At 69.4% G+C, this 56,323-nt stretch carries 55 protein-coding genes and 1 pseudogene (2 of these 56 only partly in view); 30 read left to right on the top strand and 26 right to left on the bottom strand.

What is annotated here, in order from left to right:
- Both EAS64_RS04560 and EAS64_RS04555 read right to left on the bottom strand, forming a co-directional pair.
- A protein-coding gene (locus EAS64_RS04560; protein ID WP_145851413.1) for a carbohydrate ABC transporter permease crosses the window boundary here: on the bottom strand, nt 1-829 show its 5' portion. Its footprint begins 152 nt before the window's first position; 829 of the gene's 981 nt are visible here — the first part of the coding sequence; its start codon is at nt 827-829; the stop codon falls past the left edge of the window.
- Between the two features lie 83 nt (nt 830-912).
- Nucleotides 913-2,277 carry an ABC transporter substrate-binding protein gene (locus tag EAS64_RS04555; protein ID WP_145851412.1) on the bottom strand — a complete coding sequence of 455 codons (1,365 nt, stop codon included), beginning with the start codon at nt 2,275-2,277 and terminating at the stop codon, nt 913-915.
- A gap of 335 nt (nt 2,278-2,612) precedes the next feature.
- Here EAS64_RS04555 and EAS64_RS04550 point away from each other — a divergent pair, with 335 nt between their 5' ends.
- The 4 genes from EAS64_RS04550 (at nt 2,613) to EAS64_RS04535 (ending at nt 7,699) form a co-directional block, all read left to right on the top strand.
- A complete protein-coding gene (locus tag EAS64_RS04550; RefSeq protein WP_145851411.1) occupies nt 2,613-3,650 on the top strand; it encodes a LacI family DNA-binding transcriptional regulator in 1,038 nt (345 codons plus the stop codon).
- A gap of 122 nt (nt 3,651-3,772) precedes the next feature.
- Complete coding sequence (locus EAS64_RS04545; protein ID WP_145851410.1) at nt 3,773-4,519, top strand: IclR family transcriptional regulator; 747 nt, start codon at nt 3,773-3,775, stop codon at nt 4,517-4,519.
- A gap of 109 nt (nt 4,520-4,628) precedes the next feature.
- A complete protein-coding gene (glpK, locus tag EAS64_RS04540; protein ID WP_145851409.1) occupies nt 4,629-6,116 on the top strand; it encodes a glycerol kinase GlpK in 1,488 nt (495 codons plus the stop codon).
- 14 nt (nt 6,117-6,130) lie between these two features.
- Complete coding sequence (locus EAS64_RS04535; protein WP_145851408.1) at nt 6,131-7,699, top strand: glycerol-3-phosphate dehydrogenase/oxidase; 1,569 nt, start codon at nt 6,131-6,133, stop codon at nt 7,697-7,699.
- A 210-nt stretch (nt 7,700-7,909) separates the two neighbouring features.
- Here EAS64_RS04535 and EAS64_RS43325 read toward each other — a convergent pair whose 3' ends face one another.
- Together EAS64_RS43325 and EAS64_RS44510 are read right to left on the bottom strand one after the other, a co-directional pair.
- On the bottom strand, nt 7,910-8,050 hold the full coding sequence (locus EAS64_RS43325) for a hypothetical protein (protein ID WP_222848987.1): 141 nt from the start codon (nt 8,048-8,050) through the stop codon (nt 7,910-7,912).
- Nucleotides 8,050-8,175, bottom strand: coding sequence for a DUF5996 family protein (locus EAS64_RS44510; RefSeq protein WP_222848986.1), 126 nt, complete (start codon nt 8,173-8,175; stop codon nt 8,050-8,052). Before EAS64_RS44510 ends, EAS64_RS43325 begins: the two co-directional genes overlap by 1 nt.
- Before the next feature lie 234 nt (nt 8,176-8,409).
- Between EAS64_RS44510 and EAS64_RS04530 the strand changes: the two genes are divergently transcribed.
- Nucleotides 8,410-10,797, top strand: coding sequence for an autotransporter outer membrane beta-barrel domain-containing protein (locus EAS64_RS04530; protein ID WP_145851407.1), 2,388 nt, complete (start codon nt 8,410-8,412; stop codon nt 10,795-10,797).
- Between the two features lie 247 nt (nt 10,798-11,044).
- Here the strand turns inward: EAS64_RS04530 and EAS64_RS04525 are convergent, their stop codons facing one another.
- The 4 genes from EAS64_RS04525 to EAS64_RS04510 all read right to left on the bottom strand — a co-directional run bounded on the left by EAS64_RS04525 (nt 11,045) and on the right by EAS64_RS04510 (nt 14,215).
- Complete coding sequence (locus EAS64_RS04525) at nt 11,045-11,785, bottom strand: TetR/AcrR family transcriptional regulator (protein WP_145851406.1); 741 nt, start codon at nt 11,783-11,785, stop codon at nt 11,045-11,047.
- Nucleotides 11,782-12,618: an SDR family oxidoreductase gene (locus EAS64_RS04520; RefSeq protein WP_222848985.1), complete on the bottom strand. Its 837-nt coding sequence runs from the start codon at nt 12,616-12,618 to the stop codon at nt 11,782-11,784. The genes EAS64_RS04525 and EAS64_RS04520 overlap by 4 nt, the downstream gene beginning before the upstream one ends.
- A 125-nt stretch (nt 12,619-12,743) precedes the next feature.
- Nucleotides 12,744-13,997, bottom strand: coding sequence for a cytochrome P450 (locus EAS64_RS04515; protein ID WP_145851404.1), 1,254 nt, complete (start codon nt 13,995-13,997; stop codon nt 12,744-12,746).
- A 23-nt stretch (nt 13,998-14,020) separates the two neighbouring features.
- Nucleotides 14,021-14,215 (bottom strand): ferredoxin, encoded by a 195-nt coding sequence (locus EAS64_RS04510; RefSeq protein ID WP_145851403.1) that lies wholly within the window; start codon nt 14,213-14,215, stop codon nt 14,021-14,023.
- 205 nt (nt 14,216-14,420) lie between these two features.
- On the opposite strand from EAS64_RS04510, the gene EAS64_RS04505 reads away from it, so the two are divergent.
- From EAS64_RS04505 to EAS64_RS04475, 7 genes are all read left to right on the top strand, one after another.
- Nucleotides 14,421-15,590 carry an amidohydrolase family protein gene (locus EAS64_RS04505; RefSeq protein WP_145851402.1) on the top strand — a complete coding sequence of 390 codons (1,170 nt, stop codon included), beginning with the start codon at nt 14,421-14,423 and terminating at the stop codon, nt 15,588-15,590.
- A gap of 10 nt (nt 15,591-15,600) precedes the next feature.
- Nucleotides 15,601-16,812: a M24 family metallopeptidase gene (locus tag EAS64_RS04500; protein ID WP_222848984.1), complete on the top strand. Its 1,212-nt coding sequence runs from the start codon at nt 15,601-15,603 to the stop codon at nt 16,810-16,812.
- Nucleotides 16,802-17,920, top strand: coding sequence for a M24 family metallopeptidase (locus tag EAS64_RS04495; RefSeq protein WP_145851400.1), 1,119 nt, complete (start codon nt 16,802-16,804; stop codon nt 17,918-17,920). The genes EAS64_RS04500 and EAS64_RS04495 overlap by 11 nt, the downstream gene beginning before the upstream one ends.
- Before the next feature lie 25 nt (nt 17,921-17,945).
- Nucleotides 17,946-18,926, top strand: coding sequence for an enoyl-CoA hydratase/isomerase family protein (locus tag EAS64_RS04490; RefSeq protein WP_145851399.1), 981 nt, complete (start codon nt 17,946-17,948; stop codon nt 18,924-18,926).
- Nucleotides 18,923-21,349, top strand: a complete 2,427-nt coding sequence (locus EAS64_RS04485; protein ID WP_145851398.1) for a CaiB/BaiF CoA transferase family protein — start codon at nt 18,923-18,925, stop codon at nt 21,347-21,349. Before EAS64_RS04490 ends, EAS64_RS04485 begins: the two co-directional genes overlap by 4 nt.
- Before the next feature lie 96 nt (nt 21,350-21,445).
- A complete protein-coding gene (locus tag EAS64_RS04480; protein ID WP_246115518.1) occupies nt 21,446-22,084 on the top strand; it encodes a TetR/AcrR family transcriptional regulator in 639 nt (212 codons plus the stop codon).
- Nucleotides 22,085-22,164: 80 nt separating this feature from the next.
- On the top strand, nt 22,165-22,956 hold the full coding sequence (locus tag EAS64_RS04475) for an IclR family transcriptional regulator (RefSeq protein WP_145851396.1): 792 nt from the start codon (nt 22,165-22,167) through the stop codon (nt 22,954-22,956).
- Nucleotides 22,957-23,003: 47 nt separating this feature from the next.
- On the opposite strand, the gene EAS64_RS04470 is transcribed toward EAS64_RS04475, so the two are convergent.
- Complete coding sequence (locus EAS64_RS04470; RefSeq protein ID WP_145851395.1) at nt 23,004-24,803, bottom strand: FAD-dependent oxidoreductase; 1,800 nt, start codon at nt 24,801-24,803, stop codon at nt 23,004-23,006.
- Nucleotides 24,804-25,304: 501 nt separating this feature from the next.
- Between EAS64_RS04470 and EAS64_RS04465 the strand changes: the two genes are divergently transcribed.
- Nucleotides 25,305-29,318, top strand: a complete 4,014-nt coding sequence (locus EAS64_RS04465; RefSeq protein WP_145851394.1) for a glycoside hydrolase family 3 C-terminal domain-containing protein — start codon at nt 25,305-25,307, stop codon at nt 29,316-29,318.
- Nucleotides 29,319-29,499: 181 nt separating this feature from the next.
- Here EAS64_RS04465 and EAS64_RS04460 read toward each other — a convergent pair whose 3' ends face one another.
- Together EAS64_RS04460 and EAS64_RS04455 are read right to left on the bottom strand one after the other, a co-directional pair.
- The gene (locus tag EAS64_RS04460; RefSeq protein ID WP_145851393.1) at nt 29,500-30,678 is read right to left on the bottom strand and encodes an RNA polymerase sigma factor; all 1,179 of its coding nucleotides are present in this window, start codon (nt 30,676-30,678) and stop codon (nt 29,500-29,502) included.
- A gap of 2 nt (nt 30,679-30,680) precedes the next feature.
- Nucleotides 30,681-31,034, bottom strand: coding sequence for a YciI family protein (locus tag EAS64_RS04455; protein WP_145851392.1), 354 nt, complete (start codon nt 31,032-31,034; stop codon nt 30,681-30,683).
- A 156-nt stretch (nt 31,035-31,190) separates the two neighbouring features.
- Between EAS64_RS04455 and EAS64_RS04450 the strand changes: the two genes are divergently transcribed.
- From EAS64_RS04450 to EAS64_RS04425, 6 genes are all read left to right on the top strand, one after another.
- Nucleotides 31,191-31,643: a carboxymuconolactone decarboxylase family protein gene (locus EAS64_RS04450; RefSeq protein WP_145851391.1), complete on the top strand. Its 453-nt coding sequence runs from the start codon at nt 31,191-31,193 to the stop codon at nt 31,641-31,643.
- Nucleotides 31,644-31,875: 232 nt separating this feature from the next.
- The gene (locus tag EAS64_RS04445) at nt 31,876-32,211 is read left to right on the top strand and encodes a histone-like nucleoid-structuring protein Lsr2 (RefSeq protein WP_145851390.1); all 336 of its coding nucleotides are present in this window, start codon (nt 31,876-31,878) and stop codon (nt 32,209-32,211) included.
- A 151-nt stretch (nt 32,212-32,362) separates the two neighbouring features.
- A complete protein-coding gene (locus EAS64_RS04440; protein WP_145851389.1) occupies nt 32,363-33,286 on the top strand; it encodes an NADP-dependent oxidoreductase in 924 nt (307 codons plus the stop codon).
- 33 nt (nt 33,287-33,319) lie between these two features.
- Nucleotides 33,320-33,748, top strand: a complete 429-nt coding sequence (locus EAS64_RS04435; protein WP_145851388.1) for a nitroreductase family deazaflavin-dependent oxidoreductase — start codon at nt 33,320-33,322, stop codon at nt 33,746-33,748.
- 92 nt (nt 33,749-33,840) lie between these two features.
- Nucleotides 33,841-34,716: a GntR family transcriptional regulator gene (locus EAS64_RS04430; protein ID WP_145851387.1), complete on the top strand. Its 876-nt coding sequence runs from the start codon at nt 33,841-33,843 to the stop codon at nt 34,714-34,716.
- Nucleotides 34,706-36,148, top strand: a complete 1,443-nt coding sequence (locus EAS64_RS04425; RefSeq protein WP_145851386.1) for an APC family permease — start codon at nt 34,706-34,708, stop codon at nt 36,146-36,148. Before EAS64_RS04430 ends, EAS64_RS04425 begins: the two co-directional genes overlap by 11 nt.
- A gap of 239 nt (nt 36,149-36,387) precedes the next feature.
- Here the strand turns inward: EAS64_RS04425 and EAS64_RS04420 are convergent, their stop codons facing one another.
- The 3 genes from EAS64_RS04420 to EAS64_RS04410 all read right to left on the bottom strand — a co-directional run bounded on the left by EAS64_RS04420 (nt 36,388) and on the right by EAS64_RS04410 (nt 38,996).
- Nucleotides 36,388-38,184: a hypothetical protein gene (locus EAS64_RS04420; RefSeq protein WP_145851385.1), complete on the bottom strand. Its 1,797-nt coding sequence runs from the start codon at nt 38,182-38,184 to the stop codon at nt 36,388-36,390.
- A 466-nt stretch (nt 38,185-38,650) separates the two neighbouring features.
- Nucleotides 38,651-38,806 (bottom strand): response regulator transcription factor, encoded by a 156-nt coding sequence (locus EAS64_RS04415; RefSeq protein WP_439333586.1) that lies wholly within the window; start codon nt 38,804-38,806, stop codon nt 38,651-38,653.
- Between the two features lie 10 nt (nt 38,807-38,816).
- Nucleotides 38,817-38,996: a hypothetical protein gene (locus tag EAS64_RS04410; protein ID WP_145851383.1), complete on the bottom strand. Its 180-nt coding sequence runs from the start codon at nt 38,994-38,996 to the stop codon at nt 38,817-38,819.
- Between the two features lie 41 nt (nt 38,997-39,037).
- Between EAS64_RS04410 and EAS64_RS04405 the strand changes: the two genes are divergently transcribed.
- Nucleotides 39,038-39,418 carry a hypothetical protein gene (locus EAS64_RS04405; protein ID WP_145851382.1) on the top strand — a complete coding sequence of 127 codons (381 nt, stop codon included), beginning with the start codon at nt 39,038-39,040 and terminating at the stop codon, nt 39,416-39,418.
- Here EAS64_RS04405 and EAS64_RS04400 read toward each other — a convergent pair.
- The 6 genes and pseudogenes from EAS64_RS04400 to EAS64_RS45540 all read right to left on the bottom strand — a co-directional run bounded on the left by EAS64_RS04400 (nt 39,376) and on the right by EAS64_RS45540 (nt 42,598).
- Complete coding sequence (locus EAS64_RS04400; protein ID WP_222848983.1) at nt 39,376-40,566, bottom strand: Rieske 2Fe-2S domain-containing protein; 1,191 nt, start codon at nt 40,564-40,566, stop codon at nt 39,376-39,378. The genes EAS64_RS04405 and EAS64_RS04400 overlap by 43 nt on opposite strands.
- Nucleotides 40,567-40,777: 211 nt before the next feature.
- Entirely contained in the window at nt 40,778-40,903 is a 126-nt protein-coding gene (locus EAS64_RS47075; RefSeq protein WP_439333585.1) for a response regulator transcription factor, read from the bottom strand.
- The gene (locus tag EAS64_RS04395) at nt 40,867-41,451 is read right to left on the bottom strand and encodes a response regulator (RefSeq protein WP_342782009.1); all 585 of its coding nucleotides are present in this window, start codon (nt 41,449-41,451) and stop codon (nt 40,867-40,869) included. The genes EAS64_RS47075 and EAS64_RS04395 overlap by 37 nt, the downstream gene beginning before the upstream one ends.
- Nucleotides 41,451-41,894, bottom strand: a complete 444-nt coding sequence (locus EAS64_RS45545; RefSeq protein WP_246115517.1) for a sensor histidine kinase — start codon at nt 41,892-41,894, stop codon at nt 41,451-41,453. Before EAS64_RS45545 ends, EAS64_RS04395 begins: the two co-directional genes overlap by 1 nt.
- Before the next feature lie 30 nt (nt 41,895-41,924).
- Nucleotides 41,925-41,990 (bottom strand): annotated as a pseudogene (locus EAS64_RS47315) (hypothetical protein); the annotation flags it as partial.
- A 17-nt stretch (nt 41,991-42,007) separates the two neighbouring features.
- Entirely contained in the window at nt 42,008-42,598 is a 591-nt protein-coding gene (locus tag EAS64_RS45540) for a hypothetical protein (RefSeq protein WP_246115516.1), read from the bottom strand.
- A 174-nt stretch (nt 42,599-42,772) separates the two neighbouring features.
- On the opposite strand from EAS64_RS45540, the gene EAS64_RS04385 reads away from it, so the two are divergent.
- A complete protein-coding gene (locus EAS64_RS04385; protein ID WP_145851380.1) occupies nt 42,773-43,387 on the top strand; it encodes a hypothetical protein in 615 nt (204 codons plus the stop codon).
- A 128-nt stretch (nt 43,388-43,515) separates the two neighbouring features.
- On the opposite strand, the gene EAS64_RS43320 is transcribed toward EAS64_RS04385, so the two are convergent.
- The gene (locus EAS64_RS43320) at nt 43,516-43,662 is read right to left on the bottom strand and encodes a hypothetical protein (protein WP_187365689.1); all 147 of its coding nucleotides are present in this window, start codon (nt 43,660-43,662) and stop codon (nt 43,516-43,518) included.
- Between the two features lie 459 nt (nt 43,663-44,121).
- Here EAS64_RS43320 and EAS64_RS04380 point away from each other — a divergent pair, with 459 nt between their 5' ends.
- Nucleotides 44,122-44,394 carry a tetratricopeptide repeat protein gene (locus EAS64_RS04380; RefSeq protein WP_145851379.1) on the top strand — a complete coding sequence of 91 codons (273 nt, stop codon included), beginning with the start codon at nt 44,122-44,124 and terminating at the stop codon, nt 44,392-44,394.
- 55 nt (nt 44,395-44,449) lie between these two features.
- Here EAS64_RS04380 and EAS64_RS04375 read toward each other — a convergent pair whose 3' ends face one another.
- Nucleotides 44,450-44,896, bottom strand: coding sequence for an Ig-like domain-containing protein (locus EAS64_RS04375; RefSeq protein WP_145851378.1), 447 nt, complete (start codon nt 44,894-44,896; stop codon nt 44,450-44,452).
- A gap of 117 nt (nt 44,897-45,013) precedes the next feature.
- A complete protein-coding gene (locus EAS64_RS44505) occupies nt 45,014-46,561 on the bottom strand; it encodes a polysaccharide deacetylase family protein (protein WP_222848981.1) in 1,548 nt (515 codons plus the stop codon).
- A gap of 489 nt (nt 46,562-47,050) precedes the next feature.
- Here EAS64_RS44505 and EAS64_RS04365 point away from each other — a divergent pair, with 489 nt between their 5' ends.
- From EAS64_RS04365 to EAS64_RS04355, 3 genes are all read left to right on the top strand, one after another.
- On the top strand, nt 47,051-47,587 hold the full coding sequence (locus EAS64_RS04365; protein ID WP_500691514.1) for a DUF8189 domain-containing protein: 537 nt from the start codon (nt 47,051-47,053) through the stop codon (nt 47,585-47,587).
- A 287-nt stretch (nt 47,588-47,874) separates the two neighbouring features.
- A complete protein-coding gene (locus EAS64_RS04360) occupies nt 47,875-49,107 on the top strand; it encodes an IS110 family RNA-guided transposase (protein WP_145851376.1) in 1,233 nt (410 codons plus the stop codon).
- A gap of 34 nt (nt 49,108-49,141) precedes the next feature.
- Nucleotides 49,142-49,615, top strand: a complete 474-nt coding sequence (locus EAS64_RS04355; RefSeq protein WP_145851375.1) for a DUF8189 domain-containing protein — start codon at nt 49,142-49,144, stop codon at nt 49,613-49,615.
- A gap of 54 nt (nt 49,616-49,669) precedes the next feature.
- Here EAS64_RS04355 and EAS64_RS04350 read toward each other — a convergent pair whose 3' ends face one another.
- Both EAS64_RS04350 and EAS64_RS04345 read right to left on the bottom strand, forming a co-directional pair.
- Nucleotides 49,670-51,034 carry a sensor histidine kinase gene (locus EAS64_RS04350; protein WP_145851374.1) on the bottom strand — a complete coding sequence of 455 codons (1,365 nt, stop codon included), beginning with the start codon at nt 51,032-51,034 and terminating at the stop codon, nt 49,670-49,672.
- A 1-nt stretch (nt 51,035) separates the two neighbouring features.
- A complete protein-coding gene (locus EAS64_RS04345; protein ID WP_145851373.1) occupies nt 51,036-51,719 on the bottom strand; it encodes a response regulator transcription factor in 684 nt (227 codons plus the stop codon).
- A gap of 323 nt (nt 51,720-52,042) precedes the next feature.
- Here EAS64_RS04345 and EAS64_RS04340 point away from each other — a divergent pair, with 323 nt between their 5' ends.
- Genes EAS64_RS04340 through EAS64_RS04320 form a run of 5 tightly spaced genes read left to right on the top strand, consistent with a single transcriptional unit; the run spans nt 52,043 to nt 55,451 of the window.
- Nucleotides 52,043-52,324: a hypothetical protein gene (locus EAS64_RS04340; protein ID WP_145851372.1), complete on the top strand. Its 282-nt coding sequence runs from the start codon at nt 52,043-52,045 to the stop codon at nt 52,322-52,324.
- On the top strand, nt 52,321-53,343 hold the full coding sequence (locus EAS64_RS04335; protein WP_145851371.1) for an FAD:protein FMN transferase: 1,023 nt from the start codon (nt 52,321-52,323) through the stop codon (nt 53,341-53,343). The genes EAS64_RS04340 and EAS64_RS04335 overlap by 4 nt, the downstream gene beginning before the upstream one ends.
- Complete coding sequence (locus EAS64_RS04330) at nt 53,336-53,926, top strand: ferric reductase-like transmembrane domain-containing protein (RefSeq protein WP_145851370.1); 591 nt, start codon at nt 53,336-53,338, stop codon at nt 53,924-53,926. Before EAS64_RS04335 ends, EAS64_RS04330 begins: the two co-directional genes overlap by 8 nt.
- On the top strand, nt 53,923-55,236 hold the full coding sequence (locus EAS64_RS04325; protein WP_187365688.1) for an NADH-ubiquinone oxidoreductase-F iron-sulfur binding region domain-containing protein: 1,314 nt from the start codon (nt 53,923-53,925) through the stop codon (nt 55,234-55,236). Before EAS64_RS04330 ends, EAS64_RS04325 begins: the two co-directional genes overlap by 4 nt.
- Nucleotides 55,233-55,451, top strand: a complete 219-nt coding sequence (locus EAS64_RS04320; protein WP_145851368.1) for a ferredoxin — start codon at nt 55,233-55,235, stop codon at nt 55,449-55,451. Before EAS64_RS04325 ends, EAS64_RS04320 begins: the two co-directional genes overlap by 4 nt.
- Nucleotides 55,452-55,599: 148 nt before the next feature.
- Here the strand turns inward: EAS64_RS04320 and EAS64_RS04315 are convergent, their stop codons facing one another.
- Nucleotides 55,600-56,323, bottom strand: partial view of a Rieske 2Fe-2S domain-containing protein gene (locus tag EAS64_RS04315; protein WP_187365687.1) — the 3' portion only. It continues 278 nt past the right edge of the window; only the last 724 of its 1,002 coding nucleotides appear in the window; the start codon falls outside the window, past its right edge; its stop codon occupies nt 55,600-55,602.

The following is a 56,323-nucleotide window of genomic DNA, read 5'->3' as shown; positions in this document are numbered from 1 at the left end:
AACTGCTGATATTGCTGGTGATCGCGCGCAGTACCTGCGGCTCACTGAACAGCTGCAAGGTCCCGATGATGCTGAAGATGCCCGTCAGCACCAGCGCGCCGGACACCATGGGGAGCTTGACCCGGGTGGCCACCTTCCACTCGGAGGCGCCGTCGAGGCGGGCGGCCTCGTACAGGTCGGCGGGGATGGCCTGCAGGCCCGCGTAGATGATGAGCATGTTGTAACCCGTGTACTCCCAGGTGACGATGTTGGCGATGGACCACAGCGTGCTGTTGGTGCCGAGGAAATTCACCGTGCCGAAGCCGGCGTGCTGCAGTGTGGTCACGACGGGGCTCAGGCCAGGCAGGTACAGGAAAGACCAGAGGATCGCGGCGATGACCCCGGGAATGCCATAGGGCAGGAAGTACACGAGCCGGAAGAAGCGCCGGAAGCGGACCACCGCCGAGTCAAGCAGCAGGGCAAGGAGGGTGGCGAAGGCCAGCATCACCGGGATCTGGACCACACCGAACAGCAGGACACGGCCCACGCCCTGCACGAACGACTGATCGGAGAAGACCTGGGCATAGTTGGAGAACCCGGCGAACTCCGTCGTGGTGGAACCCGGACCAAGGCCGAGCCCCGAGACATGCACCTTGAGCAGGCTCTGGTAGACCGCGTACCCGATCGGCAGCAGGAAGAACAGGGCGAACAGCACCCCGAATGGGCCAAGGAACATGGCTGGCGCCCAGCCTGCCCCGCGGCGCAGCATCCTGCCCCGTGCGCCATTGGCGGTCGGGGCGGCCGTCGCCGCCCTCGCGGCGACAGGGGCCGCCGTGTCATCGATGGCCATATCAGCTCCTCTTTGTGGCTGGTCAGCATGCCCCGTGCCGGGGCGGGGCGCCCGGTCTGCTAGTCCCGGGCGCCCCTGGACGCTCAGCCCGACGTGACCGAGAAGCCCTGGGACTTCATCGTGGCGATGGTCTGGGACTGCGCCGATGTCAGCACCTGAGCGAGCGTGCCCGAGCCGCTTGCCGCCTTGCCGAAGCCGTCAGAAATCTGGGTGAAGGTCGTGCTCATGATCGGGCCCCATTGGAAGGAGGTGTTCACTAGCTGGCCGTTGGCCCGGAAGACGCTCCAGATGTTCTGGCCGCCGTAGAAGGCGACCGGCGAGTTCGCGGCGGGCAGCTGCTGGCCGGCGCTGTCGGCCGGGTAGATGCCGCCGTTGGTGATGAGGCCGTTGAGGCTCTGCTGGTTGGTGTTCAGCCATTCGGCGAACTGTGCGGCCTGGGCCGGGTGCTTGCTGTCCTTGAACACCACCGTGGTGGAGCCGCCCCAGTTGCCGTTGCTCTTGGTCGCGCCCCAGTTGGGCATCGCCGTCACTCGCCAGTCACCCTTGGTCGCGGCGGCGTTGGAGATCAGGGTGTTCTCTCCCCAGACCGCCGTCGGCCAGGTGAGCAGGGTGCCGTTGGACAGGTCGTTGTACCACTCCGCGGCGAAGTCCGGCTCCACCTTCACCAGGTGCTGGCTGATCAGCTCCTGCCAGTAGTTGGCGACCTGGGTAGAGGCGGCGTCGTTGATGGCCGAGACCCAGGTGTCGCCCGAGGTGTTGAACCACTTCGCCCCAGCCTGCCAGGCGAGGCCCGCGAACCACTGGGCGTCGTTTGCCGTGAAGGCGGCGATGTAGGCGTTTGGGTTGGCGGCGTGCAGCTTCTTGGCGTCGCTCAGGTACTGCGCCCAGGTCGTCGGCACGGCCAGCCCGTACTTCTTGAACAGGTCGCTCCGGTAGAACAGCCCCATCGGACCGATGTCCTGCGGGATCGCGTAGACCGCGCTGCCCTGGGACACCTGCCCCCAGGTCCACGGGACGAAGTCGGACTTGACGCTGGCGGCGCCGTACTGGGACAGGTCGACTAGGCCGCCGACGTGCTCGAAGTTCGGCAGGGTCGCGTACTCGACCTGGCCGAGGTCAGGCGCGTTCCCGGCCTGGAGCGCGCTGAACATCTTGGCGTAGCTCCCGGCGTTACCCGAGGTGACCTCGTTGACGTTCACCTGGATGCTGGGGTGGGACTGGTTCCACAGGCTGACGACCTTGGACATGCCAGGTACCCACGTCCAGAAGGTGAGGGTGACCTTGCTGCTGCTACTGCTGCTGCTAGCGCTGCTGCTACTACTTGAGGGAGCCGGGCTGCTGCTGCTGCAGGCCGCCAGTGCGAGGGCCCCCGCGGCGGCGGTGGCCGCCAGCAGGAGCTTGTGCCGGGACCGGGATCTGTTCCCGGTGGCTGGGGTCAACGACGTCATTGTGTGCTGCCTCCTAGACTCCTCTGGCCGCGGGCCGCGCGCTGCCAGGGCGGATAAACTGTGCCGTCCCTGAGGCCCTGCTCTGGTACGGTGTCGGGTCTCAGCGAGAGGGAGTGGCGGGCGCCGGAGGTCCTTCACTGGGGGTGAACCGGGCCCGGTCCCTGCCACGCCTGTCTCGCTAGGGACCCTGCAAGCGGCCGCCCGGCTCGCGGCGCCGGGCGATCGCTGAAAGTTTGGGAGCGCTTCCAAGCTTGTTGCCGTGGACTCTAGCAGGCTAGATTGGCGAGATCAACGATGAATTGGAAGCGTTACCAAATGAGGGTTAGGATGCCCCGGTGAGCACTTCGGCCCAGGAGGGCGCCGCGTCCCCGCGCCGACGGCCCACGATCGATGACGTGGCCCGGCTGGCCGGCGTCGGCCGCGGGACGGTCTCCCGCGTGATCAATGGCGGCCACAATGTGCGGCCGGCGGTACGCGACGCCGTGAATGAGGCGATCGACGCTCTCGGCTACTCGGTCAACCAGTCGGCCAGGAACCTGGCCCGCGGCCACACCGGATCGATTGCCTTCGTCATCTCTGAGCGCCAGGAGCGGCTGTTCGAGGACCCCAACTTTGGCCTCTTCGCCCGGACTTTCTCCCGCCAGCTGCGGCACAGCGGGCGCCACCTGCTGATAACCAGCGCCGGAGATGAGGAGGAAGAGCACTTCCTCGGCGACTACCTCACCGTCGGTCACGTGGATGGAGCGCTGTTGGCGCTGACGCACGACGAGGAGCCGCTGCTCCCGCGCTTGCAGGCAAGCAAGCTCCCGTTCGTGGTCCTTGGCAAGCCGCTTGGCTTCGAGAAGGCCTTGTCCTGGGTGGCGATCGACGACGAGAACGCGGCGTTCACCGTCGCGAGCTTCTTGGCGGGAAAGGTGGAAGGGGCTATCGGGACGGTGACCGGCCCGCTGCAAACCAGCAGCGGGCTTGAGCGCCTCGACGGCTTCCGGCGTGCGCTCGGCGACCGGTACCGCCCCGATCTGGTGGCCACCGGCGACTGGTCGCTGCACAGCGGGCGGCAGGGGACCGAAATGCTGCTCAGGAACCACCCCGGGCTGCGGGGCCTGTTCATCGCTTCTGACCTCATGGCGGTCGGTGCGATCGGGGCGCTGCGCGCGGCCGGGCGGCGGGTGCCGGAGGACGTCGCGGTCGTCGGCTTCGACGACTCTGCCGCGGCCACCATGGCCGAGCCGGAGCTGACCACCATCCGCAACCCGATCGAGCGGCTCGCCATCGAGGCCCTGCGGATCCTGGACGATCAGATCGCGGGGCGCGTCCGCTCGCCCGTCCAACTCGTGCTGGGCAGTGAGCTCGTCGTGCGTTCCTCGGCTTGAGGGGTTGTCCGGCGCGCCCCACCGCCGTCACTAGCCTGCCGCGGGGCCGGTCACCGCCAGGGCGCTCCATCGCGATGCCCTGATGGCGTTCGGCAATCCCGAATGCAGGGTAATCTGATGTCGTGGCGGAAACGATCCAGTCGGTCGAGCGTGCCGCGGCGATCCTCAGGCTGCTGGCCTCCGGCGGGAGGGCGCTGAGCCTGGCGGAGCTGGCCCGCGGGATGAACCTGCCTAAGGGCACACTGCACGGGATAGTGCGCACGCTGGTCGGTGTCGGGTTCGTGGAGCAGGATGAGTCCACGGGCAGGTACCGGCTTGGTCCTGCCCTCCTTCATCTCGGCAGCAGCTACCTGGACGTCAATGAGCTCCGCTCGCATGCCCTGAACTGGGCCGACGCGCTTGCCGGGCGCAGCGGCGAGAGCGTGTGGATCGGCATGCTGCACGAGGACCAGGTCCTGGTGATCCATCATGTCTTCCGGCCCGACGACAGCATGCAGGTACTGCAGGTCGGCATGCTGCTTGCCACCCACGCGACGGCCATCGGCAAGGTGCTGCTGGCCTTCGATCCCTACGCTGAGGCCTGCATGCCGCTGCTGGCGCTGACCAAGAAGACGATCGTCAGCGCGGCAGCGCTTGAGCTGGAGCTGGAGCGGGTGCGGGCCCGCGGCTGGGCCGCCGAGATCGAGGAGCTGGAGGAAGGTGAGGCGGCGATTGCGGCGCCGATCAGGGACCAGCGGGGCCTTGCCGTCGGCGCGATCGGCATCCGCGGCGCGATCGAGCGCCTCATGCAGGGCGACGAGGTGCGGATGGAACTGGTCTCCTACGTCCGCGACGCGGCCCGCGCCATCACCCGCGACCTGTCCCGCTGATCCCGCCTCAGGGCCGCGGCTTCCGGCGTCCCGCGCAGGCTGATGCCTTGACATCGAGCCGCATCACCGTAATCTTGAGATCGTTCGGCAATGCCGAACGATCTCACCAATGCGAGGAACTTTGCCAAGACAGGCCTACATCGCGGCAATCGACCAGGGCACCACGTCCACTCGGTGCATCGTGTTCGACCAGAACGGCAACATCATCTCCGTTGCCCAGCGCGAGCACCGCCAGATCTACCCGAAGCCAGGCTGGGTCGAGCATGACGCCGAGGAGATCTGGCAGGCAGTGCGGTTTGTACTGGCCGAAGCGATCAGCATGGCGCAGCTGGAGACCGGGCGGATAGTGGCGCTCGGCATCACCAACCAGCGGGAGACCACCGTGCTGTGGGATCGCCGCACCGGGCGTCCGGTGGCGCCGGCGATCGTCTGGCAGGACACAAGAACCGACTCGCTGCTTCCGGGCCTGGCCGGCGAAGCCGAGCTCTTCACGGAGCGGACGGGGCTCCCGCCGGCCACGTACTTCTCCGGCCCGAAGATCCGCTGGCTCCTTGACCAGGACAGTGAGCTGAGAGCCAGGGCGGAGCGCGGGGAGATCCTGTTCGGCACCATGGACAGCTGGCTGGTCTGGAACCTCACCGGCCGTCACGTCACCGACGTCACCAATGCCAGCCGCACCATGCTGATGAACCTGCGCACCCTCCAGTGGGATGACGAGTTGCTTGCGGCGCTCGACGTGCCGTCCGCGATGCTGCCGGAAATCCGCTCGTCGGCCGAGGTGTACGGGAGGACCAGCGACGGCATTCCCGTCGCCGCGGCCCTTGGCGATCAGCAGGCCGCGCTGTTCGGCCACGTGTGCTTCGCGCCTGGCGAGGCTAAGGGCACGTACGGTTCCGGCAGCTTCCTGCTGATGAACACGGGCCACGATCCGGTCCGCTCCAAGCACGGCCTGCTGACGACGGTCGGCTACAAGATAGGGCAGGCCCCGGCGGTCTACGCGCTGGAGGGAGCCATCGCGGTGACCGGCTCGCTGGTCCAGTGGCTGCGCGACAACCTTGGCCTGATCTCCACCGCGGCCGAGGTCGAGACGCTGGCCATGACGGTCCCCGACAACGGCGGCTGCTATTTCGTGCCGGCCTTCTCCGGGCTGTTCGCGCCGCACTGGCGCAGCGACGCGCGGGGGGTCATCGCCGGCCTGACGGCCTTCGTGACCAAGGGCCACCTCGCGCGGGCCGTGCTTGAGGCCACCGCCTTCCAGACGCGTGAGGTCGTGGAGGCGATGAACGCCGACTCCGGACTGGCGCTGACCACGCTGCAGGCCGATGGCGGGATGACCGTCGACAACCTGCTGATGCAGACACTGGCCGACACCCTCGCGGTGCCGGTCGTCAGGCCCATGGTCGCCGAGACCACTAGCCTGGGCGCGGCTTACGCCGCCGGCCTCGCCACGGGCTACTGGCCAGACACCGACAGCCTGCGCGCCAACTGGCACAAGGCCGCCGAATGGCACCCGGCCATGGATGAAGGAACCCGCGCGCGCGAGTACAGGAACTGGCAACGGGCCGTGCAGCGCACCCTCTACTGGACCGAGAGCTAGGCGGAAGGGCCGGCATGACGATCACCACAGCAGGAGCACGGGGCCAGGCCCTCGCTGACCTGTCAGGGACTGCCTACGACCTGCTCGTCATCGGCGGCGGCATCCTCGGCACCGCCGTCACCTGGAGGGCGGCACAGTCAGGGTTCCGCGTCGCGATGGTGGAAGCCGGCGACTTCGCCGGAGCCACGTCCAGCGCGTCGACCAAGCTTGTCCACGGCGGCCTGCGCTACTTGCAGACCGGGAATTTCCGGCTGGTCGCGGAAAACCACCGCGAGCGCCGCGCGCTGGCCGGCATGGTCGCGCCGCACCTGGTCAAGCCGCTCAGCTTCGTCGTCCCCATCTACCGGGGCGGCCCGCACGGTGCCGCCAAGCTTGGCGCGGGCGTGTTCCTCTACTCCGCACTGTCGGCCTTCGGCGACGGTGCCGGTCAGCTCATCACGCCGCGGCAGGCCGCCGAGAGGGTTCCCGCGCTGGTCACGGACGGGCTGCGGGCCGCGGCGGTCTACCAGGATCACCAGATGAACGACAGCCGCGTTGCCATCATGTCCGTGCAGGCAGCGGTACGGGCCGGCGCCGATGTGCTGAACTACGCCGAAGTCGTCGGCCTGCGCACCACCCGCGGCCGGGTCACCGGCGCGGAACTGCGCGACCGTGCAGACGGTACCGAATTCGGCATCAGTGCCCGGCTGGTGCTCAATGCGACTGGCCCCTGGGTCGACCAGTTGCGCAAGATGGAAGACCCTGGTGCATCGCCAAGCGTCCGCCTGTCAAAGGGCGCGCACCTGGTCCTACGACAGGCTGACCCATGGCGCGCGGCCCTTACCATCCCCGTCGACAAGTACCGGGTGTCCTTCGCCATCCCGTGGGAAGGGCATCTGCTCCTTGGCACCACCGATGACCTCTACGATGGCGATCCCGCCGATGTCCGCCCCACAGAGGCGGACATAGCGCAGATCCTGGACGAAGCCGGCCACGCCTTGTCCGGCTACCAGCTCCGGCGTGAGGACATTACGTACATGTTCGCCGGCCTGCGCGTGCTGCCCGGAGCCGGTCCCGGCGGGGTCGCCGAGGCCAAGCGCGAGACGGTCATTAGCCAGGGCCGCCACGGCATGCTTTCAGTCGCCGGCGGCAAGTGGACCACGTACCGGCACATCGGGAAGGTCGTACTTGACGCGCTCGCCGCGCTCCCCGGCCACCCGCTCGGCGACAGCCTCACTGCGATACCGCGGATTGTCCCGCTGCCGGGCATCGCCAGCCCCGAGGCGGTCGCCCACCGCCTTGAGCACGGCCAGGAGCAGGGGACGCCGATCGAGCCGGACGTGGCACGCCACCTGGCCTCCCACTACGGCTCAATCGCCTTCGACGTCACCCGCCTGATCCGCGACGACCCGGCTCTCGGGCAGCGCATCCACCCCGGCGGGCCGGACATCTGGGCTCAGGTCGCCTACGCCAGGGACCAGGAATGGGCGCTAACTGTCGACGACATCGCGCGCCGGCGCACCACCCTCACCATCCGTGGGCTGGACACCCCTGAGATTCGCGACAGCATCTGCGCCATCCTCGGCGAGGCCGCTCGTCCCTGAGAAGGGCACCTCTGGTGTGACAGATCCATGCCGGGCGGCCAGGCCGGCCAGCACGCCGAATCCGGCCAGCGCGGCGCTGAGGTCGGGCTGTGCATGGGCGAGTTGCCGCGGGAGGCGACGCCGAACTTCCGGAATACCTTGCACAGGTGGAAGCGATCGCGGATCTGTGCGCGGCTGGCCTGGGCGCCGGTCAGGCCAGCCGCGCCGATGTCACGATCTACCCAGCACGCTAGCGTAGTAGGCCAGCTCGATGATGACGATCGCTGCGGTGAACACGAAGGCGCCCCACTGGAAGTACCAGTGGTCGGTACCGTACACCGAGCCTCGAGGCCAGGCCAGGTTGATGGTCATCAGGACGCCGGTTCGGGCGGCGCGAGCCCGGCCGCCAGCTTGCCCAGCACCTGGGCGTGAGCGTGCAGCGTGTCGCACGTCTGCGCCCACCGGTCATACGATGCCGACGGCCAGCCATCAGGCATGACCCACGGTAACCCGCCCCCGGGTTAGAGCTCAACCACGCGCACGCGGTCAGCTGAGCAGTTCGCGGGTGATGTTAACGCTCACAATCAGCTCCGTTCACGCTAAGATCGGTGCGCGTGTTCCGCTCCGCACCGGGGCGGGGTGGGTGGCGGTGCCAGGCTCTGCGTGCTTGGCGCCGAACCGCGGGACATCCGCTGCGTTCTCGCGTTTCGCTCATCGTGGAAGGATTCGGCGTGCTCCGCCCCGTACAGATGCTTTCCGGCGCTGGTGCTGCCCTCGTCATTGCCGCGGTGCTGCAATCGCCCGCCTGGCTGCCCGCAGCCGCGGCAACGAGAGCGAGCAGCGTGGCTGATATCACCAAGCAGGTACTCGCCGGAGCAGACGTCACCCTGTCCGGGCCGTCGGTCGTCAATCTGCCGGACGGCACTACCACCTACAGCGGGGTACTGTCCGGCCACGGGACCTTGACGGTGGCCGGGCGCGGGACCCTGATCATGACGAAAGACAGCGACTTCACGTTGCCTGCGGCACTGCGGCACCAGGTCGTGACGACCAGCGGCGGCAACTGGCCGTATCCGATTGTCACCGATCCGGACCAGCCTGCCGTCATCGTCGACGTCGGCGCGACGCTCCAGTACGGAAACGGCGGCTCATCGGGCATCATCGGCAACTACCCGTACACCCAGGTGTCGGGCCTGACCCTGAACCAGAACAACATCGAGGTGAACGGCACGCTCAACCTCGACATCACTGACCGGGAGTTCAACCTGGGGACGATCAGCGGCTCGGGAACTCTTTCCCAGCCGAGGTTCACCTGGGGCTCCCCGGACCTAGCGGATGAGCTGCCGTTCACCGGCACGATCAGCAACGGCACGGGGATGAACTTCGGGAGCGCGGCGTTCCGGCTGTCGATGCCTGACGTAGCCAGGGTGCGGAACGACGGATCGGCGATCATCAGCGCCCGTGACTATACGCTCGTCCTCCCGCAGAACTTCTATCAGGACGTTTACGGCAGCGACATCAACTTCCACACCTGGCAGGCCGGCCTGATCGTGATGACCGGGGTGGACCACTACGCAGACCCGGCCCTCGACACTGCCGCGTTGGCGCACGCGGTCAACTTCCGCGGGATCAACATCGAGGGCGCGAACGTGCAGTGGGGCAATGGGACGACAGGCCAGTTCTTCCTGCCCGCGACACCGCAGGACTCCTACATCAATATCCACAAGGACGGGTCGCTGGCCTTCGACTACGACCGTCCCGTCACCCTGGACACCCCGATCTCCGGAGGGAAGTACCACCAGTCCCTCAGCACGCCCGCGCATGCGAAGATCACCATCAGCCCGACGGTCGGCAACGACGTCACCTTCGCGACGCCGATGAACTACCACGGCACCACCAGCATCGGGCAAGGTGCCGAGCTCCTGCTCGGCACCGGTTCTCCTGGCGGGGACAGCAGCCTGCTGACCGGGACCGTGCAGGACCGGATCGCCGATGACGGAGCACTGGTTATCCGGAACACCGCGACGCCGATCCAGCTGAGCGGCATCTCAGGCAGCGGGTCGCTGACCCAGGCGGGTGCTGCCGCCACCACGCTCGGCAGCGCCATCGCGTACAGGGGCGCGACGACGGTCAGCAAGGGAACGCTAGCGCTCGGCCCGGGCGCCTCGCTCGCCAGCAGCAGCGGCGTGAGACTGGCCTCGGCAGGGGCGGTGCTCGACCTTGCCCGCGCTGGCGGCCAGTCCCTCAGGCGGCTCGCCGGGGCCAAGGGCAGCACCGTCCGGCTCGGCAGCGGGACGCTGACCGTCACTACGTCCGGCGCCGCAAGCTACGGCGGGTCGATCACCGGCACCGCCGGCGGCGGCGTGATCAACGCCGGGACCGGTACGTTCACCGTGACAGGCCGTGTCACGACGCCGTCCGGGACCTTGAAACTGCAGCGGGGAACCCTCGTGCTCGGCCCGAGCGCCACGGTGCGCGTGGGTTCGCTCACCGAGGTCCGGGGCGCGAAGCTGACCGTTGCCCTGGACGCGGCCGCGCACCACGGCGGCAGCCCGGTCATCACGGCGAACGGCGCCGTGCGGCTGAGCGGCAAGCTCGCCCTTTCCCTGGCGTCGTGCCGCGCCTATCCAGCCAGGGTCACGCTGATTCATGACTCGCGGGCTAGGGCCATCGCCGGCACGTTCTCCGGGCTGCGGCAGTCGGGTGCCATCTCAGTCAACGGCCACAAGTACCTGATCAACTATGCGGCCGGCGGCGGCCACGACGTAACCCTGACCGCTGCGAGCGCACGCGCCTCCGCCGCCGGCCCCGCCCAGAGCCATGGAACGCGGCAATCGGCAAGCGGTACGCTCGCGTCCGTCACGAAGTCCGCCAGGTTGCTGTCCGGTCTCCCCGCCGTCACGGCCGCGCTGGGGCTTTTGCTCGCCACTGTCGGCGCGGTGCTACTGCTGCTGCGCTTGCGCGGAAACCGCAGGCGCGCCGTCCCCGGTCCCCCACCGCTGCGCCGCCCCGCCGCCGAGTGGGATGCCGCGCCGCCGTGGGCGCCAGGCGAACCCATGAATCCTGCCTGGCGACCCCCGGTGAACCGGCCGACCCGTCCTCCGCGGCCAGGACACTAGCGTCACGAGGGCATCGGCGCGCTCCCGGCCGAGCTCGTTTACTGCTGGGTCGGGCTTTTGTGCGAGCGCGCTGGGCCACCACATCCACCGCCAGCTCGGGCCTGACCGTGTTTAGACTCCCACTCCCGTATACGACCCTGATCATCATCATCGCCCTGGCCAGGCTGGCCGGCGTAGCGGCTGCGATCTTGCCCAGTCACCGGCGGCAAAGCTCACGTGCTGCAGGCCATCGTCACCGAATAAGCGGTCAGCTGACCCGGCCGTAGGGCCTGCGCCTGGCGGGCGACGGGGAGAGATCGGTCATCGCTGCGGTGATGATCCCCTGCAGGGCGTCGATGAGCCCGTTGGCTTCATCGGCCCAGGTCCGCCTGCTGGTGGGACGCCCTTCCGCGAGCGCGCCCTCGCGTTCGGCGCAGACGAAGACGATCAGGTGCTGCATCATGCCCCGGCGAAGCTCGGTGCTCAGGTCCGCCCCGCCGGGAAAGTACTTGTCGAGCGCCTCCCAGGTCTGCTCAAGCGAGGCAGAATGGCTGCCCTCTTCCACCACGATCGGGCGCAGGGTGGGGTTGTTCATGGCCTGGGCGCACACCCGCGCGAAGTACGAGTCCGGGCCAAGCGCCTCGAACCGGTCCGTCCACGGCCGCACCAGGCAGCCGAGGAGTTCCTCCAGTGTGGCCGAGTCGTCCAGGCCGGCCAGCATCTGCGTCCGGGAACGTTCCGCCTCGGCCGTGAAGCGGCGCGTGATCGCCCGGACGAGGTCGGCCTTGCTGCCGAAGTGATAGCCAGCCACCGAGGTGTTGCCCTGGCCGGCCGCCTCGGCGATGCGCCGGTTGGACGTCGCGAAGATCCCCTGCTCCGCGAACAGCCGCTCGGCGGTGTCGAGGATCAGCTCGCGCGTCGAGGCCTTGCCAGTGCCTGCCGACCCAGTGCTTGCCGACCCAGGGCCTGCCGACCCAGGGCCGGCGGCCCGGGTGCGGTCCGCCGTCATCCGGGCGGCGCCTGGAAGGCGCCCAGCTGTGCCAGGCGGTCGAAGTTGACCGTGCTGCCCGCCGCCGAGCCGCCGTCGACCGGCATCACGATGCCGGTCACATAGGCCGACCGGTCGGTCGCCAGGTACAGCGCCGCCTCGGCGACATCGGCGGCGGTGCCGACGCGTTGCAGCGGCCGCATGGCGGCCATTTTCTGCCTGGTCGCCGCCACTGTCGCGTCCGCGTCGGCCTGTCCCGCCACCGAGCTCGCGAGCAGCGGGGTCGTGATGTTGCCAGGCGCGATGCAGTTGACCCTGATGTCGTACTCGGCGAGGGCGATCGCGGCCGACTTGCTTGCGTGGATCACGGCCGCCTTGGAGGCCCGGTAGGTGATCACCGACCGGCCCGCGGTCAGCCCGCCGATGGAGCTGACGTTGATGATCGACCCGCCGCCGGCGGTGGCCATGTACCGGGCCGCGTGCGTGGTCCCGGCCAGCACGCCGAGCACGTTCACTCCCATCACCTGGCTGAAGTCGGCGAGGTCGTCGTCGAGGAAGCTGCGGTGCATCGTGCCGGACACGCCGGCGTTGTTCACCATCACCTGCAATCCCCCGAACGAGTTCAGGGTGAACTCGACCAGGCCACGGACATCCTCGGGGTCGGCCACGTCGACCGCCCGGAAGAGCGCCGCCGGGCCGAGTGATTCCGCCAGTTCCTTGCCGGCGGCGACGTTCAGGTCGGCGATGACCACCCGCGCGCCTTCGGCCGCGAACCGCTCGACGATACCGCGGCCGAGGCCGCCGGCCCCGCCGGTGACGATCGCGACCCGCCCCGCTAGCTCGTTTCCGTTCACGCTCCCTGCTTTCCGTCCGCCGCTAGGCGGACACCGGGGGGTACGGGGGGTCGTCCCCCGGAAGATATGCGGGTGCTGGGCGCCCGATAGGATGGCGGTTTCTGCCATCGGGCGCCCAGCACCCGCTACCAGGTGACCGGCAGGTGGTATACCCCGTACGCGATGCCGTCGTGCTTGAACTCGATCTTGTCGATACTGGTGGCCAGGCTCAGGGTCGGGATGCGGCGGAAGAGCGTCCCGTACACCACCTGCAGCTCGACCCGCGCGAGCTGCTGGCCGATGCACTGGTGCAGGCCGAAGCCGAACGCATGGTGAGCCGAGGCCGGCCGGTGCAGGTCGAGAGCGTCGGGGTCGGGGAAGACACGGGGGTCGCGGTTCGCGGAGGCAAGCTCGATGAGGATGCCCTCGCCGGCCTTGATGGTCTGGCCCCCGATCTCAATGTCTTCCTTGGCGATCCGCCGCTGTGCCATGTGGACGATGCCGAGGTAGCGCAGCAGCTCTTCCACGGCCGTCGCGGCCACCTGGGGGTCATCGGAGTCCCGCAGGATGGCGAGCTGGTCGGGGTGCTCGAGCAGGGCCACGGTGGCCAGCGCGATCATGTTGGCACTGGTCTCGTGGCCGGCCACGAACAGTCCGACCCCCATGGCGGCCGCCTCTTCGACCGTGATCTCGCCGTTGGTCACCCGCTGCGCCAGGTCGGAGACCACGTCGTCGCGCGGTTCCGCCATCCGGGCCCTGACCAGGTCGGCGAGGTAGTCGTGCTGCCAGCGGAAGGACGCGATCTGGGCCTCAACGGTGACGTCCTTCTTCATCCCGATCCCGGCCTGCTCAGAGAACGTCTTCTGGTCCTCGTACGGCACGCCCATGATGCTGCAGATCATCCGGCTCGGCAGCGGCAGCGCGATCGCCTCGACCAGGTCCGTCGGCCGGGGGCCGGCCAGCATCTGGTCGATGAGGTCGTCGGTGATCTCCTGGACCACCGCGCGCATCGCGTTGACCCGCTTGAACGTGAACGGGGCCGTCATCATCCGGCGGAATCGCGTGTGCTCGGGCGGGTCAGTGTTGAACACCGACGGGGCCCGCCGCGTCGACACCTGCTCCATGCCCGCGTGCCAGTGCGGGAACCCGGGCAGCCGGTCGTTCACGCTCACCCGCGGGTCCGACAGCAGGGCGCGCTGCTCGGCGTGTCCGGTGATGATCCACGGGGTGCTGTCGTTCCAGATCGTGACCCGGGAGACCGGGTTGCTGGCGGCCGCTTCCCGCAACTGCCGCGGCGGGTCGAACGGGCAGCCCGCCTCCCGGCTCATCGGGAAGAACGGCGCGTCGCCAGTGCTAGTGACGCCAGTGCCGGTCGCGTCCTGAGCCTGCGAAGAGGACATCGTGCTCCTTTGCCGGGCCGGGGTCAGCCCTGAACCTGGATCGCCAGCGCGGGACAGACCGCGGCCGCCCGCCGCACGTCGTCCTCCTCGCCGGCGTCGGGCGTGGCCTTGAGCAGGACGACGACGCCGTCGGAGTCCCGCTGGTCGAAGACATCGGGAGCGGCCGCGACGCACTGGCCTGCCGCAATGCAGCTGTCTTGGTCCACCGCGACTCTCATGAATGGCTCTCCTGTCCTCGGCCGCTTGACCGTGACCGTAACCCTGCTCAGTGTCTTAAGTCAACTGACTGATTCAGATGAAACTCGTTCGCTCGACATAAGCGCTGATCAAGTGGGTTTCTGGCGAAGACGACAACCGTTCGGTCAGAGAACTTTTAAATCACGTGGTTGACACCGATGCGTGGTGAGTGTTCCACTCACGTTCATGACGACTCAGACCGAACCGAGCGCGTTCTACCCGCAAGAAGGGTTCGGAGCGCCCAAGGACCGGGTGGCCTCCGGGGCCGGACCGGTCGGCCTGCCGACGGGAACGCGGGTGTTCTCCGCGGACAACCACATCTCGCTGGCCGAGGACATCTTCTACGAGCGCCTGCCGGCCTCGATGCGGGAGCACGCGCCGCGCATCTGGTATCGCGACGGCGCCTTCGAGCTCGGTGCCATGGACACGTCGTTCCTGCCGCCCCAGTTCACCCACGTGCTCATGCAGTACGACCCGCTGGAGGGGTCGAGCACCGCGGACCTGGACAGGCGGCTTGAGCAGCTCGCCGCCGACGGCGTCGACCGGGAACTGGCCTTCCCCAACGCGGTGCTCGCGCTGCTGCACTTCCCCGACAAGGCGCTGCGGGAAGCGTGCTTCCGCGTCTATAACGAGTACATTGCCGAGCTGCAGGAGCGGTCCCGCGGGCGGTTCTACGGGGTTGGCCTGATCAACTGGTGGGACGCCGCCGGGGCGACCCGGACGCTCACCGAGCTGAAAGCACTCGGCCTGAAGACGTTCCTGCTGCCGCTGAACCCGGGCAAGGACGACGACGGCAAGGTGATCGATTACGGTGGCTCCGCGATGACCGGGGTGTGGGACGCGATCGAGGAGTCCGGCGTCGGCGTCGCCCACCACATCGGCGAGACCGGGCTGAGCACCCCCTGCGAGCACAACATGATGCTGGTGGCGATGATCTGCCAGGTCGCGTCGTTCCGCGAGATGTTCGGCAAGTACCTCTTCACCGGCATCCTCGACCGGCACCCGGGGCTGAAGATCGGGTGGTTCGAGGGCGGAGTGAACTGGGTTCCGGCCGCGTTGCAGGATGCCGAGCACATGCTGGCGTCGTACCAGCACATGACCACCCGCGCCGTGGAGCACGACGTCCGGCATTACTGGCGGACCCACATGTACTCCTCGTTCATGGTGGACCCGCTCGGGCTCAGCCTGATCGACCAGATCGGCGCGGACAAGATCATGTGGTCCTCGGACTTCCCGCACAACGAGAGCACCTTCGGCTACTCACGGCGGTCGCTGTCGTCGGTCGTCGATGCGGTCGGTCCGGAGCGGGCGGAGAAGATCGTCAGCGCCAACGTGCAGGCCTTCCTTGGGATCTAGGGAGGCGAGCGTGACCGTCACTGACATTCCCGACGTCCCCGACATGGCCCGCATGCGGCGGGAGACGGGACAGAAGCTGCGTGCCTCGATGGCCCGCCACGGCGTGGACGTCCTCGTCCTGATCGGCAACAGCAAAGTCAGTTACGCCACCGGCGTGAGCTGGCCGCTTGGCGACTCGGGGCTGGCGCACGTGGACCGGCCGGTCGCGGTGATCCTAGCCGACGACCCGGAACCGCACGTGTTCCTGCCGTTCCGCGAGGGAGCCGTGCCCGGGGCGGAGCTGGCCGCGGGCCACCTGCACGACCCGGTGTACCTGGAGTACGACGAGGGCACTGAGCTCTTCGCCGGCCAGCTGGCGGAGCTGGTGCCGGCCGGCGCGGTGATCGCCGTCGACGAGCTCACCGGGGCCATGCGGCGCATACAGCACCGCTTGTTCCCCGGTGGCCTGGTCGACGCGGGGCGGATCATCAGCGAGGCCAAGGCGACCAAGACCGCCGACGAGCTTGCCTGCATGCGCCGGGCCCTGCGGATCACCGAGGAGGCCATGGCCGACGTCGAGCGGGCGCTGGCGCCCGGCGTCCGTCAGGTGGACCTGTCCGGCCGGTTCGTCCGCCGCGCGTTCGAACTGGGCGCGACCGCCAACGTGCTCGACCCGATCTGGCAGGTGATGCCGCCAAGCCGGGCGGAAGGCGTCTGGACCATCCACGGCGACCTGGCGCTGCCGCTGCTGACCACCGAGCGCGAGCTGGCCCGCGGCGACGTGCTGTGGGTCGACGTGAGCGTCAGCTGGGGCGGCTACTGCTCCGACTTCGGCCGGACCTGGGTCGTCGGCCAGGATCCGTCGCCGCGGCAGCGGGCGCAGTTCCGGCGATGGACCGAGATCGTCGACGCGGTCCACGCGGTGACGCGGGCCGGGGCGACCGGCGCCGAGCTGACCAAGGCGGCGATCGAAGCCCACGGCGACGGCACCAGGCCGTGGGTCAAGCACTTCTACCTCGGGCACGGCCTCGGGGTCGACGCGGCGGAGATGCCGTTCGTCGGCACCGACCTGGGTGACCAGTTCGACCAGAGCGTGGTCCTCGAGGCAGGCAACATTCTCGTACTCGAGCCGATCGTCTGGGAAGACGGCACCGGCGGCTACCGCGCTGAGGAAGTCATGCTGATCACCGATGACGGGTACATCATGCTCTCCGACTACCCCTTCACGCCGTATGGCGACTGAGATCCGGCCGGACGACCGCGCACTCCGCCTCGGGCGGCGGAAGCGCGCGCTGGCCCAGATGGATGCCCACGACCTCGACGTTCTCGTGCTTGGGCGGACCGCTAACGTGCGCTACGTGACCGGCACCCCCACCCTCTGGACGGCCGGCACGTCAGGGTTCGGGCCCGCCTGCATGCTGGTGCGCTCCACCGGCTCCATCCACCTGCTCAGCACCTGGGACGAGGGGATTCCCGAGGACATCCCACGGGAGAACCTGTTCGGCCTCACCTGGAACCCGATGAACACGATCGAGGTGCTGCGGCGCGTCGAGGGCGCCGCCGGAGCCCGCCGGGTGGGCACCGACGCGATGTCACCGACCTTCGCCCAGCTGCTGCCGGTCGCCTTCCCCGCCGCCGAGCTGGTCGACGGCGAGGTGGCGATGCGGGCCGCGCGCCGGATCAAGACCGCCGAGGAGCTGGCCGTGCTGCGCCAGGCGGTCGCGGTGGCCGAGACCAGCCTCGCCAAGGCGGTCGCCGAGCTGCGGCCAGGGGCAACAGAGAAAGAGCTGGCCGGGGTGCTGCTCGAGGCGGCCGCCGCCGGCGGGGTCACCACGCCCGCGGTCCAGGACGCGGCCTGCGTCACCAGCAAGGACCATCCGTGGCGGCGGGCGGGCGGTGACGGCCGGGCCAGGCCGGGTGACCTGGTCGCCTTCACCGCGGGGGTCGTCGCGCACGGCTATATCGCCGAGGTCGGCAGGACCTACGCCGTCGGCGGGGCTGCCCCTGCGGCGCTAGCACAGCGCTGCGACCGGGTGTGGGAGCGGCTGCTCGCGGCCTGCCGCCCGGGTGCCGCCGCCAGCGACCTGCTGGAAAGCTACACCGGGGCCGGCGAGGCCCTGCCGCCGATGCCGGTCGCCCGCGGGCTCGGCCTCGGTTTCGACCCGCCGGTGGTGACCGGTGGGCTGCCGCGGACCGCGCGGGAGGAGCGCATCGAGGCGGGCATGGTGCTCGCCCTCACCGGCTACGTCTGGGAAGCCGGCACCGGAGCCGCCTTCCGCCGCGACACCGTGCTGGTCACCGCCGACGGCCCGGAGCTGCTCACGTGCGCACCCGGCGTCCCCATCGGCTGACCCGATCAACTTCGAGGAGTCTCCCTTGCCCGCTGCCGCGTACCCGAGCCCGGAAGAGATCGTCGTCTACCAGAAGGACCCGGCCACCAAGATCGCCACCATCACCCTCAGCAGGCCCGAGCGGCTGAACGCGCCAACCAGCGCGGCCCGGCTGCGTTACGCCGAGCTGCTGCACCGCGCGAATATCGACGACGACGTGAAGGTGCTTGTCATCCGCGGCCTTGGCCAGGATTTCGGCAGCGGTGTCGACCTGCCGGAGTTCATGGAGACGCTGAACGGCGAGGACGACGGCCCCCGGCTGGCCGAGTACCACCTCACGGCGGACGACGACGTGCGGCTGCCCCCGGCCGACTCGTTCCGCGGCGGCGCGCAGCTTACCCAGTGGTTCGCCAATGGCCGCGGCGGCTGCCGGAGCCTGCAGGAGTTCAAGAAGATCAGCATCGTCGAGGTCAAGGGCTACTGCTACGGGTGGCACTTCTACCAGGCAGGGGACGCCGACCTGGTGATCTCTTCCGACGATGCGCTGTTCGGGCACGCGTCGTTCCGCTACCAGGGCTGGGGTCCGCGCATGTGGACCTGGGTGCAGACGATGGGCCTGCGGAAGTTCCAGGAGATGGTCTTCACCGGCCGCCCGTTCACCGCGGCCGAGATGAACGACTGCAACTTCCTCACCAAGGTCGTACCGCGCGACCAGCTTGAGGCGGAGACCGAGAAGTACGCGCTGGCCTGCGCGCGCAACCGGCCGACCGACACCGTGTTCCAGCAGAAGCTCTTCTTCGAGCTGTACAAGCAGTTCCAGGGCGAGCAGCTGGGGTCAATGCTGACTGGCCTGTTCGAGTCGCTCGGGCGCTACGCCCGCCCGGACCGGACCGAGATGATGCTCGACAAGGACGTGTTCGAGCGCGGGCTCACCAACGCGGTCAAGGACAATGACGCGCAGTTCCCGCCCGACTTCCGGCTCAGCCGGTCTGGCCGCGCCAGGACCGACGTCGAGCGCCCGTCATGAGTGAGGCCGCCGCCCGCGGCCCGCTCGACGGCTACCTGGTGGTCGACCTGTCAAGCGGGATCGCGGGCGCGTACTGCACGCGGCTGCTTGCCGACGGCGGGGCCGCGGTGGTCAAGGTCGAGCCGCCCGAGGGTGACGCCCTGCGCAGCTGGACCGCCTCCGGCGAGGTGCCGCCTGCCGGCCGGGACGCTCCGCTGTTCAGCTACCTCGCGGGCGGAAAGCAGAGCGTGGTCTTCGGACCGGACGGCGAACGGGCAGCCGCGGACCTCGACGAGCTGCTCGATCGCGCGCACGCCGTGGTGTGGTCGCCAGGCCCGGCGGGCGGGGTGGCCGGCGACAGCACCCCGGCGTCGCTGCTGTCCGCCCACCCGCACCTGGCGGTGGCCGCGATAACGCCGTTCGGCCTGAACGGTCCGTGGCAGGACAGGCCCGCCACCGAGTTCACCCTCCAGGCCTGGTCCGGCGGGATCGTCGGCCTAGGCCGCGGCGCGCCCGACCGTGCGCCGGTGCACGTGGGCGGCCAGGTGGGGGAGTGGCTGTCCGGCGTGTACGCGGCCATCGGCATCCAGGCCGCGCTCGCCCGCGCGCGCCAGACCGGCGCGGGGCAGCTCATCGACCTGTCGATGCTCGAAGTCGCGGTGCTGTGCCTCACCTACTATCCGGTGACCTTCTTCGAGACGCTGCACCGGCCCTGGCGGTCCGAGCGCTCGCTGTTCCAGCCAGGCGTCGCCGCCGCCAAGGACGGTCTGGTGGCCCTCGGGTGCGGCACCGCTCAGCAGTGGTTCGACCTGTGCGCCATGGTGGGTCACCCGGAGTGGATCGACCCCGCCAAGCCGGTCCGCATCGGCGAGCTCACCGCCCAGCGCGCACCGGAGCTGCGCGAATGGGTCGCCGACCACACGGTCGCTGACACCAGGGACCTGGCCACCGCTTTCCGCATCCCGAACGCGCCGGTCAGCAGCGGCGCGACCGTCATCGAGCTTGAGCAGATGCGAGAGCGCGGGGTTTTCCGCCGCAACCCGACGGATGAGTTCCTGCAGCCAGCCGGGCCGTACCGGCTGTCGCCTGATGTGCTGCTCCCGGCGCAGCCGGCCCCGCGGACCGGCGAGCACAGCGGCACCTGGCGGGACACCGCCGCCGCGGCGCGGCCGCGTCCATGTGGGTCCGCCGCCGGAACCCAGCTGCCGTACGCCGGCCTGCGGGTGCTCGACCTGACCGCCTTCTGGGCCGGGCCGTCCGCCACGCACATCCTGGCGATGCTCGGCGCGGAGGTGATCCACGTGGAATCCACCACCAGGCCCGACGGCGCCCGCATGATCGCCGGGATTCCGGTAACGGAGGACCAGTGGTGGGAGAAGTGCCCCATCTTCCGCGCGCTGAACACCAACAAGAAGAGCGTCACGGTTGACTTCCAGACCGAGCGCGGCCTGGAACTGCTCAAGAGGCTGATCGCCAGCAGCGACGTCATCGTCGAGAACTACACGCCGCGGGTCCTCGACCAGATCGGGCTCGACTACGACCGGGTCCGGGCGCTGCGCCCCGACATCGTGATGGTGCGCATGCCGGGGTTCGGCCTAACCGGCCCGATGCGGGAGAACCCGGCGTTCGCCTATGTCATCGAGGATGCGGCCGGCCTCACCTGGCTGACCGGATACCCCGACGACAACCCGGTCGAGCCGTACTCTCTTGGCGACCCGAACGCCGGCCTGCACGCGCTCAACGGCCTGCTGCTCGCCCTCGAGCACCGGCGCCGCACCGGGCAGGGCGTCCTGGTGGAGGCGGCCATGGTGGAAGCGGCCATCAGCATCGCCGCCGCGCAGCCGATCGAGTTCTCCGCGTTCGGCGCCCTGCTGCAGCGCGACGGCAACCGGGGGCCGCTTGCGGCGCCGCAGAACCTGTACCGGTCGGCCGACACCGACGAGTTCGGCCGCCTGGACGCTTGGGTCGCCGTCGCCGTCGCCACCGATGAGCAGTGGGCGGCGCTGGCCGGCGCCCTCGGCCACCCGGCCTGGGCCGCCGACCCGGAACTGTCCGCCGCGGCCGGCCGCCGGGCCCGCCACGATGTGATCGACGAGCACCTCGCGGCCTGGTGCGCGGACCGGACAAGGGACGAGATCGTCGAAACGCTGTGGGGGGCAGGGGTGCCGGTGGCGAAGGTGATGCAGCCGCATCGCCAGGCCGAGCTGCCGCCGCTTCAGGCGCGCGGCTTCTTCGAGCTGACCGAGCATCCGGTGGGGCCGCCCGCCAGGCAGAGCACCATTCCGATGCGCCTGTCCGACGGCCCGGCCCGGTTTCACCGCAGCCCCGCGCCATTGCTCGGCGAGCACAACCACGAAGTGCTCACCGAACTCGGCGTAAACGCGGCCGAGATCGCCGAACTCGAGGCGGCCGGGATCATCGGACGAGCGCCGAGGATGAGATGAGGCACGATGACGCGCAAACCCCGCTCACCGCCCCACCCGTTAATCTGGCTGCGGTACGGGATACCCGCCGGCGTCAGGCAGGAGGCCAGGGACAGCGTGAGTCAGCCGAGTAGCCCGGAGGGAAAGGGACAGGCAAGAACGCTCATTCTCGACGCCGCCGAATGGCTCTTTGCCGAGCACGGGATCTCTTCCGTTTCCAATCGCCAGATCGGCGCCGCCGCGGGCCAGGGAAATACGTCGGCGGTCGGGTATCATTTCGGCTCCAAGGATGAATTGATCCGTGCCCTTATTCGCCGGTTCGACGGAGAAGCCGAAGTTTTGCGCACCGCTATGGTGAACCAGATCGGTGATTCGGCAGAGCTGCGGGAATGGGTCCGGTGCCTGGTTTTCCCCTACACGGAAACGCTGGCGGCACGAAGGCCACCGACCTGGTACGCGCGCCTCAACGCGCAGATCATGGCGGACCCGGTACTGCGGAACATCCAGCTGGAGGAGGCCGTTTCTGCGTCGCTGCAGCAGGTCATCCGCGGTCTGGAGGTCTCCACGCCTAAGCTGCCCGCCACTGTCCTCCGCGAGCGCGAGCTGATGGCGGGCCACATACTCATCCAGACCTGCGCCGATTTCGAACGCGGTCTGGCGGATGCCGCCCCGGCCAGCGGAAAGACATGGCGAAAGGTCGGCAGCGGACTTGTTGACGCCCTCGTCGGCCTTTGGTCGGCCCCGGTCTCTCGTTAATTCGCATCCGGGCGGCGCCGGATTGCCTGAGTAAATCGCACAGTAGAGACAAGAAAGCACTAGAGACGAGGAGGTCTCACATGTCGGAAGCACCGTCGAGCATGGTCGATCGAGTCGTCTTGATCCTCAGCATCTTCGAGCGCTCCTCCGCCGAGGCCCTGACCGCCGGACAGATAAGCGTGCGCAGCGGCATCCCCCGCTCATCCGTTCACCGGATCTTGTCGCAGCTGGTCTGCGCCCGCTGGCTCAATCGGCACGAGGACGGGTACGCCCTCGGGCTGCGGATGTTCGAAATCGGCAGCCTGGTCGCGCACCGCAGCCGCATCACCAGCGCCGCGCGACCGTTCATCCACGAGCTCACGGAACGGACCGGCCAGGTAGTGCACCTGGCCGTCCTCGACCAGCAGGATGTCGTCTACCTGGACAAGGTCGCCAGTGCCTTTGCGGATAGGGCCTTTGCCGACACGCTGCCCTCCCGGGTTGGCGGGCGCCTCCCGGCCCACTGCACCGCGGTAGGGAAGGCGCTGCTCGCGTACTCCCCGCTGGCCACCGTCAGCGAGTACCTCGCGACGGGCCTGCGGCGGCGGACGGATGCGAGCCTGGCGACGCCTGCCGCTCTCGAGGCGGCGATCGTCGGCATCCGCAACTCGGGACACGCAACCGACCGGGACGAGGCCGTGCCTGGTGTCGCCTGCGTCGCCGCCCCGATCCGCAACTTCGACGAAGTCATCGCCGCGGTCTCGGTCTGCGGGCCTCGTGACCAGATGCGCGCGAAGGACCTGCCGCCGCTGGTCATGTGGACCGCGGCCGAGATCTCGCGGAGCCTGATGACGGTCGTTTCACCGCTCGCCCTGGCTGGTCCTGCCCGCTGACCGCCGCCGGTCAGCCATGTGGCGGCCAGTGTGACAGGCCGAGCCGGTCACGGCTCGGCATCGGGGGGTACGGGGGGTCGTCCCCCCGGGAGATACGGCAGGGTTGCGGGCCCGATACGATGGCGGTTTTTGCCATCGGGCCCGCAACCCTGCTCGGCACCGGCCATGTGCAGGGCGGCGATGTAGCCGAACACCGTCGTGTTGGCGATGCTCGCCCCGGCGCCCGGGTACGTGCGCCCGAAGACGGAGGCCGCCATGTTGCCAGCCGCGTACAGCCCGGGGATCGGCTGGTTGTCGTGGTCGAGCACGCGGGCGTGCTCGTCGCAGATCACGCCGCCCATCGTGCCCACATCCCCCGGGTAGATCGGCACCGCGTAGAACGGCGCCTCGGCGACCGGGCCGAGGGAAGGGTTCGGCCTGTGCCCGGGGTCGCCCAGGTGCTTGTTGTACGACGAGACGCCGCGCCCGAAGTCCGGGTCGGTGCCCGCGACAGCCCCCTCGTTGAAGTGGCTCACGGTGTCGGCGAGAGCCTGCGGATCGAGGTCGGACAGCCGCGCCAGGTCTTCGATCGTGTCGGCCCGCTTGATCCAGCCGTCCGCCAGCCACTGGTGCGGTAGCCGGCCTGGTATCACCGAGGCGAGGTCCCGGAACTTGGGCATGTGGTTCACCCATGGCACCGAGCGGCGGTAGGCGTCGTCGAAAATAAGCCAGCAGGGGACGCTGTCGTTGGCGTACATGGCCCGGCCGACCTCGACGTAGGAGTTGGCCTCGTTGACGAACCGCTTGCCGCGGCTGTTCACGAAGATGGCGTGCGGGTACTGCCGTGCGATCGTCAGCGTGGACCCGCCCATCTCCTTACGCGGGGACGGAAGCCAGATCGCCTCGTCCATGTACTCGGTCTTGGCGCCGAGCGCGATCGCCGCCGCCAGCACCTCGCCGGTGTTAGCCGGGTTGCCCCACGTCCACTGGCCGTCGCTTGGCTGGGTCGCGGCGGTGTACTTGAGTCGCATCTCCGCGTTGCGCTCGTACCCGCCGGCCGCCAGCAGCAGGCCGCGGCGTCCCCTGATCAACACCGGCGCCCCGTCGCGGACGGCGCGCACGCCGACGACCCGGCCGTCCTCCACCGCCAGGTCTTCGACGGCGGTGCCGAGCCAGATGGGGACGCCGCGGTCGAGCAGCATCCTCGTCATCTGGCCCGCGAACGACTTCCCGTTGGTGAACAGGTCCTGCCCGCGCATCCGCGACACGTACGTCCGCAGCACCACGCGCGCGGTGGTCAGGAAGGATGCGAGCGTGTGCGTGAAGCTGTTGAGTGTGTGTATCTCGAGGGTGGTGACGGCGAGGCCGACGCCCTCGCCAAGGCCGTGGATGATCCGCGGCCGCCATTCGCCGAGTTGCCTGCCGTCCCACGGAACGCCCTCGACCGACCGGCCTGCCGCGCTGCCGCCCGGGTAGTTGTCGTAGTAGTCGGAGTATCCCGCGCAGCGGTACAGCTTGAGGCCTTGCTCCTGGAGGAAGGAGATCATCCGCGGTCCGTTGGTCAGGAAGGCGCCCCGCCTGGCGGCCGACGAGGGCTCGTCGGGATCGCCGATCACGGCCTGCAGGTAGTCAAGGCCGTCCTGATAGGAATCCTTGATGCCGTCCGCCTTCATCAGCGGGTTGTCCGGTATCCAGAGCATGCCGCCCGACATGCCGGTGGAGCCGCCGACGACCTTCTGCTTTTCCACGATCACTGGCTTGAGCCCGGCCGCGTGGGCCGCGAGCGCGGCGGCCAGCCCGCCGCCGCCGCTGCCCACGATCACGATGTCGAAGGACTCGGCACCGGAAGATTCGGTCTGTTCAGCCATGAGATGTCCACCTCGGTTGCCCATTTGCGTGCTGGCAGATCACATCTTGGGCAGTCTCTGGCGGCTTCGGTAGATGCGCGCCCGCTCAGTGGGGCACTTATCGCGATTCCGTGGGACCGGGAAGCCTGGCGTCCGTGTCCGCGCATCCGGCCGCGAGGACCCTTGACGGACGGGGTGCGCCGTTATATCACGACTTATTACAAGACGTGAATTTAGGAGCCCGCCATGTTCACGCGGCCGATCCCCGTCGGCCGTGGTCCGCCACGCCGCTCGGAACGACGGCGGATCGCCGCCGGATTGCTCCGCCATGCCAAAGCTCCCGGTTGAGCCGCGGCACCCCGAACAGCGCAGGCGACGACGCCCGTCTTCGTTGGCTTCGTGGCCAGGCAACGCACGCTGTCGTTCCGCTGAATCGCGTTCCGTCGGCTGACGGGACGCGCGTGCCCGGGAAACGGTGGAAGGGACCGCCCGGGCCGGGAATGAGAAGTGGGAGTAACGGAAATGGGATCAGTTCACGTCCCGCGGCTGGCTTGGCCCCGATGGGCCAGGCCGTGGCGGGCCCGCGGCGGCCGCGCGGCACTCGCGGTAGCGACTCTGGCCGCGCTGGCACTTGTAGGCGGCGTGCAGCACGCCGCCTACGGTGCGACAGAAGCCCCCTACGGCGGGACCGCGGCGGCGGTGCCCGGCACTGTCCAGGCGGCCAACTACGACACCGGCGGGCAGGGCGTCGCCTACAACGTCACCGCCGTCAATGGCTCTGCCAACGGTTACCGCTCCGACGGCGTCGACCTCGAAACCACCGCCGACACCCAGGACACCACCCCGGCCGGCGGCCCGTACGACATGGGCTGGACCACGCCGGGGCAGTGGTTCAGGTACACGGTCAACGTCGCGACGGCTGGCACCTACTCCGTCGCCTTCCGGGTGTCGTCGCCTTACGGGATCACCGACGCGCTGCACATCGCCAATGCCGCGGGCACCAGCCTCTCCGGCGTCGTCGCCGTCCCGAACACCGGCGGCTACGAGACCTGGACCACCGTCACCGCAAGCGTCACCCTGCCGGCGGGCCAGCAGACGCTCACCGTCGACCAGGACTCCAACGGCTGGAACTTCCACTTCATGACCTTCACGCTGACCTCATCAGGCGGCGGTGGCGGCTCGGGAGGTGATCAGCCATTCGGCGGTACGCCGGCGGCCGTGCCAGGCACGGTTCAGGCGGCGAACTACGACACCGGCGGGCAGGGCACCGCCTACAACGTCACCGCTGTCAACGGCACCGCCAACGGTTACCGCTCCGATGGTGTCGACCTTGAGGCCACCGCGGATACGCAGGACACCACCGCGGCAGGCGGCGCGGACAACATGGGCTGGACCGGCGCAGGACAGTGGTTCAAGTACACCGTCCAGGTAGCCACCGCCGGGACCTACACGGTCAGCTTCCGGGTGGCCGCGCCGGGCGCGGTTACTGACGCGCTGCACATCGCCAACTCCTCCGGTACCAACCTGACCAGCGCGGTCGCGGTCCCGGCCACCGGCGGCTACCAGGCCTGGACCACGGTCACCGCCAATGTCACCCTGCCGGCCGGCGCGCAGACGCTCACCGTCGACCAAGACGCCGCCGGCTGGAACCTCCACTACCTGGCCTTCACCTCAGGATCGAGTGGCGGCGGTGGCGGCGGCCCGACCGAGTACTGCGGCACGCAGGACCTCGCGCTCGACCAGCCGACCACGGCCTCCTCGACCTATTCCGCTAGCGGCAACCTGGCACCCGCCGCCACCGACGGCAACCCGGGCTCCCGCTGGGAAAGCGCGTACACCGACCCGCAGTGGCTTGAGGTCGACCTCGGGTCCCAGACCCAGATCTGCAGCGCCAGCCTGCTCTGGGAGACCGCGTACGCCTCGGTGTTCCAGATCCAGGTGTCGGCCGACAACGCGAACTGGAGCACGGTCTACTCCACCACAACCGCCACCGGCGGGAGCGAGTCGTTCACCTTCTCGGCGACCGGCCGCTACATCCGGGTGTACGCCACGAAGCGGGCGACCCAGTGGGGCGACTCGATCTTCGAATTCGACGTTTACGGCCTGACCACCACCGCCCCGCTGACCGGCGGAAACGGCAACGGCGGCAACGGAGTCTGCCCTTGGGTTGGTTCCACCGCGTCGGTCGCGAGCCGGGTCCAGCAGGTGCTCAACACCATGGACCAGTCGGAGGAGTTCACCATGCTTTCCGGCGACGGCGGCTCGTCCTACATCGGCCAGGTCGCCGCCATCCCCAACCTGTGCATACCGGCGATCAACATGCAAGACGGCCCGAACGGCGTCGGTGACGGGACGGGCGGCGTGACCGCCTTCCCCGACGGCGAGAACGCCGCCGCGACCTGGGACCCGGCGCTGATCCAGCAGGAGGGCACGGCGGTGGGCGCGGAGTTTGCCGGCAAGGGCGTGAACGTCTCGCTCGGCCCGACAACCAACCTGGTCCGCGACCCGCGCTGGGGCCGGACCTACGAATCCTACGGCGAGGACCCCTACCTGGCCAGCCAGATCACCTCGGCGGAAGTCACTGGCATCCAGAGCCAGGGCGTGATGGCCATGGTCAAGCACGTCGCCGCCTACGACCAGGAGCAGTACCCCAACGGCAACAACAACGAGACGGTGAGCCAGCAGGCACTGCAAGAGCTCTACCTGGCGCCCTTTGAGACGTCCATCAAGCAGTCCGCGCCGGCCTCGTTCATGTGCTCCTACGCCGTGGTCAACGGCAACGCCTCCTGCCAGAACGCCTACATGCAGATAGACGGGCTGGACACCAACGCGAACTTCGGCGGCTTCATCACCTCTGACTGGGGTGGCGACTACAACAACGTCGCCTCGGTCGAGGGCGGCATGGACATCGGGATGCCGTTCCCCGGTTCGATCCCGACCGACCTGGCCAACGCGATCACCTCCGGCGCGCTCAGCCAGTACACGATCAACGAGGCGGTCGGCCGCATCCTGACCCAGATGTTCGCCTTCGGCATGTTCGACAACCCGCAGGCCGGCTCCCTCTCCGCCACCGTCACCAGCGCGGCGCACCAGCAGACCGCGCTGCAGCTCGGCGAGGAGGGCACGGTCCTGCTGAAGAACAACGGCATCCTGCCGCTCAACCCGGCAGGCACCGAGTCCATCGCGGTTATCGGCACCGACGCCGGCGCCGGGGTAGAACTCGCCGGCGGCGGCAGCGGCACGGTCACCAGCTCGAACACGATCTGGCCGATCACCGGAATCCAGAACGCGGCCGGGCCGAACGTCAAGGTGACCTACACCCCGGGCAATGACAACGGCACCACCGACATCCCGCAGGCGGTCGCCGCGGCGAAAGCCGCGACTGACGCGATCATCTACGTCAACGCACCGGAGGGCGAGGAGACCGACCTGACCACCCTCGACCTTTCCGCTGCTGACGAGTCGATGATTTCTCAGGTGGCCGCCGCTAACCCGAACACCATCGTGGTGATCAACAGCGGCTCCCCGGTGGTCATGCCATGGCTTAACAGCGTGGCGGGCGTGTTCGAGAACTGGTACGGCGGGCAAGAGACCGGCGCCGCGATGGCCGCGCTGATCTTCGGCACCGTCAACCCGTCAGGCAAGCTCCCTGTCACGTTCCCGTCCGCCCTTAGCCAGGTCCCGGCGCAGACCACCGCGCAGTGGCCGGGCACCTCGACCGGGGTCACCTACAGCGAGGGCGTGGACATCGGCTACCGCTGGTACCAGTCGCACAACATCACGCCCGCGTTCCCGTTCGGGTACGGGCTGTCGTACACGTCCTTCTCCTTCTCCAACCTGAACGTCGGCGCGTTCAACGCCAACGGCCGCGCGACGGTGACCGCTACGGTCACCAACACCGGGTCGAGGGCGGGCGCGGACGTGGCGCAGCTGTACGTCGGCGACCCGGCCGCCAGCCAGGACCCGCCCGAGCAGCTCGCGGGCTTCCAGCGCGTCACGCTCAACCCCGGGCAGAGCGCGACGGTCACCTTCCCGCTGACCATCCACAACCTGGCCTCGTGGTCACCGGCCGACAACGCCTGGGAGGCACCGGCCGGCACCTACGGGATCTCGGTCGGCGACTCCTCGGTCAACCGGCCGCTGACCGGCTCGACCAGCCTCACCCAGAAGCTGACCGGCCAGGTCGCCGCGGGCACCTCGGGCGCGGGCGTCGCGCCGGCCAACACGGCGGTTAGCGCGAACGTCACCCCGAACTCGGGCGTGCCGGGCGCGGAGACCGTTGGCGTGATCAACCCGCAGGGCTACAGCAGCCCCAAGGGTGCCGGGGTGTCCTTCACCATGCAGGCACTGGACTCCAGCTCGTCCGCCGGCCTCACCTTCACCGCCACCGGGCTGCCGCCGGGCATCACGATCGCCTCGAACGGGACGATCTCCGGTTCCGGCAGCACGGTCGGCGCCTACACGGTGACGGTGACAGCGACGGACACGAGGGGAGTCTCCGGCACGGCCACCTTCGTCTGGTCCGTCGTGCAGTGACCGCCGGTGCTCCGCTAGCGGGAGCACCATAACCGAACAGGCCGGGTAGAGTCCGGACTCCAGAACGGGTGCGTGGCTTCGCGTACCACGGGAACCAAGCACCCGTTCTGAGCTGCTGCGGTACCTCGGCCGCGATCCCCACTGGGGCGGCGCTCGGTAGGCGGCCGCCCGATCGCCCCGGTCAGCAGGGCAGTGCGGCGAGTCGCCGTCGCAGCAGGCGGCTCTCCGCGTCGTCGTGGACGAGCGCGAGGGCGCGCTGGTAGGCGGCGCGGGCTTCGGCGCTGCGCCCCGCCCGGTGCAGCAGTTCCCCGCGCGCCGCGTGCAGGTAGTGGAGGTTGTCCAGGGAGAGCCGGTCGATGATCTCAAGGCCCGCGTCGGGGCCTTCGGTCTCGGCGATCGCGATCGCCCGGTTCAGCTCGACCACCGGGGATGCGGTGCGGCGGAAGAGTTCGCCGTAGAGCGCGGCGATCTGCGGCCAGTCGGGTTGCTGCTCGGCGTGCAGGGACGCGATCCCCGCCTGGATGACGTAGGGACCGTGGCCGTGCAGGGCCAGTGCCTGGTCGAGCACCGTGCGGCCTTCGCCGATCTTGGCGGTGTCCCACAGCGAGTGGTCCTGGTCGGCGAGCAGGACCAGGTCGCCGTCGCGGAACCGGGCGTCGCGGCGGGAGTCGTGCAACAGCATGAGCGCGAGCAGGGCATGCGCCTCGGCCTCGTCCGGCATGAGCTCGACCAGCGCCCTCCCGAGCCGGATCGCCTCGCTCGCCAGGTCTCCGCGGCCCCCGTAGCCCTCGTTGAAGATCAGGTAGATCACTGCGAGGACCGCGGCGAGCCGGTCGGGAAGCAGATGGCCGGCGGGCACACGGAACGGGATGCCAGAGACCTGGATCTTCTTCTTGGCCCGGACCAGCCGCTGCGCCATCGTGGCCTCGGGCACCAGGAACGCGTACGCGATCTCCTCGGTGGTCAGTCCGCCGAGCGCGCGCAAGGTCAGTGCCACCTGGGCCGGCATGGCCAGCGCCGGATGGCAGCAGGTGAACAGGAGCTCCAGCCGTTCGTCGGGGAACGCGGTGTCGTCAAGTGCTTCCATCTCGGCCTGCCTGGTCTGCTCGACGGCGAGCAGCCGGGTCTTCGCGGCCAGCGTCTGATCGCGGCGAATACGGTTGATCGCCCGGTTGCGTGCCGTCGTGATCAGCCACGCTCCCGGGTTGGGCGGAGTCCCCTCGCGCGGCCAGCGGTCGGCGGCGATCGCGAATGCCTCCTGGGCGGATTCCTCGGCGAGGTCGAAGTCGCCGAGGAATCCGATCAGCGTGGCGAGGACACGCCCCCACTGGTCCCTGAAGACCTGCTCAAGATCCTGCACCGCTAGTCCAGCGGGCGAATCTCGACGGCTCCGCCGAGGCGCGCCGCCGGAATGCGCGCGGCGAGCGCGATCGCCGTGTCCAGGTCGTCGGCCTCGAAGAGCAGGTAGCCGCCGAGCGCCTCCTTCATCTCCACGTACGGGCCGTCGGTGATGATCGTCTTGCCGTTTTGCACCCGCACCGTCGTGGCCATCTCCGGTGCCTGCATGCGCTGTCCGGGGGTCACCCCGGGGGTCTGGCTTATCGCCTGGTAGTCGGCGAAGATGGCCTTCCGCTCCTCCTCGGACAGGCCGGCCCAGGCCTGCTGGTCCTCGGGCGTGGGCGTGCTGCCTTGGTTGATCAGCAGCAGGTAGTTCATCGGGCTCCTCCTTGTTAGCGCCACGGTCGCAGCTTAGACAAACGGGCACGCGTGAAATCGACACCGATCAGCGGCAGCGAGGTGTCGATTCTGGCGCCCTCCGTTTGTCTCACCCGTGAAAGCGGCGAGACCGCGACAGTTTCCTAGGAGGAAGTCTTGCAAGCACGGATGAAGAACCCGGCGATGATCCTGGGCGCGATGGAGCCGATCCAGGCGCTCTACAAGTCCATCCACCAGGGCGGGGTGGCCCCGGCCACGCTCGAGCTCGTGCACCTGCGGGCCAGCCAGATCAACGGATGCAGCGCCTGTGTCGACTCCGGCACCAAGTCCGCCCGCAAGTCCGGCGAGACCGAGGAGCGCCTCGCCGCGGTCGTGGCCTGGCGGGAGGCGCCGTATTTCACCGACGCCGAGCGAGCCGCGCTGGCGCTAGCCGAGGCGGCTACCCGGCTGGCCGACCGGTCCGACCCGGTGCCCGACGAGATCTGGGACGCCGCCGCCGGCCACTACGACGAGAAGCAGCTCGCCGCGATTGTCTTGATGATCGCGGTTACCAACCTGTTCAACAGGCTCAACGCCACCACTCATCAGGTCGCGGGGGCCTGGGGCTGACTCGGTACCGTTCACCAGCCCCCGAGCCGCGTGTGGCGGCAGGGGGCTGGTGACTTCCCTGGTCCGCGCCATATCCCATTCCAGCGGCTGTCTCGGGCATGAGGCTGACGTTATGGCCGGGCTTATAGGCCTTTTCGGGCTAAACCAGAAACTCCCCTATGCGCTGTGCGGCGTCCGCTGACCACCGGATACGCTTTTTCCAAATCAGGCGCGACCTAATGGAGGACGCGGCATGGCGCAGAAGATTCAGACGCTGTTTATCGATGACATCGATGGCGGCGAAGCGGAAGGCACCGTTCGGTTCGGCCTTGACGGCACGGAGTTCGAGATCGACCTGAATGCCAGGCACAGCAGCGAGCTGCGGAAGGCGCTGGAGATGTACATCGTGCACGCCCGCAAAGTCGGGAGTGTAGCCAGGCGCGGGCGCGGCAATCGCCGTGGCGGTGCCGGTTCCATCGACACCGCCAGGGCCCGTGAATGGGCCAGGGAAAACGGTTACGACATCAAGGAACGCGGCAGGATCCCGGCCGATATCGTCGCCAAGTACGAGGCGGCAAGGGGAGCCTGACCCTGCCCGACACCCCGGTCGCCTATCCTGCCGTCACCTTCACGCACCCGCAGAGCGTAACTCTCGGGATTTCGCCGGAATCAGGTGATGACCTCTCACCGTCCCTGCGGTGAACCTGGACATGCTGATTCGGCGATTCGAAGGAGATGCCATGTCCAGGGCTGTCAGGTACGACGAGTTCGGCGGGATCGACGTGCTGCGGGTCGACGAGGTGGAGCGGCCGGTGCCCGGTGACGGACAGGTCCTCGTGCGGGTGAAGGCGGCAGGCATCAACCCCAGTGAGGCAGCCATCCGAACGGGTGCGGTTTCGAACATCTTCCCCTCCACGTTCCCGTCCGGGCAGGGCAGCGACCTCGCCGGGATTATCGAGGAGGTCGGTGCCGGAGTCAGCGGATTCGCGCCAGGCGATGAGGTGATCGGTTTTAATCAGCACCGGGCCGCCCAGGCCGAGCTGGCGCTCGTTGAGGCTGGCGACCTCACGCGCAAGCCGGAGAAGCTCTCCTGGGAGGTGGCCGGCAGCCTGTACGTCGTCGGCGTAACGGCGTGGGGGGCGGTACACGCCGTCCAGCCCGCGGAAGGCGAGACCGTCGTCATCTCGGGAGCCGCTGGAGGCGTCGGCTCGCTCGCCGTTCAGCTTGCCCGCCGCACCGGGGCCACGGTGATCGGACTGGCGAGCGAGGGCAATCACCAGTGGCTGAAGAGCCACGGCGTGATCCCGGTCGCCTACGGTGACGGCGTCGCGGACCGGATCAGGGCCGCCGCGCCCGGTGGCGTCCACGCCTTCGTCGACACCCACGGCGGCGGGTATGTCGAGCTGGCCCTGGCCCTCGGTGTCCCGGCCGACCGGATCGACACCATCGCCGACTACGCGGCGGCCGCGAAGTACGGGGTAAAGACCGACGGCGGGGCGGAGGCCGGGCCGGGCGCCGGGATCCTCGCCGAGCTGGCCGGCCTGATCGCCGACGGGCAGCTCGAGCTGCCGATCGCGGGCGCCTACCCGCTGGCGCAGGTCCGCGAGGCCTATACCGAGCTCGAACGCCGCCACACCCACGGCAAGATCGTCCTTAGGCCCTAGCGCACCGCAGAACGCGAACGACAGGAGTCCGACATGAGTGAACCGGTTGACTGGAACACGAACATCGTCGCAGAGTTCCGCGCCAACGAGGGCAAGGTTGGCGGGCCCTTCGAGGGCGCTCCGATGGTCCTGTTGCATCACCGCGGCCGCAAAAGCGGTCGGGAGTACGTCACCCCGACGATGTACCTGCCCCACGAGACCAACCCGGACAGCATCTACGTCTTCGCGTCAAAGGCTGGCGCGCCGGCCAACCCGGACTGGTACGCCAACCTGACCGCCGCCGGAGACGGCACCGTCGAACGCGGAAGCGAGACGTACCAGGTGACCGTCGGCGAATTGACCGGCGCGGAACGCGACCGTATCTACGCCGAGCAGGCGCGGCGCTACCCGGGGTTTGCCGAGTACGAACGCCAGACCGCTGGAGTCCGCACCATTCCCGTGCTCGAACTGAGCCGCGCATAGCCCGTCCACGAGTGACACGGCTGTGACATGGGCTTGTCCTCCACGTTACATACTCATTATACAAAGTATGTTCACGAGGAGGATGAGTCTCCATGCCACTGTTCGACGTGTCACGTTCTCGCGACAAGCGGCAAGATGCCCGAGAGCATACGCCGCTGGCACCGGTGCCCGACATCCCGCGCAAACGGCTGCGCTACGAGGAGATGATCGCGTTCATCGAGCGGCTGGTCGCCGAGAGCAACCTGGTGCCCGGCGATCTGCTGCCGACGCAGGCGGAGCTCGCCGAGGCGGCCGGCGTCAGCCTGATCACGGTGCGCCGGGCGCTTGAGGAACTGGAACGGGCGGGCAGGGTCAGGCGCCACCAGGGCGTCGGGACGTTCCTAGCCAGGCCCCGCATCGTCAGCGCGCCTGGCAGGGCGGGCGGCCTGCTCGGCACGCTGCGCCAGGCCGGCGACGACACCGAGCCCAGCCCCCGGATCGGCACCCGGCTGCTATCGCTGCGGCGCGGCGTTCCGTCCGCCTCGCTGCGCGGCGTGCTTGAGCTCGGGGACGGCGCGGAGGTCTGGGAGATCAAGCGCCAGCGCCTGGTGAACGGAGAGCCGAAGATCCTGGAGACCGCGGTCATCCCGGTCGCGCTCGCGCCGTCACTGGACCGGTTCACCGATGACCTCACCGGATCGCTGTACGAACTGCTGCTGCGGCAGTACGGGCTGGAGGACGAGGCGGAGGAACAGTACCTGGAGGTGACCGCCGCCGACGACGAGGAGCGGCGGCTGCTCAGGTTGCCATCGAAATCGCAGGTGGTCCGGCTGCGGGGGCTGTCCACCGACCAGCGCGGGGTTCCGTTCGACTGCTTTACGCAGGTGTACCCGGCCCTGGAGTTCGGCTTCTACATATCCGGGGGCACATCGCGCGGATTGTTCGGCAAACCCGTTCAAGAGGGATGGAACGTCACATATGACCGATAACCGCCTGGCCGCCGGAGTGCTGTCCACCAGAGATGTGGTGGTAATGGCGCTTGCCAGTTCCGGGCCTACGCAGAGCGTCGCCGTAAGCCTGGCGGCGATCCTCGCCACCGTCGCCTACGCCGGCTTCCTGCCGATCCTCATCTGCTTCATCCCGATGCTCGGGATCGCGATCGGGTACCAGCGGCTGAACGCCTGGCATTCAAGCGCGGGCGCGACATACTCCTGGGTGGGCCGGGCGCTGAACCCGCACGCCGGCTTCCTCGCGGGCTGGCTCATGCTGATGTACTACACGGTCGGCACGACCTCGCTGACCGTCCCGCTCGGCACCTACATGCTCAGCTTCTTCAGCGACTCCGCCGCGAACGACAAGTACGCGGTCGCCGCCGTCGGCACCGCGTTCAACCTGATCGTGCTGGCGGTCGCGGCGCGCGGCGCCGCGATCTCGGCGCGGTTCCAGTGGATGTGGGCGCTGTTCGAATACGCCATGATTCTCGGCTTCTGCATCGCGGCGATCGTCGGCATCTACGGCGGCGGCCTGCACCACACCGTGCACATCGCCGCGAACTGGTTCACGATCAGCGGCGCCGGGGGATTCAAGGCGCTCATCTCCGGCATCCTGCTGGCCATCTTCCTGTACTCAGGCTGGGACACCGCCGCGTACGTCAGCGAGGAAGCCAAGGGCAAGCAGGCCGGCAAGGCCGCGGTGGCCAGCGTCGTCCTGCTGTTCGGCATCTACGCCGTCGCGGTGCTCGCCTTCCAGGGCGTCGCCCCGATGAACGACATGCAGAACAACGCGGGCAACATCCTCGCGTTCGTCGGCGACAAGATCGGCGGCGGGTTCTGGAAGAACGTGATGATCGTCGCGGTGCTTGGCGGAACCCTCGCCTCGCTGCAGGCGGCGATTGTCAGCTCGGCCCGCATCTCGTTCGCCATGGGCAGGGACCGGGTGATCCCGTCCTGGTTCGGTCAGGTCAGCGAGAGGTACCGGACGCCGTGGAACGCGACGATCCTGCTCGGCCTGCTGAACGTGGTGTTCCTGTGGGCCTCGACGCTGATCAGCACGATCGGCGACGCGCTCGGGGACATCGTGGCCACGCTCGGCCTGATGGCGGCGATCTTCTACCTGCTTACCGCGGGCACCGCGGTCTGGTACTACCGGCGGACGATCACCAGTTCCGCTGCGAACTTCGTCCTCGGCGGCGTCCTGCCGGGACTGGGGGCGGCGTTCATGGCCTTCGTGGTGATCTACTCGATCGCCAGCGGGTCGCTGAACGGGGTCGAGGAGGCCTGGGGACTCGGGCTCACCCTGGCAGGAGTGATCTTGTCGTTCGTCTCCGCCCGCACTGGCAAGGCTCAGTTCTACCGCGATCCGTCCGTCAGCCACGGCGACACCGTGGAGGCCGAACTCGCCGCTCTGTCGGAAGGAGCCTGAGCTCGACTAGGGCTGCGCCTCGCACATCCGGCGACGCTGTTCGCTTAACCGCCGACCACTTTTCGCATCTTTGCTTAACCGCCGACCACATTCGCGTCCGCTTTGCACCCTTTATCCCACGGGCGGTTAAGCAAAGCCGACAGACCCGGCCTCGGCAGCCCGCCGACCCCGCGTGCCCGGCTCATACCGGGGCGCCCCGTCCTGCTGACGGGGCGCCCCGGCGCTGAACCTTTCGCTAACTAGGCCCTGCAGGGACCGGTGAATTCGGGGTTCGGCATTGGCGCACTGATGATCGTGCCGCCATAGCGGGCTACGTTAGGCGTCCCGTACTGGGCGTCCCCGCCGAAGTCCGCGACGGTCTTGGGCTGGTCGTTGCCGAAGTTCCACACGCAGCCGGCGCTACCGTTGCCGTTGCCGTTCTTACCGGCCCGGCTGAGCGACCAGAACGGGTAGAACTTGGCGCTGATCGGCGGGACCGTGCAGCCTGCTCCGGTGGAGACGTCGCAGAGGTTCGAGGAGCCGCCCACGTCGGTCTCGAACTGGACCTGCGGATACGTATGACCGCCGGATGTGAACGGCCCGGCGTACTGGAAGGTGGTCGGGTAGCGGCCGCTGCCGTTCGGCCAGTCCGGCAGGTACGACTGCCCCTCGAAGTCCAGGTCGCCGTTCTGGAACCGGTTCTGGTAGCACTCATTGGTCCGCGCCGATTCCGTGGCGGGCACGCCGTTGATCACCACCGGCCGGGTTCCCTGCTGGACGCAGAAGCCGTCGGCGAACTCGCACAGCGCACCGCTGGCCGCGTTGTTGGTCGGGCAGGCCACCGGGCCGCTGGTGCCCTGAGTCGTCGCGTTCTGGCAGACCCCGGTGTTCGGGTTACACGGGCCCTCACCGGTCGCCTTCTTGCCTTCCGCTCCGCCATTGCAGGTGTCATAGACGTTCGGGTCGCTGTAGGACTGGCCGCCGGTGAAGCTGGCGCTGAACGGGTCCTGGTTGCTCACCGAGTTGCAGACCTCGCCGTGGCCGATTTCCTGCTGCATCAGCACGCCGCCCTCGAGCGCGGCCCAGGGCACCTGGTTCTGCTGCTGGGCCGAGTTGTATTCCGCGTGGAAGGTGAATGGAGTGCCCGAGCAGTCGGCGATGTTGGTGTTCATGAAGCCGTTCGCCGCGCTCGCGGTCATGAATCCGGTTCTATGAGTGGTCAAATCTGTGACCGTCGTGGTGAATCCCGACGGCGGGTCAGAGATGGAAACCACCAGCTCATCACCGGGGTTGATCATCAGCGTGCTGGCATTGGGCATGAACGAGCTCACGTCGGCCAGCTGCGGGCTTGGCGGACCGGAGGGAACCCCGTTGGTCTGCAGGTAGGCGAAGTTAACCGGCTCAATGCAGTTGCCGTTGCAGGTGGCGAAGCCGAAGGTGCACGCCAGGCTGTCGATGGTCAGCGCGGCGCACCACTTGGTGGCGCTGCAGCTCGTGCTGTCGACGAACGGGGTGTATCCCGGCGGGTAGAACTGCAGCTCCATGAACGCCGAGCCGGCCCCATTGGGATCACTGATCAGCCCGCTGTTGGTGTCGCTGTCGGGCGTGCACGGGTTCTGCGGGTAGGACTTCGGGTCGCACAGGGGGAGCCCGAACCAGGGCGCGACCGACAGCTGGGCGTAGTCGACCACGCTGCCGTTCGCGGTGGGCGGCGCGGCGGGGTCCTTGGACATCTTCATCAGGTAGGTCATCGTGTTGCCCGACCCCGGCTGGCTGGAGATGAACTTCGTGCTCGGCTCGTCGTGGCCGACGTACCAGCCGTTGTCGATAAACCGGTTCGCCTTGCCGTTGCTGACCGAGATCGGGTCGGTGCACAGGTCGCCGGCCAGCTGCCGGACGCTTTCGTAGCTGTTGCTCCACCCGTTGCAGTCGAGCTCGTTGACCTGGTTCGGAGCGATCGCTCCGCTCGCCGCCGTCAAGGCATTGCCCGCGGCAGCGGTCGGGGTCGCAACGGCTGAGCCGCTCACAGTGAGCTGGCAGATGACCGCAACGGCCATCGCCGGCAGTAGGAATAGCCGCCACCGCCGCCAGCCCGCTGGCAGCGATTTGTGTCTGGATTTCGCTGGGGAAACCCGCGACGACCATGGAGTTCGCATACGCGTCGCCTTTCCGCTCGCGCGTGCCGCCGCCCACAATGATGACGGGGACTGCGGTCACGCCGATGTGACCGTCCCAGATGCGAGACGCTTCCCGCGCATTTAACAATGGCCGGAAAATCTGGTCAATGGGCAATGTTAACTAGATGTTTTTACGCCCAGACAGTTCGCCGCGTCAGTCACATCCGTCATGCAAGTCACAACCGTAAATCGGGGGGAGAGGCGAAAGTGCCCCTTAATCAGCCCTGATCCTGATGGAATGACCTTTCCGCTTTTGCTTTCGGTGGCGCACGGCGATATCAAACTTCTGGTCTTTTTCTGGGCCTTTTCTGACCTGGCTATGCCTATTGTTTGCAGACCTTGATGGTCAGGACCCGCGCGGCCGCACCAGCCCGGCGTCGTAGGCGGGGACCGCGGCCTGAAGGCGGTCGCGCACGCCGAGCTTGCCGAGCATGCTCTGCACGTGGCTCTTCACCGTGGTCTCCGCCAGGTGGAGCTGCGTGCCGATCTCGGCGTTCGACAGCTGCGCCAGCTCAATCCCCTGCAGGAATGGCCGGGCAGTACTGGCCGGCCACCTCCGTGGTGATGAAGGCCGTGCCGGGCATGGAGGCCCGGCTCGGCATACGGCTGCGCTTCGAGGAGGCGTTCGGCACGTTCACCTCCTGTGAAGCGGCCGCAGGCGACGGGCTGCAGTACCAGATCGCCGTCATCATCGAGGCGTCCGGGCACGGGTATGAGGATCTCGGGCCGCCGCTTGGGCAGGCGGCCAGCATCCATCGCCGAGCGGGACCTGACCGCCGCGGGCTGGGGGCCGTTCAGGGTCTCGCAGGGGGTCTGGGTGGCCGGGGCGCACGACGGGGTCAGCGCCAGCTTCGACAACGACCCGTCCGCCACCGAGTCGGAGCACTCCTTCGCCACCGCGCTGCTGTACCTGCTGGCGGGCGCCTGCGTCATCGTGCCCGGCGCGGTGGCTACCGCCCCCGGCGGCGGCAGCCAGGCCGGGGGCGGCAGCCAGGCCGGGGGCGGCCCGGACGGGGGCCCGCCGCCGGGGGACGTCTCGGCCGGCGACGGCCTGCCTCCGGTCCGGGACTCCTACCGCCTGGGCCCGGGCAGCGTCCCGTCACTGGCGCAGTAGACCTGCGCCCGGCCGGCCGCCGGTGAGCTGCCGCAGAACGCGGCGGCGCCGCACGGGGCGGTTCTCTGCAGGAGGGGGACGCCGTTGGTACGCAGCACGTGGCGGACATCCATGATGAGCGGGAACACCTCGCGGTTCCAGTCCTCGCCTTGCTCGTCCCAGGCCCGTTGCTCCGCTTCGACCGCTGTCCTGTCTTCGGCGAACACGCGCTCGGTGAAGCGCCGGATGAGTGGCCAGGCAAGGTGAATAGCGCCGGGGACCGGCGGCTTCTCAATCATGAGCAGGCCGTAGACGTGGTTGGTCCGCTGGTCGGCATCTTCCGGCACGTAGGCCACCCAGAGGGAGAACGCCGGAAGTTCGGCGTTCTTCGGGACCAGCTGGAGGGTCTGGTACGGGTACGTGGTGCGGATCGTGATGACGTCGGGTGATGCGCTGCCGCCGATGCCCTTACTGGCGAGCAGGCCAGCGCCGCGGTTCTTTTTCCCTCCGGCATGAGTGAACAGGTACCTGGCCTCCACCGAATGCGGGCTGGTGTCGTAGCCGAGGAGCGTGGGCTGGATTTTTCCGACGATGCCGCGGTGGAGGAACTGGTGGTTCATGTCCAGCAGGTTCTCGTGCATGAACGAATAGTGGCAGCTGACCGTTCGGGAGAACGTCATGGTCTTGTGCTTAGCGGAATCGAACTCCGGGAGTTCGGGCAGCGCCGCTTTGTCCGCATTCTGCGGATCTCCCGGGAAGACGAACACCAGGCCGTAAGCTTCCCGGACCGGATAGGCGCGGACGCCCCGCGGCGGCCGGGCGGCATCCTTTGGCAGGTACGGTATCTGCGAGATGCGGCCATTACCGCGATAGGCCCAGGCGTGATAACAACAGCGGAGTGCTTCCCCCTCCACGACGCCCATGCTCAGCGGTATCTGGCGATGAGCGCACCGGTCCTCCAACGCGTAGACCGTGCCGCTGGCCCCGCGGTACAACGCGATCCGCTCGCCGGCGAACACGGCGGCGAACGTCTTTGTCCGCCGCACGCTCGCCGATGCGGCGACCGGGTACCAGAAATCCGGATTAATCCCGGTGCGCCGAAGGTCAGTGAGGGCTCCGGAATGGTGGTCATGCGAGCGGCCCAGTGCTGTCACCGATCCGGCCGGCATCTTCCCATCCTGTGCAGGAAGTGTCTCAGACATGCACCTTTCCCTTGCGTGTAGCGTAACTAAGATGGCCCCCGCCCCGCATGAAAGAATAATGACACGGATAGCTGGCTCCCGCTGCCGCGGACCGAAATGGCATCCCGGCCGTTGTCATTTGTGAATACGCGTGCCGTTGGCTATGAATATTGAGGGATATGTTTATCGATGAAAGCCATTACAGGAGCCCGCGGTCGCGGGCGTAGATCGCCGCCTGGGTGCGATCGCGCAGGCCGAGCCGGGTCAGGATCCGGGAGATGTGGTTCTTCACGGTTCCCTCGCTGAGGTACAGCCGGGCCGCGATCTCCCGGTTGGTGGCACCGCGCGGATGAGCCGCAGGACATCCACCTCGCGCGCGGTCAGCTCCTGCCCGGCCGGGCCGGGCTCGGCGTCCGCCTGCGCCGGGTGGCGGGCCAGGGCGGACGCCAGGCGGCCGACCGCCTGGGCGCCGAACTGGGCGACCCCGGCGTGCGCCATCCGCACGGCGCTGGCCAGTTCCGCGGCAGGCAGGTCCTTGAGCAGGTAGCCGGCGGCCCCCGCCCGCAGCGCGCGCACCACGTAGTCCTCATCGTCGAACGTGGTCAGCATGATCACCTGGCAGCCGGGCAGCACCCGCCGGACCTGGGCCGCCCCCAGGACGCCGTCGGTGCCCGGCATCCGCACGTCCATGAGGATGACGTCCGCGGCCAGCGCCAGCGCCTGCTCGACGGCCTGCGCGCCGTCGCTCGCGGTGCCCACGACCGTGATGCCCGGCTGGATGCCAAGCAGTGAGGCGATCCCGTCGCGGATGAGCTGCTGGTCATCGACCACCAGCACCCGAACCGGCGCGCCGCCGGGGACCGCCGCGTCCATCAGCGCCCGGCAACGGTAGCGGGTGCGAGCTGGGGGACAGCCACGGTCACCGTGGTCCCCTCGCCCGGGATGCTCACGATGTCCGCCCAGCCGCCTGCCAGCGCTGCCCGCTCCCGGATGCCGAGCAGCCCGAAACCCGGCGGGCAGGCCGGCCCGAAGCCGCGCCCGTCGTCGGCGACGACGAGCCGCGCCTCGCCCGCGCCGAGCGCGAGCGATACCGACACGGTCCGCGCGCCGCTGTGCCGGCGCGCGTTCGTGAGCGCTTCTTGCGCGCCCCGGTACAGCACCGTGCTGGCGGCCGGGCTGAGCGCGGCATCATCGCCGGTCACGGATAGGGTCACCTGCGGCTGGCCAGGCCCGGCCTCCCTGATGAGGTCGGCGAGCATGACCGGCAGCGCCGCTGGCGCCGGGCCCGCGCGCAGGGCGCGAACCGACAGGCGCACGTCGCCGAGCGCCTGGCGGACCGAGGAGCGGGCGTCGGCGAGCGCCTGGTCGGCCGCACCGGGGTCCCGGTCGCGGAATGCCGCCGCCTTCTCCAGCTGGACCGCGATCGCGGTCAGGTGGTGGCCCAGGCTGTCGTGGATGTCCCGGCCAGCCGGGTCCGCTCGGCCTCTGCCGACAGGGCGGCCACCTGGGCGGCGTAGACCTGCTCCGCCACCGCCACGCTGGCCATCGCGATGGCCAGCACCAGGCCGACGGCGAACATCAAGACGTCGGACAGGTAGGACGCCTGCGTGTACCAGTGCGGGACCCGCAGCATGAACCCGGCGACGAGCAAGGTCAGGCACACGGCGGCGAGGACCAGGCTCACCGTCCGGCCGAAGGCGAAATAGGCGGCGAAGGGGACAAGCAAGAACAGCACCCGGGATTCACCCGACGGATCAAGCGCCGCCGCCGCGACGAACAAGCCGAGCCGGGCGGCCAGCAGCGCGGCCACCTCCGCCCGCGAGCCGCCAGGCGCCGGCCACCTCCGCTGCATGGCCTCCAGTGCGAACAGCAGCCCCATGACGGAGACGAAGCCGGCCACCCGTGCCGCGGGGACGTGATCACCGCCGAGGCCGAGCGCGCTGTAGTACAGCCCGGCGGCCAGCACCACGCCGTAGATCATCGGGGAAACCCAGCGCGGCGCGATCCACCCGGCAGTCACCTCTACAGGCTAAATCGCCGGCGGCCCGCCGGGCCACGCCGGGCCGCGAACTAGCCAGAAGGCACGTGCCGAATGGCGGCGGGCTCGCCTCAGGTCCGGCCGCCCGGCACTTCCTGGCGCGGCCCGAGCGCTCCTACCGTCGGGCTTACCGACCAAATGAAAGAGGTGCCTGCCTTGTCCCCACAGCTATCCAGGTTCAGCGCTTTGTCCGGCGTCCTGTCCGGCCTGCTCCTCGCCGTCGCCGGTGCGGTCAGCGTCTTCACCGGCAAGACCGCGGGCGCGGCGTTCGTCATCGCGCTGTCTCCGGCGCTGGCGCTGCCGCTTCTTGTCGCCGTATACCAGCGGCACGCCGCCGCGGCGGGAGCGTTCGGGGTGGCCGCCTTCGGCACCAGCCTGATCGGCCTTGGGCTGTTCGGCGGCGCGGTGTTCGTCAAGGACACCACGCTCTTCTACCTCAGCACGGCGGTCCAGGATCACCTCAAGCACGAGCCGACGATCGTCGCACTCCTCGGCGCCGCAGTGGTCTTCGTGGCGGGAACGGTGATGTTCGGGATTTTCCTGCTGCGTACCCGGGCCTGCCCGCGGCTGCTTGCCTGGGCCTACATCGTGTGCCCTTCGCTGCTCGCGCTGCTGTCGCCGCTGCACGACTCACCGCTGCAGAACGCCAACCACGCCCTGGCCGGGGCCACGATCGCCTGGCTCGCGCTCATGCTCTGGCGGACGGCGCCGGACATCACCATCCCGGGCTCCGAAGTCAGGCATCCTGCCGGAAGTACGCGGCAGGCGTGACCTGAGGGCCAGCGCCCCCACCAGGGTGACACTCAGCGGGGGAGCAGCGGCCCGCAACCGTTCGGATAAAAAATCTTGAATATCCCGAACGGTTGCGTGCGCTGCCCCTCAGCCAGGAACCACGTTGGTTACGGCAGGGTGATCCGGGCGGCGAGCCCCAGGTACTCGCCGTACCGCTGGGCGGCCCTGTCGAGGGCTTCGATCTGCGCGGGCGTCAGGGCGCGGTAGGGCCGCAGGTCGAACCGCACGTGGTCGCTGGCGATGCTGCGTCGCATGGCGTGCGGGGACCGGTCAGCCCGAGCAGCCAGCCGACCTCGGCCTGCACAAAATGCCACTTTGTCCGTTAACGGCATGTACTGACTGTCACGGATCCCGGTGCACGGCCACTACTGGACCGACGTCTTCCCGCCCATGATGATCATGGGCCTTGGCCTGGTATTCGTCGGCGTCCAGATCGCCGGTACCGACTCGGGTGCGATGTAGCGCTCACCGACCCCGAGGGCAGGTCGGACGTGTCGAGGGCCGACTTCGCCGTCGCCATCCTCGACGCTATCGACAGCCGTGCGCACGACAGGGCCCACATTAGCGTCGCCTACTAACCACAGGTAATGGGACCTCGAGGGTCGGGCCGGGACCAATAGGAACGGATTGAGCCGAAGAGATCCGCGCACTTATTCTTCGCATATGGATGGGTTAGCGACATCGCGTGTCGTCTCTCAACTTAGGGGGTCCCGTTGACTGGCGAGGAAGGCAAACAGTCCAAGGCCGGGCAGTGGTACCGCAAGGCCGCCGATGCGGGCCGCGCGTTCGCGATGAACGACCTCGGGGCCCTGCTGGGCCGGGCCGGCAGACCGGCCGATGCCGAGCAGTTGTACCGCAAGGCAGCCAGCGCCGGGGACTCGCTGGCGATGTACAACCTCGGGGCCATGCTGGCCGACCAGGAGGGCAGGCAGGCCGAGGCCGAGCAGTGGTACCGCAAGGCGACCGACGCTGGGGGCGGGCGGTAATCATGACATGGTTGCCATCACCATCGGGCATGGCCCTGCACTGCTAGACCGTGTGTCAGCGCGATCGGAAGCCGACGGTGACCGGCCGGGTCTGCCGAGGCTGGTCCTCGGGACGGTCCAGGTCCCGGTCGAACACCCGGCTAACCGAGTTGCCTGCCACGTCCTCGAGGACGGGATCGACGACGAGCTGGTGAGATCCGGGTGCCCAGGCCCGCGACGGCGCCAGCTGCCATGACTGCTCACCGCGCCCGATCGACGGCGTGCCGTCGACTGGCCGGCCGTCCGGCCCGCTCACCTGCAGGCACCGGGCGAGCAGACCGTGATCGAGCGGGCGGTCGAAAGTGACCCGCAGCGGCTCGGACGTTCCGGCGGACGGGGCCGTCAGCACCCAGCGGCCGGGATCGACATGGCGGCGCTCTTCGCCGCCGACGTGGTACCGCCGCTGCGCGGGAGCCAGCAGGGGGAGTCCCTGTGAGCGCCGCGGCTGGGAAACCGAACTCACAGGCTGGACTTGACGTCTAGCTGCGACGCGATGAGATCGGCCCAGGCGTCGCTGGCAGGCCAGTTCCGGTGATCACCGTAACGGCCACCGGTGGCAAGAGTGCCTGGTGTTGTCCTGTTAGCCGGTCAGCGCCTGCAGGGTGACGAAGCCATAGCCGCGGGCGCGGAGGCCGTCGATGATCGCTGGCAGCGCGGCCGCGTCGAGGGTGGTCCCGTCGTCTGGGTTGGAGCCCAGGTGCATGAGTACGATCTCGCCGGGCTGGGCCGCGGCCAGGACCCGGTTGGTGACCGACTGGACGCTCTGGCCGCCGGAGGTGCCTTTCCAGCCGAGCGAGTCCACGGTCCAGCGCACCGGCACGTAGCCGAGGCGGTTGACGTCGGCGAGCACCCGGCCGTTCACGTCACCGAAGGGGAAGCGGAACAGGGGCCGGGTGTCGGCGCCGTTCGCCCGCAGGATGGCCTGCTGCGCGCCTAGCACCTGGGCGGTGACCTGGGAGTCGGTGAGCTTGGTGAAGTTGGGGTGGCTCACCGAGTGGTTGCCGACCAGGTACCCGTCCTGGATGATCGCGTTGGCCTGGGCGGGGAAGTCGCGGACCCAGTTCCCGGTGAGGAAGAAGGTCGCCCGGACGTTCTTGGCCCGCAGCGTCGCAGAGATGGACGGCAGCCCCGCCGCGTTGGAGCCTGCGTCGAAGGTGAGCGCCACGACCTTGGAGCCGGTGGGGATGCGGGTCCAGTCGGTGCCGAGCAGCCCGCTTGCCGGGGGCGCTGGAGCCGACGGCGTCCACGCCCGGGTAAAGCCGGACCAGCCGCCGGACCGCCAGGTCGCGGCCCAGACCGCGTTGTCGGTGCCGCGGACCGCGACGTCAACGCCCGGTGCGGGCGATCCGGCGGCCGCCGGGCCGTCGATGAGCACGCCGCCCACCTTGCGCCAGCCGCCGAACGCGCCCGCGGTGCCCGTGTTGGCCCACAGGGCGTTGTCGGTGCCGCGGACGAGTACCTGCACGCTGCCGGGCATCCGCGCGGCCGCGGGCGCGCTGTAGGTCGTCCCGCCGAGCCGCTTCCAACCGGACCACCGGCCGGCCGACAGGGCGTCGCGCCACACGGCGTGGTCCGTGCCCACGGCGTACACCTCGACGCTGCCGGGCGCCGTGCTCACCGCGGCGGGCGCGGTGACGACCCTGCCGCCCAGCCTGGTCCACGCGCTCAAGGCTCCGCCTGGTGCCCTGGCCGCGGCCAGCACCGAGCCGTCGGGCCCCCTGATGACCGCGTAAATGCGGCCGTCGCTCGCGCCAGCCAGCGCCGGGGAGGCTGACATGCTGCCGCCCCAGCTCTGCCACGGACCCCAGATCCCGTTGCTCAGCGTACGGACCCACAGGGCGTTGTCGGTGCCGCGGGCACCGACCATCATCGTCGAGTTCCCGGCGACGGCCGCGGACGGAGCGCCGATGATCGTGCCGCCGAGGCCGGCCTGCGCGGACCAGGTGCCATTGCGCACCGTCCGCAGGTACACCGCGTCACCCTGGCCCCGGTAGAAGGCGTAACCGCTGCCCGCCGGATCGACGGCCAGCGCCACCGCCGATCGTGCCGCCTGGTTGGCCGGCACACTGGCCAGCGCCGGCCGGCTGGTGCCCGGCATCACGCCGAGCCCGAAGGCTCCGGCAGCCACGCATGCCGCGGCAATCCCCATCTTGCGAGAGCGGGAGAAAGAAGACTGAACTGAGGACACGACCGATCACCCTCTACGGTTACTTACCGGTGTACCCCCAGCGCGTACGGAGACCCGGACCGTACGTCCTCGGCTGCCAGCCAATGGTCCGGCCCTCACGCTGGATCATCCCTGCTGCCTGGGCCCACTACGCCAGCAGCGGTTTCGTCAGCACGGTATGCAGCCCAGGGGGCCACCGTGAGAGATGGTTTATTGAGGTCGTCTGGCTATTGGCTGCGGGTCGTCCGCCTCTGCCGCCCCGGTCAGGATCCGGAGATCCTGTGGTTAGGGCGGAGCCATCACGATGGCGAGCCCATCCGGGACCCTGGCGCAACAATCACAGTGATCCGCGAAAGCACATTCATCAAGGGCGGCCTGGGGTCGGCGGCGCGATCACTGCTCATGCCAGGACCGGGTATGCGGTCTCGGGTCAAGGAGAGGGTGTTGACGATGTCCATACGGCTGACGCGGGCGTTGTCTGTCGCTGCGGCGGCATCACTAGTGATCATCACGATGGGTTCCGCCCGGGCTGGCGCCGCGGGCGCGGTCCCGGCAGTTCGCGCGGACTCACCTCAGCCGGGCGTCACGCTCGGCGTGGCCGGCGAGGGCAACGCGTGGACCGACCTCTTCTATGCGGGCACGAGCGGCCAGGCGTGGATGTTGCACATGTCTAACATGGCCCAGCCCGTTCCGGTGTCCTTGGGCGGCAAGCTGATTGGCGGTCCCGCGGCAGTGTGGATCCGGCCAGGCACCTTCCCGATCAGTGGCTTTGCCGTGTTCGGGCGCGGGATGGACAACAGGCTGTGGTGGCGGCACCAGAGCAGTGCCGGCTGGTCGGGCTGGGCCCCCCTGGGGGGCGCGCTTACCTCCAAGCCGACCGTGAACATCGGCGCGGCCGTGGCACCAGACGCGCTGTCGGTCTTCGTACGCGGCCCCAACGGGTCCGTGTTTGGCCGCACCCTGCACGGAACCCCTAATGGGAGTTAGCCGGGTCAGTCCCGCGTAGAACACCAGCCCCGTGAGGAGCGGGAGTTCGCAGGGGTGCAGACTCGGTCCGGCAGCCGCTGGCGGGTGAGCACTGCACACCCCCAGGAGCACGTGAGTCCTAGGGTTAGACCGTGCCCCTGCCAGTGAGTCCGGGAGACATGACCGCTGTTGGGCTGTCGTGCCCGCCGTTCGCGGCGTGAGCACTGATCCATTAGGGTGCGAGCCGTTCTCCCGCAGGCTGCCGTGGCCGGTCGTTTCGTGGTCGTGATGCGAGGAGAACTGAGACGTTGCTGTTCGTCGGGGATGACTGGGCCGAGGATCACCACGATGTGGAGATCCAGGACGAGACGGGCCGCAAGCTGGCCGCCCGGCGGCTGCCGGAAGGCGCGGCCGGGATCGCCCGGCTGCATGAGCTGATCGCCGCGCACCTGGGCCAGGACGGCGATCCCGGCGAGGTGGTCGTGGCGATCGAGACCGACCGGGGACTGTGGGTGCAGGCACTGACCGCGGCCGGCTACCAGGTGTACGGGCTCAACCCCAAGCAGGTCGCGCGGTTCAAGGAACGCTACAACCTGTCCGGGGCCAAGAGCGATGCCGCCGACGCGCACGCCCTGGCCGACATGGTGCGCACTGAGCGGCACCAGCTGCGTGCCGTGGCTGCCGACACCGCCGCCGGGCAGGCGATCAAGGTGGTCGCCCGGGCGCACCAGACGCTGATCTGGGAACGCACCCGGCATACCCTGCGGCTGCGCTCGGCGCTGCTGGAGTTCTTCCCCGCCGCGCTGGCGGCCTTCGCCGGCCTGGGCCTGACCGGCGCTGACACCCTGGAGCTGCTGGCCCGGGCCCCTGATCCGGCGGCCGCGGCGAAGCTGACTCTCGCTCAGGTCAGCGCCGCGCTGAGACGGGCCCGCCGCCGCGACGTGCCCGCCAGGGCCGCCGCGATCAAGGACGCGCTGCGCGTCCCGCAGCTGGCCCAGCCCGCCCAGGTCACCGCCGCCTACGCCGCGGCCGTGCAGGCCGCCGTCGCCGTCCTGACCGTGCTCAACGAGCAGATCGCGCAGCTGGAAGCCCAGGTGGAGGCACATTTTCTGCAGCACCCGGACGCTGAGGTCTACCTGTCCCAGCCCGGCATCGGTACCGTCAACGGCTCCCGGGTGCTCGCCGAGTTCGGGGACGCGCCCGGCCGCTACGCCTCCGCCAAGGCCCGCAAGAACTACGCCGGCTCCAGCCCCATCACCCGCGCATCCGGGCGCAGCAAGGTCGTCCTGGCACGGTTCATCCGCAACGACCGGCTAGCCGACGCCCTGCAGTCCCAGGCCCTCTCCGCGCTGAGCGCATCACCAGGAGCCCGCGCCTACTACGACAAGCAGCGCGCCCGCGGCCTCGGCTACAACTCCGCACTCCGCCAGCTCAGCAACCGCCTCGTCGGCATCCTGCACGGCTGCCTGAAGACCGGTACCCGCTACGACGAGGCAACCGCCTGGCCAGGCGCCGCAAACACCGAACCCCTCGCAGCTTGACATCTAAGCCCTTGGGATGTCTAACCCCGGCGAAATGCAATGGACGCCGTGGGTCAGCCTCGGCGGCAAGCTGCTCCCTGGCACGGCTCCGGCTTCAGCCGGCAACGCTTCAGGGCTGTTCGTCGCCGCGGTAGGCACCGACCATGCCATCTGGGTCAGAGAACGGCTGGTCGGGAAGACGCTGTCTCCCTGGCACTCGATCGGCGGCAAAACCGCGGCTGACCCGGGCATCGCCACCCCGGCACCGAACGCGGTGGTGGCGTTCGTGCGCGGTACCGACGGTGCGGCCTGGTACAACGAGTTCTTCGGCCGTACGACGGGCGTCTCCGCTGGCTGGCACTCGATGCACGGGAAACTCACCACGGGCGTGAGCGCGATCACCCAGCGGGAACTGGGGCGCTACGGTCGGACCAGCGTGTTCGTGCTCGGCACCGACAACCAGCCCTGGACGAAGAGCGGTACCTGGCCAGCCCTTTCCAGCTGGGTGCGGGTACCCCTCGACTACTAACCGTGCACGCGGACCGGCTCCCTCTCGATCGTCGGCTTCACCGCAGTCGCTGAGTCAGCGGGCGGCGCCTGGCAGCCGCAGGCTGACCACGGCGCCGCCGCCCGGGCCGTTACGCGCGGCCGCTGTTCCGCCGTGGGCGGCGGCGATCGCCGCGGCGATGGCCAGCCCGAGGCCGGCTCCGCCGCCGTCGCGGGAGCGGCTGGCGTCGGGGCGCCGGAAGCGCTCGAACGCGTGCGGCAGGAAATCCGCGGGGAAGCCAGGGCCGGAGTCACGGACCTCGATGGACAGGTCGGGGCCGTCTTCCCTGGCGGCGATCACCACAACCGATCCGGCGGGTGCGAAGCGCAGTGCGTTGCCGAGCAGGTTGTCGATGGCCTGGCGGATCCGGTCCGGGTCGACGAGGGCCCGGGTCCCGGCCGGGACGTCGATCTGGCAGGTCACCTGCGCCGCCGTCAGGCGGGCGGTGGCGTGGTCGGCGCTGCGCGAAAGGAGCTGTCGCAGGTCCGTCTCTTCGAGCCGCAGGTCGAGCTGGCCGGCGTCACCGCGGGCGAGCACCAGCAGGTCGTCGGTGATCCGGGCGAGCCTTTCAGCTTCCTCCGCCGAGCTGCGCACAGCGGCCGCGAGTTCCCTGGCGCTGCGGCCCGGCCGCCCGGCCAGTTCGAGTTCGCCGCGCAGCACGGCGAGAGGGGATCGCAGCTCGTGGCTGGCGTCGTCGACGAAGGCACGTTCGCGCTCGATCGTGCGGCGGAGCCGGGTGAGCAGGTCGTTCATGGTCCCGGCGAGGGCGGCGACCTCGTCCCTCGTGCGGGGGACCTCGACGCCGGCGGCGTCACCGCGCTCGGAGAGCGCCGCGACCTGCCTGCGCAGCCGCTCGACGGGTGACAGCGCGGCGCGGGCCAGCCAGAAGGCCCCCAATCCGGCGATGGCGACGAAGATGCCGCCGCCGATGGCCAGTTCGCGCAGTACCTGACTCTGCGTGGCGTCGTATGTTTCCAGTGAGACGGCGGCGACCGCGACCAGGCCGGGATGGCCCGCCAGCGGGGCGGCGGTGACCCTGGTGTCTTCCTCGTCGATAGTCCGGGTCACCGACACCTGGGCGCGCCGGGCCCGGCCCAGCTCGGCCGCGGTCAGCAGCGGCGTGGTACCGGCGTCGGGACTGCCGCCGCGGACCCGGCCGGCGGAATCGACTACCTGCAAGAGGTATTCGCCGGGCACGGGAGTCGCGGTCGTGGCCGGCTGCGGCCCGGTGCCGCTGCCTGGCAGGTAGCGTGCGGCCTGGACGAGCTGGGCGCTGAGCTGGGAGTCGATGGCGCCAAGCTGGGCGGCTGACAGGGCGCTGCTGAACAGCCACCCGCCGATGGCGAACAAGAGCGCGGCCGCGGCCGCGAATGCCAGGGCCAGGCGCAGCCGGATGGGCATGTTACGGGCGCTTCCAGCCGTGACGGAGCCGGTAGCCGATGCCCCTGACCGTCTCGAGGTCGTGCCGGCCGAACGGTGCGTCGACCTTGCGCCGCAGGTAGTTCACGTACTGGTCGACGACGTTCGAGCCGCCGTCGTAAGCGAAGTCCCACACCGCCTCGATGATCTGCGAGCGGGTGAGTACGTCGCCGGGATGCCGGAGGAACAGCTCAAGGAGGGCAAGTTCCTTCGGGGAAAGCCGCAGTTCCGTCTCCGCTCGCCACGCTCGTTTCGCGGCGGGGTCGAGCCGCAGGTCTCCTTCGGCGATGACGACGGGGCGCGGCAGCTCACCTCGCCGGGCGAGTGCCCGCAGCCGGGCGGCCAGCTCCAGCAGGCTGAACGGCTTGACGAGGTAGTCGTCCGCCCCGGCGTCCAGCCCGCGCACCCGGTCTCCCACGCTGTCCCTCGCGGTCAGCATGAGCACCGGGGCCCATTGCCCTTGTCCCCGAAGACGGCGGCAGAGCTCGAATCCGTCGAAGTCCGGCAGCATGACGTCCAGGATGATCGCCCCGTAGGAGTTCTCGGTGGCCAGCCACGCGCCGTCTTCGCCGTTGGCGGCGATGTCGACGGCGTGCCCTTCCTCTTCAAGCGCGCGCTTGAGAAGCCGGGCCATCCGGATTTCGTCTTCCACTACGAGCACCCGCATGTCCCGAGGCTAAGCCGCCCATTATGTGAAAATCATGAGGGCGTTGGGCCCTGCTTGCAGGGCCAATGGGCCCAACGGCGACCTTCGCGGAAGATGAGAGCGGCTGACATGCTTCTCTCACCGTCATCTCACCAGCAGTCGCGCAACCTGGCAGCAGCAGCTCATCCTCACGCCAGGAGTGCGTAATGGACCATCAAGACCCATCAGAACGGCGGCTGCCCGGCACGCGGGAGCCATGGCAGGCTTGCGGCGGCCCAGTTGAGTCACCGCCGGGCCGCGCAGAGCCGGGAAGCCGGGACCAGGGCATCCGGCAGGTGCGGCGCTTGTCGAACTGGACAGCGGTCATGCTGGTGGCGGCGACCGCCGTCACGGCGGGCTATTTCGCCCGGGCCAACGTGAGCGCGTCGCACCCGGCCGCCACGGTGACCGGTTCGCAGCCGCCGGCAGCCAGCTCGCATCAGCCCTGCGTCACCGTGCCGGTAGCCACCTCGGGCGGCTCCGGTGTCACCACTCAGACGCCGGCTCGGACCTGCGCTCCGGGAACTAACGGCACCCGCCCCGCCATCGTCTACGTGAATTCGGGCGAGAGGGGGACAGACTCATGACACCGGTGCCGCAGTGGACCCCGGTGGACGTCGGTACCGTCGCCGTGGCCGTCGCGGAGAGGGACGCCCTCGGGATCGACGCGCGTGTCGCGGTGTGGCCTGCGGAGGGCCTGGCCAACGCGCTGAGCGCCGTAGACGCCGAGCTAGGTCAGCTAGATTGCCAGGCCAGCCGGTTCCGCGGCGATTCGGAGATCTCACGGATCCAGCGTTCCCGGGATCGCGCGCACCGGGTGAGCCGGGGACTGGCGGAAGCGCTGCGGGTCGCGCTGGCGGCGGCGCGGTGGACTCACGGCATGGTCGACCCGACGGTCGGCGGGGCGCTCAGCGCGCTGGGCTATGACCGTGACTTCGCGTCCGTCGACGCCGACTCCTGGGCGGGTGCCGGGCTGCCTGCCAAAGGGCCCGTGCCTGGCTGGCAGCGGGTCGCACTGGACGGAACCTTGCTGCGGCTGCCCGCGGGAGTCTGCCTCGACCTCGGTGCCACCGCCAAGGGGCTGGGTGCTGACCGGGCGGCGTCGGCTGCGCGGCGCGCCTGCGGACGCGGCGGCGTCCTGGTCAGCCTGGGCGGCGACATCGCCGTCGCGGGCCAGCCCCCGGCCGGCGGCTGGCCGGTCGCGGTCGCGGACTCATCCCTGGCGGACGGCGCGCCGTCCGGGCCGATGATCAGGCTCCGCGCGGGCGCGGTCGCGACGTCGTCCGTCACCTGCCGCCAGTGGCGGCGTGACGGACACCTGCTGCACCACATCGTCGACCCGCGCACCGGGTACCCGGCTACCGGGCCGTGGCGGACCGTCTCCGTGGTCGCGCCGAGCTGCGCCGTGGCCAACGCCGCCGCCACCGCGGCGATTGTCGCCGGGCACGAAGCGCAAGCCTGGCTGGCCGCGACCCGGCTGCCGGCGCGGCTCATCGGCCATGAGGGCACCGTGCGGCTGCTGGGCGGGTGGCCGGACGCCGGCGGAGCCCGGCTGCCCGAGGCGCTTACCGGGCACGCCGCGCTGCCGGAGCTGATCGATGGCTAGCGTGGCGGCGCCCGCGAACCCGCAGTGGCTGTGGTTCCTGTCCCGCGGCAGCGGGCTTGTCCTGCTGGTGCTGTTCACGGCCGTCGTGGTGCTCGGCGTCGCTACCAGGACCGGCTGGGCGCCAAGGTGGTGGCCGCGGTTCGTTGCCGCCGAGCTGCACCGGGCGCTGTCCCTGTTCGCTGTGGCATTGCTCGGTCTTCACGTCGTCACGGCGATCGCGGATCCGTACGTCTCGATCGGCTGGGCCGCCACGGTGATCCCGTTCCTGTCGCCCTACCGGACGCTGGCCGTCGGCCTCGGCACGCTCGCCGTCGACCTCGGGGCCGCCGTGCTGGTCACCAGCGTCGCGCGGAACCGGCTGGGGTTCCGTGCGTGGCGGGCGGTGCACTGGCTCGCGTACCTGGCCTGGCCAGCGGCGTTCCTGCACGTCCTGCGCGCGGGCGGGGACCTGCACGCCGGGTGGGTCGCGGCCATCATCTGGGGATCGGCGGCGGCCACGGCCGCGGCGCTGGCGGCACGCCTGGCATGGCGGTGCCGCCCGGTGCCGTCATCTCGGCCCGGGCTGCGCGGAGCGGGCCGATGACGCGGAGCCCGGAGAGTACCTGCCCGCCCTCCACGGCCGTGGACGTTCCAGGGACAGCCGTGCTGCCCCGGCTATTGCCGGAGGTCGCCGTCGGGCGGACCGTTTCAGCCAGCCTGCGCGAGCACCTGGGGCGGCATGGCACCCGGCCGTCCTGCGCCGGTGACTGGCGGCACAGGCAGCGGCTCATCGACGAGGTCGCGCGAGCGAACCTGACAGGGCGAGGCGGGGCCGCCTTCCCCACCGCGGTCAAGCTGCGCGCACTCGCCGGCGCCGCGCGCCCCCCGGTGGTCATAGCGAACGGAGTGGAGGGCGAGCCCGCCAGCGCCAAGGACAAGGTGCTGCTCAGATCCGCCCCGCACCTCGTGCTCGACGGAGCGGTCTGCGCGGCCGAGCTGACCGGCGCCAGCGAAGTCGTCATCGTCGCGCACCGCGCCGTCTGGGAAGCCGTGCACCAGGCCGCTGAGGAACGACGGCGAGCCGGATGCGACCCGGTCCCGGTACGCGTGCGGGCCGCCGCGGCGGGATTCACCGCGGGCGAGGCCAGCGCCGTGGTCCACTGGGCCGAACGCGGCGTTCCCGCCCCGACCGGCCGGCCGCCGCGGCTGGGCGGTCCCGGCCGACGGCCCGCCACCCTGGTGCAGAATGTCGAGACGCTCGCCCACCTCGCGCTGATCATGCGGTACGGCGCGTCCTGGTTCAGCTCGGCGGGAACCCCCGCCGAGCCAGGCACGCGGCTTGTGACCCTGCTGGGCGCGGTCCGGAACCCCGGCGTCTACGAGGTAGAGACCGGCATGCTGGTCGGCGACATGCTCAAGCTGGCCGGGAATGACGGAGCGCCGCTCGGCGCGCTGCTGATCGGCGGCTACTTCGGCACCTGGGCCGTCGCGGCGGACGCACTGTCCCTGCCGTTCTCCGCTGCCGGGCTGGCGGCGGCCGGCGCCAGCCCCGGCGCGGGCGTAGTCGCGGCTTTGCCCGCCACCGCCTGCGGCCTGGCCGAAACCGCGCGCCTCACCCGGTACCTGGCCGGCTCCTCAGCCGGCCAGTGCGGTCCCTGCGTATTCGGCCTGGACGCGATCGCCCGCGAGCTCGAGCAGGCGGCCGCCGGCGCCAGCTGCGATCTCATCCGGGTGCGGCGCTGGCTGGGCGACGTCACCGGCCGGGGCGCATGCCGGCATCCCGACGGCACAGCGCTCATGGTCGCCAGCGCCCTGCGCGTCTTCCGCGCCGAGATCGGGCTCCACACGCGCGGATGCTGCAGCGCCACCCAGACCACCGGAGTGCTTCCCGTCCATGACCAGGTGCTTCCGTGACCAGGCCGGCCAGGCTCGCCGTCGACCCCATCGCCTGCGACGGACGCGCGCTATGCGCCGAATTGCTTCCGGGCTTCATCCGGCTGGATGACTGGGGCTTTCCTGTCATCGCCCGCCGCGACGTGCCGGCCGAGCTTCAGGCAGAAGCCGCAACTGTCGTACGGCTGTGCCCCCGGCTCGCCCTGCGGCTGGAGCGGGCCAGGGAAGAGACGTGAGCAAGAGGAACAGCTCGGCGTCCTGTGGTACACCTCCGCGCTGTGGTACTGCAACGGCTACCACCTGCCTCACCTGTAGCCCGGCACGATTGAATATGCGCAGCTCGCATACGGTGACAGAGTCTTTGGCAGCAACAGGCGCCGAGGATCATATGGCGTAGAGCTGACCGTTGCTGCCCTTGGCGATCGTGAGGGGGGTCAGGCCGGTGGCGGCCGGGCCGGTTTCGACCGCACCGGTGGCGGCGTTGAACTGCGAACCGTGGCAGGGGCAGATGATGGCAGCGACGGACTGGTCGTATCCGACTGTGCAGCCGGCATGCGGGCACACCGCGTCGAAGGCCACGAACTTCCCGGCCGTGGCCTGGATCACGATGGAGGGGTCGCCGGTGCGGGGATCGGTGAACGACGCGGCCCCGCCGACGGGGACATCCTTGGCGGGCCCGATCACCGTGCCAGCCGGATGGCTGCCGCTTGGCGCAATGGGACCACCGGAGCTGGGCGTTGCATTCGGCGCGGACGCCGACTGGGACGGGGACAACGGCGTGGCACCGGAGCTGGACTTCGTGCCGCCGGCCAGCCGGCCCACGCCCGCCGCCACACCACCCAGGGCCAGACCAGCGACCGCCGCCACGGCCGTCACGGTCCCCTTCAGCACGACCTCCCGGCGGCTGGCCTCCTCCGCGCTCACCCGTCGAGAACCCCGCCGCGCACGCGCCCGAGCCGCGATCGCCGCGTCGGCGGACAAGAGCGGACCGCCGCCCGCTAGCAGCAGCGGCGTCCACGCGAACGCGAACACGATATCGGCGCCGGTGTAGTACGGCGAAGAGTGGAAGCTGACCGTAAGGAACAACAGCAGCGACAGTGCGACGCCA

The organism is Trebonia kvetii, assembly GCF_007827045.1.
GTDB classification, from domain to species: domain Bacteria; phylum Actinomycetota; class Actinomycetes; order Streptosporangiales; family Streptosporangiaceae; genus Trebonia; species Trebonia kvetii.
This window is presented reverse-complemented; position numbering and strand designations above follow the sequence as displayed.

Bases quoted from the DNA above. Each gene is read 5' to 3' on its own strand.
- EAS64_RS04555 (WP_145851412.1), bottom strand. From the start codon at position 2,277: ATGACGTCGTTGACCCCAGCCACCGGGAACAGATCCCGGTCCCGGCAC.
- glpK (WP_145851409.1), top strand. From the start codon at position 4,629: ATGCGAGGAACTTTGCCAAGACAGGCCTACATCGCGGCAATCGACCAG.
- EAS64_RS04535 (WP_145851408.1), top strand. From the start codon at position 6,131: ATGACGATCACCACAGCAGGAGCACGGGGCCAGGCCCTCGCTGACCTG.
- EAS64_RS43325 (WP_222848987.1), bottom strand. From the start codon at position 8,050: ATGACCATCAACCTGGCCTGGCCTCGAGGCTCGGTGTACGGTACCGAC.
- EAS64_RS44510 (WP_222848986.1), bottom strand. From the start codon at position 8,175: ATGCCTGATGGCTGGCCGTCGGCATCGTATGACCGGTGGGCGCAGACG.
- EAS64_RS04525 (WP_145851406.1), bottom strand. From the start codon at position 11,785: ATGACGGCGGACCGCACCCGGGCCGCCGGCCCTGGGTCGGCAGGCCCT.
- EAS64_RS04515 (WP_145851404.1), bottom strand. From the start codon at position 13,997: ATGTCCTCTTCGCAGGCTCAGGACGCGACCGGCACTGGCGTCACTAGC.
- EAS64_RS04510 (WP_145851403.1), bottom strand. From the start codon at position 14,215: ATGAGAGTCGCGGTGGACCAAGACAGCTGCATTGCGGCAGGCCAGTGC.
- EAS64_RS04505 (WP_145851402.1), top strand. From the start codon at position 14,421: ATGACGACTCAGACCGAACCGAGCGCGTTCTACCCGCAAGAAGGGTTC.
- EAS64_RS04495 (WP_145851400.1), top strand. From the start codon at position 16,802: ATGGCGACTGAGATCCGGCCGGACGACCGCGCACTCCGCCTCGGGCGG.
- EAS64_RS04485 (WP_145851398.1), top strand. From the start codon at position 18,923: ATGAGTGAGGCCGCCGCCCGCGGCCCGCTCGACGGCTACCTGGTGGTC.
- EAS64_RS04475 (WP_145851396.1), top strand. From the start codon at position 22,165: ATGTCGGAAGCACCGTCGAGCATGGTCGATCGAGTCGTCTTGATCCTC.
- EAS64_RS04470 (WP_145851395.1), bottom strand. From the start codon at position 24,803: ATGGCTGAACAGACCGAATCTTCCGGTGCCGAGTCCTTCGACATCGTG.
- EAS64_RS04465 (WP_145851394.1), top strand. From the start codon at position 25,305: ATGGGATCAGTTCACGTCCCGCGGCTGGCTTGGCCCCGATGGGCCAGG.
- EAS64_RS04455 (WP_145851392.1), bottom strand. From the start codon at position 31,034: ATGAACTACCTGCTGCTGATCAACCAAGGCAGCACGCCCACGCCCGAG.
- EAS64_RS04445 (WP_145851390.1), top strand. From the start codon at position 31,876: ATGGCGCAGAAGATTCAGACGCTGTTTATCGATGACATCGATGGCGGC.
- EAS64_RS04440 (WP_145851389.1), top strand. From the start codon at position 32,363: ATGTCCAGGGCTGTCAGGTACGACGAGTTCGGCGGGATCGACGTGCTG.
- EAS64_RS04435 (WP_145851388.1), top strand. From the start codon at position 33,320: ATGAGTGAACCGGTTGACTGGAACACGAACATCGTCGCAGAGTTCCGC.
- EAS64_RS04430 (WP_145851387.1), top strand. From the start codon at position 33,841: ATGCCACTGTTCGACGTGTCACGTTCTCGCGACAAGCGGCAAGATGCC.
- EAS64_RS04425 (WP_145851386.1), top strand. From the start codon at position 34,706: ATGACCGATAACCGCCTGGCCGCCGGAGTGCTGTCCACCAGAGATGTG.
- EAS64_RS04420 (WP_145851385.1), bottom strand. From the start codon at position 38,184: ATGGCCGTTGCGGTCATCTGCCAGCTCACTGTGAGCGGCTCAGCCGTT.
- EAS64_RS04410 (WP_145851383.1), bottom strand. From the start codon at position 38,996: ATGATGACGGCGATCTGGTACTGCAGCCCGTCGCCTGCGGCCGCTTCA.
- EAS64_RS04400 (WP_222848983.1), bottom strand. From the start codon at position 40,566: ATGCCGGCCGGATCGGTGACAGCACTGGGCCGCTCGCATGACCACCAT.
- EAS64_RS04395 (WP_342782009.1), bottom strand. From the start codon at position 41,451: ATGGACGCGGCGGTCCCCGGCGGCGCGCCGGTTCGGGTGCTGGTGGTC.
- EAS64_RS43320 (WP_187365689.1), bottom strand. From the start codon at position 43,662: ATGCGACGCAGCATCGCCAGCGACCACGTGCGGTTCGACCTGCGGCCC.
- EAS64_RS04365 (WP_500691514.1), top strand. From the start codon at position 47,051: ATGTCCATACGGCTGACGCGGGCGTTGTCTGTCGCTGCGGCGGCATCA.
- EAS64_RS04355 (WP_145851375.1), top strand. From the start codon at position 49,142: ATGCAATGGACGCCGTGGGTCAGCCTCGGCGGCAAGCTGCTCCCTGGC.
- EAS64_RS04350 (WP_145851374.1), bottom strand. From the start codon at position 51,034: ATGCCCATCCGGCTGCGCCTGGCCCTGGCATTCGCGGCCGCGGCCGCG.
- EAS64_RS04345 (WP_145851373.1), bottom strand. From the start codon at position 51,719: ATGCGGGTGCTCGTAGTGGAAGACGAAATCCGGATGGCCCGGCTTCTC.
- EAS64_RS04335 (WP_145851371.1), top strand. From the start codon at position 52,321: ATGACACCGGTGCCGCAGTGGACCCCGGTGGACGTCGGTACCGTCGCC.
- EAS64_RS04330 (WP_145851370.1), top strand. From the start codon at position 53,336: ATGGCTAGCGTGGCGGCGCCCGCGAACCCGCAGTGGCTGTGGTTCCTG.
- EAS64_RS04325 (WP_187365688.1), top strand. From the start codon at position 53,923: ATGACGCGGAGCCCGGAGAGTACCTGCCCGCCCTCCACGGCCGTGGAC.